At 61.0% G+C, this 43,803-nt stretch carries 22 protein-coding genes (1 of these 22 running past the window's edge); 9 read left to right on the top strand and 13 right to left on the bottom strand.

Translation table 11 applies throughout. From position 1 onward, the window contains the following. The 7 genes from BM317_RS10515 to BM317_RS10485 form a co-directional block, all read left to right on the top strand. The coding region (locus BM317_RS10515; protein WP_139236026.1) for a condensation domain-containing protein at positions 1-3,129 on the top strand (3,129 nt) is incomplete at its 5' end. A 403-nt stretch (positions 3,130-3,532) separates the two neighbouring features. Continuing rightward, a complete protein-coding gene (locus tag BM317_RS10510) occupies positions 3,533-4,798 on the top strand; it encodes a glycosyltransferase (protein ID WP_170866254.1) in 1,266 nt (421 codons plus the stop codon). Positions 4,799-4,905: 107 nt separating this feature from the next. After that, positions 4,906-12,204 (top strand): amino acid adenylation domain-containing protein, encoded by a 7,299-nt coding sequence (locus BM317_RS10505; RefSeq protein ID WP_092474257.1) that lies wholly within the window; start codon positions 4,906-4,908, stop codon positions 12,202-12,204. A gap of 86 nt (positions 12,205-12,290) precedes the next feature. Then, entirely contained in the window at positions 12,291-13,451 is a 1,161-nt protein-coding gene (locus BM317_RS10500) for an FAD-dependent monooxygenase (RefSeq protein ID WP_092474255.1), read from the top strand. 601 nt (positions 13,452-14,052) lie between these two features. Next, positions 14,053-14,877 (top strand): helix-turn-helix transcriptional regulator, encoded by an 825-nt coding sequence (locus BM317_RS10495; protein WP_092165619.1) that lies wholly within the window; start codon positions 14,053-14,055, stop codon positions 14,875-14,877. A gap of 83 nt (positions 14,878-14,960) precedes the next feature. Next, positions 14,961-16,385: an AdeC/AdeK/OprM family multidrug efflux complex outer membrane factor gene (gene adeC, locus BM317_RS10490; protein ID WP_092474253.1), complete on the top strand. Its 1,425-nt coding sequence runs from the start codon at positions 14,961-14,963 to the stop codon at positions 16,383-16,385. 6 nt (positions 16,386-16,391) lie between these two features. After that, positions 16,392-16,598, top strand: coding sequence for a hypothetical protein (locus BM317_RS10485; RefSeq protein WP_092165617.1), 207 nt, complete (start codon positions 16,392-16,394; stop codon positions 16,596-16,598). Positions 16,599-16,763: 165 nt separating this feature from the next. On the opposite strand, the gene hemN is transcribed toward BM317_RS10485, so the two are convergent. The 3 genes from hemN to BM317_RS10470 all read right to left on the bottom strand — a co-directional run bounded on the left by hemN (position 16,764) and on the right by BM317_RS10470 (position 20,061). Beyond that, the gene (hemN, locus tag BM317_RS10480; RefSeq protein ID WP_092474251.1) at positions 16,764-18,152 is read right to left on the bottom strand and encodes an oxygen-independent coproporphyrinogen III oxidase; all 1,389 of its coding nucleotides are present in this window, start codon (positions 18,150-18,152) and stop codon (positions 16,764-16,766) included. Then, positions 18,149-19,522, bottom strand: a complete 1,374-nt coding sequence (locus BM317_RS10475; RefSeq protein ID WP_092474249.1) for an oxygen-independent coproporphyrinogen III oxidase — start codon at positions 19,520-19,522, stop codon at positions 18,149-18,151. The genes hemN and BM317_RS10475 overlap by 4 nt, the downstream gene beginning before the upstream one ends. A gap of 95 nt (positions 19,523-19,617) precedes the next feature. Beyond that, the gene (locus tag BM317_RS10470; protein ID WP_092165611.1) at positions 19,618-20,061 is read right to left on the bottom strand and encodes a CopD family copper resistance protein; all 444 of its coding nucleotides are present in this window, start codon (positions 20,059-20,061) and stop codon (positions 19,618-19,620) included. Positions 20,062-20,467: 406 nt separating this feature from the next. On the opposite strand from BM317_RS10470, the gene BM317_RS10465 reads away from it, so the two are divergent. Next, positions 20,468-26,080 carry a putative Ig domain-containing protein gene (locus tag BM317_RS10465; RefSeq protein WP_092474247.1) on the top strand — a complete coding sequence of 1,871 codons (5,613 nt, stop codon included), beginning with the start codon at positions 20,468-20,470 and terminating at the stop codon, positions 26,078-26,080. Positions 26,081-26,305: 225 nt separating this feature from the next. On the opposite strand, the gene BM317_RS10460 is transcribed toward BM317_RS10465, so the two are convergent. The 8 genes from BM317_RS10460 to gabP form a co-directional block, all read right to left on the bottom strand. Then, entirely contained in the window at positions 26,306-27,655 is a 1,350-nt protein-coding gene (locus BM317_RS10460) for a TolC family outer membrane protein (RefSeq protein ID WP_092474245.1), read from the bottom strand. A 2-nt stretch (positions 27,656-27,657) separates the two neighbouring features. Further along, positions 27,658-29,028, bottom strand: a complete 1,371-nt coding sequence (locus tag BM317_RS10455; protein ID WP_092165605.1) for an HlyD family type I secretion periplasmic adaptor subunit — start codon at positions 29,026-29,028, stop codon at positions 27,658-27,660. Then, positions 29,021-30,742: a type I secretion system permease/ATPase gene (locus BM317_RS10450; RefSeq protein ID WP_092474243.1), complete on the bottom strand. Its 1,722-nt coding sequence runs from the start codon at positions 30,740-30,742 to the stop codon at positions 29,021-29,023. Before BM317_RS10450 ends, BM317_RS10455 begins: the two co-directional genes overlap by 8 nt. 356 nt (positions 30,743-31,098) lie before the next feature. After that, positions 31,099-32,010 carry a DMT family transporter gene (locus tag BM317_RS10445; RefSeq protein ID WP_092165601.1) on the bottom strand — a complete coding sequence of 304 codons (912 nt, stop codon included), beginning with the start codon at positions 32,008-32,010 and terminating at the stop codon, positions 31,099-31,101. Between the two features lie 39 nt (positions 32,011-32,049). Beyond that, entirely contained in the window at positions 32,050-35,565 is a 3,516-nt protein-coding gene (locus tag BM317_RS10440; protein WP_092165600.1) for a non-ribosomal peptide synthetase, read from the bottom strand. A gap of 36 nt (positions 35,566-35,601) precedes the next feature. Further along, on the bottom strand, positions 35,602-36,906 hold the full coding sequence (locus tag BM317_RS10435) for an aminotransferase family protein (RefSeq protein ID WP_092165598.1): 1,305 nt from the start codon (positions 36,904-36,906) through the stop codon (positions 35,602-35,604). 90 nt (positions 36,907-36,996) lie between these two features. Further along, complete coding sequence (locus tag BM317_RS10430; RefSeq protein ID WP_092165596.1) at positions 36,997-38,247, bottom strand: iron-containing redox enzyme family protein; 1,251 nt, start codon at positions 38,245-38,247, stop codon at positions 36,997-36,999. 622 nt (positions 38,248-38,869) lie between these two features. Next, a complete protein-coding gene (gene gabP, locus BM317_RS10425; protein WP_092165594.1) occupies positions 38,870-40,267 on the bottom strand; it encodes a GABA permease in 1,398 nt (465 codons plus the stop codon). 498 nt (positions 40,268-40,765) lie between these two features. On the opposite strand from gabP, the gene BM317_RS10420 reads away from it, so the two are divergent. Beyond that, entirely contained in the window at positions 40,766-41,377 is a 612-nt protein-coding gene (locus BM317_RS10420) for a TetR/AcrR family transcriptional regulator (RefSeq protein WP_072410139.1), read from the top strand. Between the two features lie 51 nt (positions 41,378-41,428). Here BM317_RS10420 and BM317_RS10415 read toward each other — a convergent pair whose 3' ends face one another. Next, on the bottom strand, positions 41,429-42,532 hold the full coding sequence (locus BM317_RS10415; protein ID WP_092165592.1) for a polyamine ABC transporter substrate-binding protein: 1,104 nt from the start codon (positions 42,530-42,532) through the stop codon (positions 41,429-41,431). 38 nt (positions 42,533-42,570) lie between these two features. Further along, positions 42,571-43,803 carry the 3' portion of an alginate export family protein gene (locus tag BM317_RS10410; RefSeq protein ID WP_092474241.1) on the bottom strand. Its footprint extends 105 nt past the window's final position, so 1,233 of the gene's 1,338 nt are visible here — the last part of the coding sequence; the start codon falls outside the window, past its right edge; the stop codon is at positions 42,571-42,573.

The raw sequence follows: 43,803 nt of genomic DNA, 5'->3' as shown, positions 1-43,803 counted from the left end.
GAACCGAACGCACGCCTGTACAAGACCGGCGATCTCGGTCGCTGGCTGGCCGACGGCACGCTGGAATACCTGGGGCGCAATGACTTCCAGGTGAAAATCCGTGGGTTCCGCATCGAGTTGGGCGAGATTGAGAATGCCCTGGTGGCCTATCCAGGTATCCGCGAGGCCGTGGTCATTGCGCGGGAAGACAGCCAGGGCGATTCGGACAGCAAGCGCCTGGTTGCCTATGTCTGCGGCGACCCGGTCCCGGCCGAGCAACTGCGCAGCGCGTTGTTGAGCGGCCTGCCCGAATACATGGTACCCAGCGCCTTCGTGCACCTCGATGCCCTGCCCCTGACCGCCAACGGCAAGCTCGACCGTCGCGCCCTGCCGGCGCCCGGCCAGGAATCCCTGGCGAGCAAAACCTACGAGGCGCCCCAGGGTGACACTGAAATCGCCATCGCCGAGATCTGGAAAGGATTGCTGCACCTGGATCAGGTTGGCCGTCACGACGGCTTCCTCGAGCTGGGCGGCCATTCGCTGCTCGCCGTACAGTTGCTCTCGCGGCTGCGACGCAAGCTGGGTGCACGGGTGACCTTGCGCGAACTGTTCGACGCGCCGACCGTGCGTGGCCTCGCCGCCCTGGTGCATGGGGCGTCGCCCACCGAGGCCGTGTCGATTCCCTTGGCCAATCGCGCGGGACGACTACCATTGTCCTTTTCGCAACAGCGTTTGTGGTTCCTCGATCATCTGGACCACGCGGCCGGTGCGGCCTATCACCTGCCATTGGCCTTGAGCCTGAAAGGGATGTTGGACAAAGCTGCGCTGCAAGCAACCCTCGACCGCCTGGTAGCGCGCCACGAAACCTTGCGCACGCGATTCGAATTGGTGGACGACGAGCCACTGCAAAAAATCGCCCCGGCCGACTACGGTTTCCGCCTGGAGCAGCAGGACCTGCGTGCAATGGCCCCCGCTGAACGCCAGGCCACGCTCGAGCACCTCGGCCAGATCAACGCCACACAGTTGTTCGACTTGCACAGCGGGCCACTGATGCGCGGCCACCTGGTACAAGTGACCGATGACGAACATGTGCTGTTCATCACCTTGCATCACATCGTTTCCGATGGCTGGTCCAACAGCGTGCTGGCTCGCGAGGTCAGCGTGCTCTACAACGCCTTCACTCAAGGCCAGAAAGACCCGTTGCCGCCCCTGGCGCTGCAATACGTGGACTATGCCGCCTGGCAACGACAATCCCTTGAAGGCCCGGCGCTGCAAACCCAGATCGACTTCTGGCGGCAACACCTGGAAGGTGCGCCCGTGCTGCTGAACCTGCCGCTGGATCGTCCGCGCCCGGCGATACAGCGGTATACCGGTGGCATCATCGAGTGCAGCTTTTCGCCCGCCCTCAGCGCCGATCTGCGGGCATTCAGCCAGGCCCGGGGCACCACGTTGTTCATGGTGCTGCTGGCAGGCTGGTCAGTGTTGATGAGCCATCTGAGCGGCCAGGCAGATGTAGTGGTCGGCACGCCGGTGGCCAACCGTCAGCGTCCGGAGCTGGAGGCGTTGATCGGTTTCTTCGCCAACACCCTGGCGTTGAGAGTCTCCACCGAGCGTGATACCCGCATCGACGAGCTGCTGGGGAAAATCAAGGACTTGACCCTGGCCGCCTACAATCACCAGGACCTGCCCTTCGAACAGGTGGTGAGCGCCCTGCAACCGACTCGCAGCATGAGCCACAGCCCCTTGTTCCAGGTGATGTTGAGCCTGGACAACACGCCACCGGCACCGTTGCAGTTGCCCGGGCTCGAGGTGCAAACCCTGGCAAGCCCCCACAACACCACGCAGTTCGACCTGTCGCTGTCGCTGATCGACAATGGCGAACGCATCGCTGGCAGCCTGCAATACGCCAACGACCTGTTCGACCTGCACACCGTGCAGAACATCGCCGGATTGTTTGCCAAGGTCCTGGAAAACCTGGTGACCGACGCACAGCAATCCATCGGCCAGTTGTTGCAGGACACGCCGCCGCTGGAGCGCTCGGCCAATGCCGTCGTCCAGCCCGTCATCGCTGAAGACGGTCCTGTGCCGTTGCCTTATGAAGCGCCTCAAGGGGATACCGAGATCGCCATCGCGGCCCTCTGGCAGGACCTGTTCAAACAGGAACGGATCAGCCGCCACGACGACTTCTTCAGCCTCGGTGGTATTTCGCTGATGGCGGTGCAAATGGCCTCTCGCCTGCGCAAAGTCCTCGGGAAACCGATCGCCGTGCGCGACCTGTTCGTCGAGCCGACCATTGCCGGTTTCGCCAGGACCCTCGATGGCCAGTCCCGGCCCGGTGTCCAGCGCAATCTGGTGCCGATCCGCCGCACCGGCTCCCAGCGACCGCTGTATCTGGTCCATCCCTTGGGCGGTGAAGTGCAATATGCGCGGGACCTGGCGCCAACGCTCGATCCCCAGATACCGGTCTATGGCTTGGCCGCCAGTGGCTTGGTGGCGGGCGAGGCCCCCCTGTCCGATGTGCCGGCCATTGCAATGCGTTACCTGACGGCCATCCGCCAGGTCCAGCCGCAAGGTCCGTACCGGATCGCCGGTTGGTCGGCCGGTGGCCTGATCGCCTATGAAATGGCCCGTCAACTGCAGGCCGGCGGTGAGGCCATAGAGTTCCTCGGCATCATCGATACGTCGACCCGTCCGGACCCGCTGCCCGAGCCATCGATCAGTGAAGCGCAGTTCCTGATGGCCTGGCTACCCGAGGGGATCGACCCTGATCTGCTCCGGCAACTGACGGCGCTGGCGGAAGACTCTGCCATCGAGGCGATGCTGACACTGTGCATGACCCATCGCCTGCTACCGGAGGAGTTGCCCGATGACATCGACGCTGCCCTGCTGCGCACGCACTTGGGCGTTGCCTATGCCACGCGGCTGGCTATCGGCAGCTACGTCAGCCCGCCCAGCCCGCTCACGGTGTCGTTGTTCACTGCAAAAGATCAGCAACGCAGCGACCCGACCCTGGGCTGGCGTGCGTTGCTGCAGGATCAGGTGAACGTGACGGCCCTGCCCGGCACCCACAACACACTGGTCAAGGCGCCCCATGTAGCCCGGCTGGGCGAGGCAATTTCCCAGGCCTTGAAAACCGCCAGGGTGTCATGACAGCCCCGGGCTGTCCCGCGAGCAATTCGCTGGGCAGCCCGAGGTGTGGAGGCTGATCCATCGTCATCGCGAGCAAGCTCGCTCCCACAGGGGATCCGAGGTGTTCATGGAGCTTGCATTCACCACAGGCCGCCTTGTGGGAGCGAGCTTGCTCGCGATGACGGCGGCACAGCCGACATCGGCACACGCTGACCCACCGCTTCGCGAGCAAGCCCCACAGGTTTCATCCCTGATCTGCGAGCCGGAATGTCCCCATTTTCCGCTACAGACGTTTCCTACCTGCAACCGCTTAAATACCCCCTCGAGCTGAATCGTTTTTTGTGGATGGAGTCCACAGGCGATGTCCGGTCGCCCGCCGATCAGGACTGTTACCCACCGCACGATCACTCAAAAAGGGAGCCTTATGCATGTGATCATTACGGCCATCGGCTCAGCCGGTGACGTTCACCCATTTATCGGGATCGGCCGCACCCTCGCCGCACGCGGGCATCGGATAACCTTTTGCGCCAGCGCCGCGTTCGCTCCGGTGATCGAGCGCTGTGGCTTCAAGTTCCTGCCCTTGGGTACCCGCGAGGAATATCAAGCGGTCATGGCTGACCCGGCGTTGTGGCATCCGCGCACGTCACTGCCCACCCTATGGAAAACCGTCGGTGGCACGTTGCGCGAACAGTATCGGCTACTGGAACAAGCGTGTGACGACGACACCGTCCTGCTGGGCTCGTTGTGGGCATTTTCCGCGCGCCTGCTACAGGAAAGACACGGCATCCCACTGGTCACTGGCCAGGTCACACCGTTCGCCATCTGGTCGCCCCTCGCGCGCCCCGTCCATCCGCCTGGAACGAACCTGCCGACCTTCGTTCCGTATCCCTTGCGACGCCTGCTGCTGGGGGTCATCGAGCACACCTTTCTCGATCGGCTCATGAAGCCTGAGCTCAACGGTTTTCGCCGTGAATTGGGCTTGCCTGGGGTCAAACGCATCATCAGTCAGTGGATCTCCTCGCCCGACCGGGTATTGGGGTTGTTTCCGGACTGGTTCGCCCCGATCCAACAGGACTGGCCTGCCCAGACGGTACTGACCGGCTTCCCGTTATTCGATGAATCCGGCTTCGAGGCCCCAGACGCCGAGCTGGAGGACTTTTTGAATGCAGCCCCACCGGTGGTGTTTACCCCGGGTTCGACGACGGTCAATGCCGAACAGTATTTCGCCGCTGCGGCGAAAGCACTGAAGTTGATCGACCGCCGTGGCGTGTTCCTGACCAGCCAGCCGGTCGACCCGTCGTTGTCCAGCGACGGCAGGATTCTGGTCAGGCCTTATGTTCCCATGAGCCGCATCCTGCCCCATACCTCGGCCCTGGTGCATCACGGAGGCGTCGGGACCACGGCCCTGGCAATCGCCGCCGGGGTGCCACAGATCGTCACCCCATTTGCCCACGACCATTTCGACAACGCCGCGCGAATACAACGCCTGGGATGCGGCTTGCAGGTATTCACGCCGGCCTCCGCCGAGTCACTGGCCTCAGCCCTGGACACGGTGCTGAACAGTGCTGACGTGCGCACCCGTTGTGACCGCTACAGCAAGGCGATGGCCAGTGGTGACAGCGCCCGCGAAGCGGCAGCGCTGCAAATCGAGGCAATCGCCCGCAGAGCCGCGACGTATCGCGTTGCGTAATCACGGATTGATTGGCGACTGACACAGCGCTGCCATTGGCCCGGCCAGAAGGCATCACTCTTTTCACTCGTTTCATCGGGCCAGCGGATCGGCCCACGGAGAACACCATGACCCAGACCCTGCCCGCATCGAGCGCAGAGTGCGTGCTTTATCCCCTCACCACCCCGCAACTGGACATCTGGCTGGACCAGGTGCTGCACGCCGACAGTCCGTTGTACAACATCGGCGGCTATGCCCGCATCAACGGCACGGTCGACGCCACGCTGCTGCAGGCGGCCTTCAACCAGATCGTCAACGGCCACGATGCCCTGCGGATCCAGCTGGTGCCCGGCTCCAGCGAGCACCCGCTGCCGCGCCAACGCTTCCTGGGGCCGGTCGACGCCCCGCTGGCGGTGCACGACGTGTCGGGCCATGCCGATCCGGAGGCCAGCGCATTGGCCTTGCTGCAGGCCAAGCTGCAAATCCCGTTTTCCTTTGACGATGGGCTGCTGGTGCGCGCGGACCTGGTCAAGGTCCGGGAAGACCTCCACTACTGCTTCGTCAATTGCCATCACCTGATCATCGATGGCTGGTCCTTCGCCATGATTGGTCGAACACTCAGCCAGGCCTATACCGCCTTGCATGACCAAGCGCAAAACACGGCGACGGCCCCCACCTATCAAGCGTATGTCGAGCAGCAAGTCGCCAGCAAAGACTCGGCTTCGTTCCAGCGCCAACGCCAGTACTGGCTGGAGAAGTACCGCACACTGCCCGAGCCCCTGCTCGCGCCCCGTCACCTGGGTCGACTCGACCAACGCCTGTCGCCCAGCCAGAACCATGCCTGGCGCTTGCCCCGGACGCTTTACAACCGTCTTGGCGAAAACGCGAAGGCCGCGGGCCAGGCGACGGTCTTCCACGTCATGCTCGGGGTGCTGTACAGCTACTTTGCGCGCACCGAACAACGGGATGAAATCGTCATCGGCCTGCCCATCCTCAACCGCGCCAATGCCGCACACAAGGCCACGATGGGCTTGTTCGTCGGCATGAGCCCGGTACGTCTGAGCCTGGGCACCGACCTGAGCTTCAGCGACCTGGTCGGCAAGATCGCCCTGACGCTCAAGCAGGATTATCGCTACCAGCGCTTCCCGCTGAGCGAATTGAACCGCGAACTCGGGTTACAGAACCTGGGGCGTCGGCAGTTGTTCGACGTGGTGGTGTCCTACGAACAGGACCAGGACACCTGGTACGGGCCCGCGCCGGCACAGCCGGTCAAGCTCAGCAATGGCTACGAACAAATGCCACTGGCGATGCACGTTCGTGAGTCCGCGCCGCAAGACGATGTGTGGATGCACTTCATCTACAACGAGGCCTATTTCGACGCGCCGCAGATCGAGGCCCTGCAGCAGCGCTTCATGAACATCCTGGCGTGCGTGGCCGCTGATTTCGACGTGTCGGTCGCGTCCCTCGACCCGTTGGCGCCCTCTGAGCGCCAACTGCTGCGGGACTGGAATCGCACCGACGTCGACTACCCCAGGGATGTGCTGCTCCATCAATTGATCGAGGCCCAGGTCGCCGCTCGCCCCGACGCCATCGCGGTGCGCTTCGCAGACCAGGCGTTGACTTACGACGCGCTGAACCGTCAGGCCAACCGCCTGGCCCATGCCCTGCTGGAAACCGGGCTTGGCCGCGACGATCGCGTTGCCATCTGCCTGGACCGCAGCCTGGAGATGGTGGTCGGCCTGTTGGGCATTCTCAAAGCGGGTGCCGCCTACGTGCCGCTGGACCCGGGTTATCCGGCCGACCGCTTGAGCCATATGCTCAGCGACAGCGCGCCCAGTGCCCTGATCACCACCCAAGGGTTATTGGCGAACCTGCCCGCCGTGACGATGCCCGTGCTGTGCCTGGATGCCGACTCTGAAGCACTGTCCCGACAACCGACGCACAACCCGGACCCCGCCGCGCTCGGGCTGACGCCGCGACACCTGGCCTACGTGATCTACACCTCCGGTTCCACCGGCTTGCCCAAGGGCGTGATGAACCAGCATGACGGGGTCGTCAATCGCTTGCTCTGGGCGCGCGATGCCTATGGGGTCGATGAACACAGCCGGATCCTGCAAAAGACGCCGTTCAGTTTCGATGTGTCGGTCTGGGAATTTTTCCTGCCGTTGCTCAGTGGCGCGCAACTGATCGTCGCCGCCCCCGACGGGCACAAGGACCCGCGCTACCTGATGGACATCATGGCGAGCGCCGGCATTACGCTACTGCATTTCGTCCCATCGATGTTGCAGGTCTTTCTCGACCAGGTAGAGCCACAGCGCCTGCCCGCGCTCCAGCAGGTCTTGTGCAGCGGCGAAGCCTTGCCCCATGCCTTGCAGAAGCGTTTTTTCGAATGTCTGCCGACGGTGCAGTTGCACAACCTCTACGGCCCCACCGAAGCGGCGGTCGACGTGACGGCATGGCATTGCCGGCCTGATGCGCACGACGGCATCGTCCCGATCGGCCGACCGATCGCGAATATCCAAATGCATGTCCTCGACGCGAACCTGCAACTGCTGCCACCGGGGGTGGCCGGTGAGCTGCACATCGGTGGCATCGGGGTCGCGCGGGGTTACCTGAACCGTCCCGAGCTGACGGCCGAACGGTTTATCCACGACCCCTTGGGCACCGAGCCCCAGGCCCGGCTGTACAAGACCGGCGACCTCGGGCGTTGGCTGCCCGATGGCAGCCTCGAATACCTGGGACGCAACGATTTCCAGGTGAAAATCCGCGGCCTGCGCATCGAACTGGGCGAGATCGAAGCCCACCTGCTCGCCTGTGAAGGTGTCAAGGACGTGGTCGTGATCGCCCGCCAGGAAGCCGGTGATGCGTACCTCAACGCCTATTGGGTGAGCGAGCCCGGCTGCTCGCCATCCCCGCAGGCGCTGCAGGAAACCTTGCGCCAGCAGGTGCCTGACTACATGGTGCCCAGGCACCTGGTCGAACTCGATCAGTTCCCGTTGAATGTCAACGGCAAGCTGGATCGCAAGGCCCTGCCCGAGCCGACAGCCAACCTGGATAGCGATACAACAGCCCCACGCACGACGCTGGAACAGGCCCTCGCCGAGCTGTGGCGGGACAACCTCAAGCGCTCGACGCTGGGCATCCATGACAACTACTTCATGCTCGGTGGCGACTCCCTGAAGGTCATCCACTTGCAGATCCATGCCCGTGAACAGGGGATTGCGTTGACCCTGGCGCAGGTCTACCAGTACCCCACCATTGCCCAGTTGGCCGAGGCCCTGGAATCCGGGCAACCCCCGGCCACCGAGTTTGAACCCTTGGCCCACGTGGCGCCTTTCGCCCAGGTTCCGGCGGCGATCCGCCTGGCCAGCGAAGGTGTGTTCGATGACGTGTTTGCCGCTTCGCAACTGCAAGTCGGGATGATCTATCACTCGATGATGCACCCGGACTCGGCGATCTATCACGACATCTTCCGCTACCGCTTGCGCCTGCAGTGGGATGCGCCGGCATGGGAGCGGGCCTGTGCCGCATTGATCCGGCGTCATCCGGCCTTGCGCATGTCGTTCGATATCGGTCACGCCGAGGTGCCCATGGCCCGGGTTCACTCGAGCGTCGAGCCCCCGGTGCAAATCATCGATGTCTGCTCAATGAGCCCCGACGCCCGGGCCCAGGCCATTGCCGCCTACGTGGAGGAACGCAAGCGTTACCGCGAAGACTGGCATCGGGCGCCGCTGTATCAGTTCTGCGTGTTCGTCGCGGAGACTGAAATCGACCTGGTCTTCAGCTTCCACCATGCGATCCTCGACGGCTGGAGCGTCGCCACCTTGATGCGCGACCTGATCACGCTCTACACCTCGGCACCTGGCACCGACGCCCTGCCGGCCCTGACCACCACGCCAGCCGACTTCGTGGCCCTGGAGCAACAAGCCATCGCTAGGCAGACCCACCGCCGGTTCTGGCGCGAATACCTGCACGAGGCGCCCGCCGCGGCCATGACCAGCTGGATCCATGGGGTGGCACCGGACCCGACACCGCACCGCTCGGCCTACCGGGAACTGCCCGCCGCGGACCTGGCCCGGCTCGAAGCCTTCTGCCAGGCCCATGACCTGCCCCTGCGCGCGGTCCTGCTGACGGCCCACGGTTTCGCCCAGGCGATCATGTCCAATCAAAAGGACGTGCTGTGCGGCGTGATCAGTCATGGTCGGCCGGCGTTCGAAGATGCCGCCTCGGTCCTGGGTCTGTTCCTCAATACCCTGCCGGTACGCTTCAGCAGCCAGGGCCAGAGCTGGCTGGAGCTGATCCGGGCAACGATTGCCCAGGAACAACAGGTATTCGCCCATCGGCGCTATCCGTTCGCGTTGATTCATCGCGAGACCGATATCGCCTTGAACGTGGTGTTCAATTACGTCGATTTCTACGTGCTCAAGGACCTGCTGGCCCAAGGCGAAGAGATCCTCACCGACTGGGAAACCACGGAAGCGAGCAACTACGACTTGCTGACCACCCTCGGCCGCCACCCCGCCAACGGTTCGCTGATGTTGAAGATGGACTACCGCACCGCGCGTGTCGCCACGAGCCAGGCCGAAGCCTATGCCGAGTACCTGCTGCGTACGCTGGAACTAATGATCGCCGCGCCTGAGGCCAAGCCGGCCATTCCGGCCTGGCTGCCGCCCGTCGACCGAACTACGCCGCAAGCCACTACGGCTTTACCCCACGACAACCTGTCGAGCGTGTTACTGGACAGTTTCGCCCGCCATGGCGAGCAGACCGCCGTGAGCTTTGGCCAGGCCCGTCTTTCCTACCGCCAACTGCACGATACTTGCGCCCAACTGGTGAGCTGGCTGCACCGGCACGGTATCGGCCAAGGGGATCGGGTCGCAATCATGATGCCCCGCTCGCCCGACCTGATCGTCGCCTTGCTCGGTGTCGTTCAGGCCGGCGCCGCCTACGTTCCGATCGACCTGAGCTATCCGCAGGAGCGTATCCAGCTGATTCTCGAAGACTCGCAGCCACGCCTGGTGCTGTTCGCCGATGCCTCTGCGAACCTGGCGATGGCCCTGGCAGGCCAGGCCGATACGCGCCACTGGGACAGCGTGGTCGCCGGCTTCGACGACGATCTGGCCGGCAGTCACCAACGGGGGGCCGCCATTGCCGCTGGCATCATGGCTGAAGACAACGCCTACTTGCTCTACACCTCGGGCTCGACCGGCCGCCCCAAGGGCGTGGCCATGCCGCACCTGGCCTTGACCAATATGATCCTCTGGCAGAACCGCCAGCAGGCGCAGGACGTCCACTGGACACAAGCGCTGAAGACGCTGCAATACGCACCCATTTCGTTCGACGTTTCGTTCCAGGAAATTTTCTCGACCCTGTCCAGCGGTCATGAACTGGTGATGATTGACGAAGGATTGCGCTATGACTTCATCCGCTTGCTGAAGTTTATTGGCACGCAAGCGGTGAATCGCCTGTTCCTGCCCTACGTCGCCTTCCAGGGCTTGGCCGAAGTCGCCACGCAACTGGGTATTTACCCCACCTCGCTGCGCCAGATCAACGTCGCTGGCGAGCAGTTGAAAATCACTGCCGAAATCCGAGACCTGATCGATCACCTCGGCGACTGCCGGGTCGAGAACCACTATGGCCCGACCGAGGCCCATGTGGTCACGAGCCTGCGACTTGAAGGCGCGACGGCGACCTGGCCGAGCATGCCGCCCATCGGCACACCCATCGACGGGGTACGCCTGCATGTCCTGGACGCGGCCGGCAACCCCTGCCCGGTCGGCGTGACGGGCGACCTGTTCATCGAAGGGGCCTGCCTCGCCAATGGCTACTGGAATCGCCCCGACCTGACCGACGAGCGCTTCATTTATCGCCAGCTCGAGGGGCAGACCCGACGCTTGTATGAAACCGGCGACATTGGCTTCTACTTGCCTGGCGGCGATCTCGTGTACCAGGGCCGCAGCGACGCTCAAGTCAAGATTCGCGGTTACCGCGTCGAGCTCGGCGAGATCGAAGTGGCCATGCTCGGCTCCGCCCGGTTCAGGGCCGACATCGAGCAGGTGGCGGTCATCGACAAGACGGCAACCGACGGCAGCCGTTATCTGGTGGGGTTCGTCCAGGCCCTGCCGGACTGCGAGCCGGACCTGGACCAGTTTAAGGCGGAAATGCGCCTGGCGCTGCCCGACTACATGGTGCCGAACACGCTGGTCAGGATCGCGAAGCTACCGCTCGGGCCCACGGGCAAGATCGACCGGCAGCGCTTGCAAAAGATAGAAGTCCAGACCACCTTGCAACGGTCCTTCATCGGACCGCGCAATGCCATGGAGGATCTGCTGCAAGCCTACTGGCAGGAAACGTTGGACCTGGACAACATCAGCATCCACGACAACTTCTTCGAGCTGGGGGGCAATTCGCTCAAGGCGGTGCGACTGGTGGCCATGCTCGCCAGACATCAAGGCCTGGAACCTTCGCTGTCCGATTTTATCCAGGCACCGACCATCGCCGAATTCGCCCAGGTGTTGCAACAGACCGAAACCGGACACCCCGGCGCCGGCGCGCTGGTGGACTTCAAGAATGCCACGCGCAAGCCGACGTTGTTCCTGGTCCACCCCATCGGCGGACACGTGCTGTGCTATGCGGCACTGGCGCGGGTGCTCAAGGACCAGGTCCACCTGTATGCCCTGCAAGCGCCAGGCACATGGGATGGCCGTGAACCGCTGCAATCGGTGCAGGCCCAGGCGGTGTACTACGCGGACGCCATCGAGCGGGTCGCTCCTGAAGGCCCCCTGAACATAGGCGGCTGGTCCTATGGCGGCGTCGTGGCGTATGAACTGGCCAGCGAGTTGCAGCGGCGCGGACGGCGCCTGCATAACGTGTTCCTGCTGGACACCATCGTGCGCGTCAGGCAGGGCGAGGTGCAGATAGAACGCAGCGAGTTCATGAACTGGTTCATGTGGGAACTGCTCAGCGGCGACGGCCAGAAGGAATACGCCTATCAGGCCCTGGACTTTTCCTCCCTGGACGACCCGCAGGCCTTCGCGGCGATCCGGCAGCACGGCATCGACCAAGGCATTTTCGACGAGACCATCACCCTGGCGACACTCGATCAGCTGTTCCGGGTGTTCCATGCCAATTGGCAAGGACTGCTGGACTATCGCTTCCCGCCACTGGACCTGCCCATCACGCTGTTCGCAGCGGACGTCGAGCTGCCCGATGTACTGCAAGCCCCCCATGAACTGGTGGGTACCGCCTTCCGCGACCCGTACCGCGGCTGGCGCTCGATTGCACCCCAAGTGCAGCGAGTCGCCGTGGAGGGTGACCATCTGACCATGATGCGCGAGCCGCACATCGAGCGAGTGGGCCAATGCATCCGATCACGGATGGACCTGGCCCGGGCCAGGAACGCCGAATCCATGAATGCACTGGCTTGACCAAGACCGCCGATCACGGGGCCGGATTGACGGCCCCGCTTGACTCCATCGCCCGGTCGTTCCGGGCCCGATACAGGTGAAACAGCATGACAGCATCCAAAAAAGCCATTGTCGCCGGCGCCGGGATCGGCGGGCTGACCGCCGCCATCGCGCTGCAGCGCGCGGGCTGGCAGGTCAAGGTCTTCGAAGCGGCCCAGACACTGCGCACCGGTGGCACCGGCTTGTCCGTCATGGCCAATGCCATGGCGGCGTTGCACTCGATTGACGCCCATGTTCCGGTGGAACAGGCCGGCCAGGTGATCCGCGACTTCTTCTTCAAGAAGCACCAGGGCGATGCCATCACCCGCATGCCGATCCACGAGATCGGCGAACAGTTGGGTCATCCCAGTGTGAATATCCAGCGCCCGCTATTGCTACGCGCATTGGCGCAGCAACTCGCACCCGACACCTTGAGGACCGGGTTGCGCTGCACGGGGTATGACCCTCGCCCCGATGGTGTGGTGGTGCGATTCGAGGACGGCAGCCTTCAGGAAGCCGATCTGTTGATTGGCGCCGATGGCCTGAACTCGGTGATTCGCCAACAGATGCTCGGCGAAACCCCAACCCGCCCATCGGGTTATGTCGCCTGGCTGGCGGTGGCGCCCTTCAGCCATCCGGTCATGACCGAAGGCTACGTGGCGCATTACTGGGGACGTGGCAAGCGCTTCGGACTCTGCGATGTCGGGGACGGCCAGGCGTATTGGTGGGGCACCTGCAATCACGACAATGCGGCGGATGCCGCCTTGAACATCAGCAAGCAGGAAGTGCTCGCGGCCTACGCCGGCTGGGCGCCGGAAGTCGTGGCTGCCATCGAGGCCACCCCTGAGAGCGCCATACTCAAAATGCATGCCCGGGACCGCCATCCCGTCGAGCAATTCTGCGATGGACACGTGGTGCTCTTGGGCGATGCGGCTCATCCCATGCTGCCCAGCCTGGGCCAAGGTGCCGCACAAGCGATCGAGGATGCCGTGGTACTGGCCGATCGACTGACGCAAACGCCAGACCTGCGCACCGCGCTGCTGCACTACCAGGCCCATCGTCACCCGCGGGCCAACGGGATCGTCAATGCCGCGCGCTTCATGAGCGGTATCGAGCAAACCGAGTCGAGCCTCGCCTGCTGGCTTCGAGAATGGTATATGCGCCTGGCGCCACAGAGCAGCTTGCGGAAAAAGAACATCGACCTCCTCTCGTTCAAGCCCTGCGCATGACCTGGCGAAACGGTCACTGAGCGAACTGGGCGGGACGGCGTGAAACCCGACCGATTACCGATGACACTAAAGCGTCAATGACAAAAAGCGACTCCCATATAGACAAAAAACGACATGCACCGGGAGGAAAATCGATAAACGAGAATTCTTCACCATACTGGGATTCCGGAATTGGGACACTACTGCAAGACAATTCCCACGTTGACAATCATGAAAAAAGCAACCTCTCGAGAATCGAACCTAGAATACAACCACTTGATTTAGCTGAATATTTTCATTAACTCGCGCTGAAAGCCGTCCCCTGCGGCGATCATCGTAAAGGAAAAAACCTGTGACCCAACGTGTTTTTTGCCCGGAGGTATCCAAGAACCCACACCCCACTGACTGACCCGGAATGTCCCTGTTTTCCCTTACAGACTTTTCCCACATGGAAACGCCTAATAGCCCTACCGGCTAAACCGTTTAAGTCAATAGGTTCACAAGACGATATTGGCTCCAAGTATCAACTCCAGAAGAGGCTCAAGCATTTTGGAAGCGGTCGGATTTTCTTCCGTCGACATCACGGATGCGGAGTTTTTTCGAGTAAGCAGGAATAAGGACTATGAATCGACATGCGTGTATTGAGGGTGCAGAAAAATCGCACCTCTACGTAGAGCTAGGAAAGCTGATTTCAAGTGTCGGACACGAGAGTTTCTTGACCAACGTGCACCAGATGATCGAAACAACGGTGCCTGTCAGTCGACTCGAATTGAGTGAATGGACAGCCGACGACACCCAGTCGAACGTCATCGATGTACAGCTGTTGGGGTATGCGGGTGCGGAAAAAAACGTGCACATGCAATCCCCCTGTCCCACCACGGCGATACAGCGCAACGATCACCCTTTGGTGAAAAGAGTGCTGGAGGTCGATGACGCCCTGCTGATCCACCTGAACGCACGAATGAAAGATGAAAGAGGCAATGACTGCCTCGGCACTTCCCACCAGTGCATTCTGATTTCACGCAAGGCCAACCGCCGCTGTGTGATCTCATTGCAACGCCCTCAGGTACAGCGCGACTTTTCCCTTCAGGAACTGTCCTTTCTGAAATACCTTTCCGAAACACTGCTGCCCCTGGCCGAGCGTCATGCGCACCTCAATCGCCAATCTTTCAAAGCCTCTGGCAGCGCTACGGGCCATCCACTCGATGCCGCCGAACAGACCCAGTTGCAACGGGATTTCAATGATCGATTGAGCCCCTGCGACGTCACCCTTTCCGTGCGGGAAAAAGAAGTCTGCCTGGGCCTGCTGGCCGGGGGCACCGTGCCGGAGATTGCGGAAAAGCTGCAGGTCAAGAACAGCTCCATCGAAACCTACCTCAAGCGTGCCGCCGCCAAGCTGGGCGTGAGTGGGCGGCATGGGCTGGCGAAGTGGATGATCGGATCATGACGGCTCGCCGCGCACGGCCCGCCAGAACCCGCCTGCCTGGGCCTGCGGGGTCTGGGCAGGCACCACAATGAGATAACAGGTCGATGCATAAACTCTTGAGCCCCTTGGCGGCCGCGGCATTCATGCTGGGCGGTTGTTCGCTGATCCCGGACTACCAACGGCCCGACGCACCGGTCGCCGGGCAGTATCCGCAAACCTCGGCCTATGCCCCGGCCTTGTCGGGGCCCCTGGCGGCCGAACAGGGTTGGCGTGACCTGTTCCAGGATCCGGTGCTGGCGCAACTGATCGAAAGCGCCCTGGCCAACAACCGCGACTTGCGGGTAGCGGCGCTGAACGTCGAGGCTTACCAGGCGCAGTATCGGATCCAGCGGGCGGACCTCTTCCCGGCGATCAGCGCCAACGGCACCGGTTCGCGCCAGCGCCTGCCGGCCAGCCTCACCGGAACCGGTAACGCCGCCATCAGCAGTTCGTATTCGGCAACCCTGGGGATCAGCGCTTATGAACTGGACCTGTTCGGGCGCATACGCAGCCTCAGCGACCAGGCGTCGCTGATCTATCTGTCCAGCGAAGAGGCCCGCCGCAGCAGCCAATTGAGCCTGGTGGCCAGCGTGGCCAGTGCCTACCTGACCTGGCGTGCCGACCAGGAACTGCTGGCGCTGACCCAGGACACGCTCCAGTCCTATGAGCAAAGCCTGCGCCTGACCGAACGCAGTAACCAGGTCGGCACCGCCTCGGCCTTGAACCTGAGCCAATCGCGAACCTCGGTGGAAAGCGCCAGGGCCAGCCTGGCGAAGTTCCAGCGCCAGGTCGCCCAGGACCTCAACAACCTCACGTTGCTGGTGGGCACGTCGGTCGCCGACGACCTGCCCGGCCGTCCATTGGCATCGGACCTGCTCAGAGAAGTACCGGCGGGACTGCCCTCGGACTTGCTGCAACGCCGCCCGGACATCCTGGAGGCCGAGTACCTGCTGCAATCGGCCAACGCCAACATCGGCGCGGCCCGTGCCGCCTTTTTCCCCAGCATCAGCCTGACCGCCAACGCGGGCAGTTCCAGTACGGAACTGTCCGGGCTGTTCAAGGGCGGATCGGGCAGTTGGACGTTTCAACCGCAGATCAACCTGCCGATTTTCAATGCTGGCAGCCTTCGGGCGAGCCTGAACTACTCGAAAATCCAGAAAGACATCCGCGTGTCGCAATATGAGAAAGCCATCCAGACCGCCTTCCAGGAAGTGTCCGATGGCCTGGCGGCACGCAAGACCTATAAAGACCAGTTACTCGCCCAGCGCGATCTGGTGCAAGCCAACCAGGATTACTACCGCCTGGCGGAGCGGCGTTATCGCATCGGCGTGGATAGCAGCCTGACGTTCCTCGATGCCCAACGCTCGTTGTTCAACGCCCAGCAAACCCTGATCGTCGACCGGCTGTCGCAACTGCTCGCCGAAGTCAATCTGTACAAGGCACTGGGTGGGGGTTGGGTAGAACGCACAAGCAACGTGACTGTGAGGTGACTGCAAATGGGCACATTCGAACCCGGGGCACTGGTGCGCTTACGCTCGGGAGGCAAGACGATGGTGGTCAAACATGCCTCTTCCATCTCCCAGATGCCGGATACCTTGCTACTCCTGTGTGAGTACCGGGCCAAGAATCGCCTGGTGCAAGGCTTCTATGCGATCCGCGACCTGATTCCGGCCTCCGGAAACCCGGGCCCTGAAAGATCATAGCAACGCCAATCAGCCGGCCCTTGTGGCGAGGGGATTTATCCCGTTGGGCTGCGCAGCAGCCCTGAGATCTGCCGCTGAGGTGCGTCAGCTTGATTGCATTCAGCTTTTTTGGGCTGCTGCGCAGCCCAGCGGGGATAAATCCCCTCGCCACAAGACGGGCCGTCATCAGACCGTACGCGAATACTGGACTGTCTGGCCTGCCTCCAGGTATGCGTCGAACGCCATGGCCACGTTGCGCATCATCAATTGGCCCTGGGGCAACAGCACCAGCTCATCGTCGCGAATGTCCAGCAACCCGTCGCGCACCAGCTCCCGGAGTCGTTCCAGGGCATCGGCGAAGTATTCACCAAATCGAATGCCGTGGGCGTTGTCTATCCGGTCGAAGTCGATGCGCCCATGGCACATCAGTTCGCTGATGACCTCACGCCGCAGGCGGTCATCGTCGCTTAGCCGATAACCGCGCTGCACCGGAAGCAGGCCTTGATCCAGCCGGGCGTAATACTGGGAAAGCTCCTTGACGTTCTGGTTGTAGCTGTCACCCACCTTGCCGATCGACGACACCCCCAGGCCAATCAGGTCGCAATCGGCGTGGGTGGAATAGCCTTGGAAATTGCGCTGCAAGGTGCCCAGGGCGCGGGCGCGCACCAGTTCGTCATCTGGCAAAGCGAAATGGTCCATGCCGATGTAGACGTAGCCGGCTTCGGTCAGGCGATTGATGGTCAGTTCCAGCAATTGCAGCTTGCGCTCGGGCGGCGGCATGTCTTCGGGGCGAATCATCCGTTGCGCCCGAACCCGTTGCGGCAGGTGCGCGTAGCTGTAGGCCGCGATCCGGTCTGGCCGCAGGGCGATGATCTTGCTCAAGGTGATATCGAAACTGGCGATGGTCTGCAACGGCAGGCCATAGATCAGGTCGACGCTGACGGATTTGAAGCGCGCCCGGCGCGCGGCCTCCACCAGCTCGACGACCTGGGCCTCGCTTTGCACCCGGTTGACGGCAATCTGCACCTGGGCATCGAAGTCCTGGACGCCAAAGCTCAGGCGATTGAATCCCAGTTGGCGCAGGCCTTGGATCTGTTGCGCATCGATGGTCCGCGGATCGACCTCGATGGAAAACTCATGGGCGTCGCTGTCATCCATGTCGAACGACTGGTGCAGGCAGTCCATCAGGTCGGCCAATTGTCCATGGGTCAGGTAAGTCGGCGTGCCCCCGCCCAAATGCAACTGGGTCAGTTTGCGCGAGCGGTCGAACAAGGCCGCTTGCAGGGCTATTTCGCGCTTGAGGTAGGTCAGGTATTCGGCGGCGCGATGGGTCTTGCGGGTGATGATCTTGTGGCACGCGCAGTAATAGCAAAGGCTCTGGCAGAACGGGATATGGATGTACACCGACAACGACTTGGGCTGCGCAGCCGCGTGACTGCGCTGGGCCGCCTGGCGGTATTCGTCCATGGCAAAGGCCTGGTGGAACTGCGGGGCCGTCGGATAGGAGGTGTAGCGCGGGCCCGGGCGGTCGTATTTCTCCACCAAGGCACGATTGAAACCGGAGGCAATCTTCATGAGGGGTTCAACTTTTCAAAAGCGTGTGGGCTTGTCTCATCCGGTGCCGGGTCGAACAGGTTGCAGATCGCATCCACGTTCAAGCGCCCGGCGGGCAAGATGCCAATAAACCGGCTCGTCAGTTCGATCAATCCCTGGTCATGCAACGCTTCCAGCAACGGCCAGGCGGACGCGAAGTGCTCGCGAAACACCAGGCCGAAACGCGCTTCGATAGCCGGTATGTCCAGCTCCAGGTCACAGGAAAGCTGCTCGGTCACGCTCGCGCTGACCTGGTCCTGCGCTTCACAACGCCAGCCACGACACACCGGCAATTGCCCGGCATCCAGTTGCTGGCAATAGCGAAGCAGGTCATCGGTGTTCTGTACGTACAGGTGCTCGATCTGAGTAATGGCCGACAAACCGAAGCCCACGTGGTCACAGTAAGCGTGACGGGTAAAACCCTGGCAATTGCGATGCAGGCGTCCGTGCTCCTGGGCTACCGCCAGGTCATCGTCGGCCCTGACGAACTGGCCCAGGCCGATATAGTGATAACCGGCACCGATCAACTGTTCGCAACAGATGCTCCGCATGGCGTCCTTGTCGGCCGTGCTGCAAACGGCGCCAACCACCCCGGCGTTCTTCGAGCGATAACGATAAGGCGCGCGGGCATAGTCGAAAACGTGCAGCCGGTCCGGTTCCAGTTCGATCAGCGTCGCCAGTTTCAGGGCGAAACTGTTGGGCGTCTGCCAGGCCTGGCCGTAGCCCAAGTCAATGTTGATGGAGCGAAAACCAAACGTGCGCGCCGCATCGATCAGCGAATGGATCGACGCCGGGTTCTGGTAGCAATCGACCGGCAGCTCGCTGTCGACGCCAATGTCGGGCACGCCGATGCTGACATGGGTGAAACCCTGGTCACGGATCAGGCCCATGGTCGACCAGTCGGTGTGATGCAGGTCCACTTCGATGCTGTGATCGGCACCGTCGTACTCGCTGAAGTCAAAGCGCTTGCGCAGATCGTTCATCAGCTTCTGCAAATGAGCGATCACCGGTGTGCCACCGGTCAGGCAAAACTGCTCGACGCGCCGCCCTGCCCCCAGGTGGCAACCGACCAAACCCATTTCATACAAAAGGCGCTGCAGATAGCCCTCGATCTCGCCGCATCGGCAGTCGCTGGCAAGGGGCGAACACGACGCCAGCCGCAAACGCGACGGCAAGTGCACCGCCAGGGATAGGGGCCGTCGTTTCTGGCGGCTGGTGCGCAACCCTCGAAGCAGGTCGAGGGACCCGATGCCGGTATGGAATCTACGCGTACCGACCGGGCAATCGAAATCAGCCACCCCCGAGGCACGTCCCGAGGGTCGCTCGCCAAGAGTATGGAACGGGTCGAACATGACAATCTCCGAGTGGCTGTGCCAGGGCAGTTTGCGCGCTAACCCGCCGGGCCACCTTGACCTGTATCAAGCGCCTTGCGCCCCGCCGCCAGCGCTTACCAGGTGATGTAGAACATGCCCTTGGCCAGCAGCACGATCGCCACCATGTGCAGGAACACGCTGACATGGATGATGTGCACGTAGCGGGCGTTCATGCGTGCGCGCTTGAACAGCCACATGGCCCAGAGGAAATGCCCCAGCACGCTGCCCGCCAACAGGATCTTCAGCCCCAGCAGCACGCCGAAGGACGACTGCAACGGCGAGGACAATGCCGGCCAATAGCGCAGCCAGACCATGCCGCCGCCCGCGCCGAAGAGCACCAGCAGTACCCAAGGCATCAACTGCCGGGCGCGCCGGCTGATGCCCTGCTCCAGCAACACCATGACCTTGGCGGGCAGTTGCTTGCGGATGCTCTCCAGGAACAGGACCTCGAAGAACACCGTGCCGATGAACACCAGCGCGGCAAACAGGTGCAAGGTCAGGAACAGCGGATAACTCATGGGGGCCTCGGTCACCCCTTTCAGCAGGGCGCTGGTTTATTCGAGGTTATCCCGTGGGACTGGAAGTGGGGTTGATGCCAATCAAGGAAAACCCTATCAGTCGCCATGGAACCTGTGGGAGCGGGCTTGCTCGCGAAATCGGAGTGTCAGTCATCGCAGTAGCGGCTGATTCGCCGCCTTCGCGAGCAAGCCCGCTCCCACAAGGAGACATCGTTCGGCCTTGAAAGCGTCAACAGAACGTTGCTCTTGCGCACATCCCACACAACCGCTGATCAGTTAGTCCGGCTTTTTGACACTTTCCCCGATATGCGGTCACAACTTTTGCGCTCCGTTGGGTCATAACACGAAGGTCGTCGATGGAATGTTGACGTCTACCTAGGTTTAAGCCTGATACGGAGATAAGCTCATGATTTTCAACGTACAAAATTTTGGCGCCAAAGGAGATGGCATCACAGACGACACAGCAGCCATCCAGAGTGCGATCGATGCGGCGGCCGCGGCCGGCGGTGGGCAGGTGTACATGCCCACTGGCACCTACATCGTTTCGGGGGGTGAGGAACCTTCCGACGGCTGCCTGATGCTCAAGAGCAACGTCTACCTGTACGGCGACGGCATGGGCGACACCACGGTCAAGCTGGCCGATGGTTCCGACACCAAGATCACCGGCATCATTCGCTCGGCCTATGGCGAGGAAACCCACGATTTCGGCGTGAGCAACCTCACCATCGACGGCAACCGCGACAGCACCACCGGCAAGGTCGACGGCTGGTTCAACGGCTACATTCCCGGCGAAGAAGGCTACGACTCCAACGTCACCCTCGACAGCGTCGAGATCAAGGATTGCTCCGGGTACGGCTTCGACCCCCACGAGCAAACCGTCAACATGGTCATCAAGAACAGCGTGTCCCACGGCAACGGCCTGGACGGTTTCGTCGCCGACTTCCTCAGCGACAGCACCTTCGAAAACAACATCGCCTACAACAACGACCGCCACGGCTTCAACGTCGTCACCAGCACCCACGATTTCACCCTGACCAATAACGTCGCCTACGACAACGGCGGCAATGGCATCGTGGTGCAGCGCGGCAGCGAGGACATTCCCTCGCCCAGCAACATCACCATCACCGGCGGCGAGGTGTATGGCAACGGTGCCGAGGGGGTGCTGGTCAAGCTCTCCAGCGAAGTGACCGTCACGGGCGTCGACATCCATGACAACACCAGTGCCGGGATCCGCATCTACGGCAGCAACCACGTCGACGTCATCGATAACACCCTCAACAACAACTCCCTGGGCAGTGCCGTACCGGAAATCATCATCCAGTCCTACGACGACACCCTGGGCGTGTCCGGCAAGTACTTCAACGGCAGCGATAACCTCATCCAGGGCAACATCATCAGCGGCAGCGACCTGTCGACCTACGGTGTTGCAGAGCGCAATGAAGACGGCACCGACCGCAACGCCATCATTGCCAACACCATCAGCCACACCAGCAAGGGCGCCACGCTGGTCTATGGCGACGGCAGCTACGTCAGCGCCACGGTACCGATGACCACCGTACAAGGCACTGCGGGCAACGACACCCTGCTCGGCAGTGCCGCGAGCGAGATTTTCTATGGCGGCGCGGGCAACGACACCATCAATGGCGCGGCCGGCGGCGACATCCTCGTCGGTGGCGCAGGCGTCGACAAACTCACCGGCGGCACTGGCGCCGATACGTTCCGGTTCGTCGCTCAGTCGGACAGTTACCGCAACGCGACCACCAGCTTCGATGACACCATCACCGACTTCGACGTCACCCAGGACAAGATCGACCTCGCCGGCCTCGGTTTCACCGGCCTGGGCAACGGCCGTGGCGGCACCTTGCAAGTCAGCTACAACGCCAGCAGCGACCGCACCTACATCAAGGACTTCGACGCCGATGCCAGCGGCAATCGTTTCGAGCTGATCCTCTCGGGCAACCTGGCCAGTACCCTGACCGCCAGCAACTTCATCTTCAACCGGGTGATCACCGGCACCAGCGGCAGCGACTCGCTGTTGGGCAGCGATGCGGCCGACACCTTGCTCGGCCTGGCGGGCAATGACAGCCTCAGTGGCGGCGCTGGCGACGACAAGCTCGACGGCGGTGCCGGCATGGACACCCTCACCGGTGGCGCAGGGGCGGATACCTTTGTGTTCGCCAATCGCCTGGACAGCTACCGCAACTACAACACCGGCGGCGCCAACCTGGGCGACCTGATCACCGACTTCAACGTCAGCGCCGACAAGATCGACCTCTCGGCCATGGGGTTCACCGGCCTGGGGGATGGCAAGAACAACACCGTGTACCTGGTGCTCAACAGCGCCGGCACCAAGACCTACATCAAATCCCTGGAAGCCGACGCCAATGGCAACCGCTTCGAAGTGGCACTGGACGGTAATTACCTCAATACCCTGACCAGCGCCAACTTCGTCTTCGCCACCACGTCGCCGACCAACCAGGCGCCCGTGCTGGCTACGCCGCTGGTGGATCAGAACGCCACCGAAAACACCCCGTTCAGCTACGTGGTGCCGGCCACCAGCTTCACCGATCCGGATAACGACAGCCTGAGCTACACCGCCAAGCTCGCCAACGGCGACCCCCTGCCCAGTTGGCTGACCTTCGATGCCGCCACTCGCACCTTCAACGGCACGCCTCCCGACACCGCGTCGGGCACCTACTCGATCCAGGTCACGGCCACCGATGGCAGCAACGCCACCGTCAGTGACAGTTTTACCCTCGCCGTGCAGGACGTCCCTACAGCCATTGTGATCAATGGCACGCCGAACAACGACACCCTGACCGGCACCGCGGCCAATGAGCAACTGTTCGGTGGCGCGGGCAACGACACCCTCAATGGCGGCGCCGGCAACGACATCCTGGTCGGTGGCACCGGGGTCGACAAACTCACCGGTGGCACTGGCGCCGATGTGTTCCGCTACACCTCGAAACTCGATAGCTACCGCACCAGTTCCACCAGCGCCAGTGACCAGATCCTCGACTTCGATGTGGCCGCCGACAAGATCGACGTGTCGGCCCTCGGCTATACCGGCCTGGGCAACGGGCTCAACGGCACTCTGCAGGTCACTTACAGTTCGTCGACCAACCGCACCTACCTCAAGGACCTCACGGTCGACGCCAATGGCAACCGGTTCGAGGTCTCGATGGCGGGCAACTTCGTCAGCAGCCTGACGGCCAGTCACTTCGTCTTCGCCGACCAGACCAACCCCACCAACGTGGCCCCGGTCGTGGCCACCCCACTCCTGGACCAGAACGCCAGTGAAACCACGCCATTCAAATACACCGTGGCGAGCAACAGCTTCACCGACGCCAACCAGGATGTGCTGACCTATACCGCGACCCTCGCCAACGGCACCGCCCTGCCCACCTGGCTGAGTTTCAATGCCACCAGCCTGACCTTCAGCGGCACGCCAACCAGCACCGCCGCGGGCAACTACGACATACTGGTCAAGGCCACCGATCCCTCGGGTGCCTCGGTCAGCGACAACTTCAGCCTCGTGGTGGCCGATGCGCCCGCCAACACCATTACCGGCACCAACAATGGCGAAACCCTCAACGGCACGACAGGCGCGGACCTGATCCTCGGCCTCGGCGGCAACGATACGATCAAGGCCGGCACCGGCGCGGACATCGTCGACGGCGGTGCCGGACGGGACTCGTTGTACGGTGGCGATGGCGCCGACACGTTTCGCTACAGCAACCTGTCCGACAGCTACCGCGACTACGACACCGGTGGTGTCACGGCCACCGACACGATTTATGACTTCACCGTTGGCGTCGACAAAATCGACGTTTCGGGGCTGGGCTTTCTCGGCCTCGGCGATGGCAGCAACGGCACGTTGTACATGACCCTGAACGCGGCCGGCGACAAGACCTACGTCAAGTCCGCCGAAGCTGACGCCGATGGCAATCGCTTCGAGATCGCCCTCAACGGCAACTACCTCAATACCCTCACCGCCAACGACTTCGTCTTCGGCGAGCGTGCCCAGCAGGACATTCTCTACCTGCCCACCCTCGGCCAATCCAATGCGCGCCTGCTGCGCATGACCGAGGACGACGACCAATCCGGCACTTCGATGCTGGTCAATGACCTGAACCGCTACACCACCTACGACGTGCGCAGCCAGTTCACCGATGCCGATGGCAACGGTATCGACATCGCGGTCGGCGGCAGCACGGTCAACGGCCTGTCCACTCTCAGCCCCGAGGAACTCCAGTTGTGCTGGTGGCTGACAGACACCAACCAACCCGGGCCGGCACTGTTGCGGGCAGTGACGCTGCTGCGTGACCAGCGCACCGAGCTGCAGTCGATCGACAACGTCACCATGGGCATCATCTGGGGCCAGGGCGAGGAAGCCGCCCAGGAAATCGCCCGCGCCACGGACAAGGCCGCGGCGGCAGCGGCGTACAAAGCCGCGACCCTGAAAGTCTTCGATTACCTGCACGCCCAGTTTGGCAATTTCAGTGTGTACCTGATGGAGACCGGTCACTACGAGCAGGATGCGGCCCGAGCCCGGGGTTACTCGGAAGAGAAGATTGCCTCCATCGTCGAAGGCGTCGGTTATGTCCGCGCCGCCCAGGAGGCCATGGCCGCCGAACGTGCCGACGTCAAGCTGGCGGTGGACTACACCGACCTGCCCTTGCGCTATGAAGTCGATCCGCTGGTATACCCCGATGACGTCTGGCACCTGCACGAAGAATCGGCGGAGATCGTCGGCCAGCGCCTGGCGGATTACATCGCCGATGACCTGGGCTTCCAGGGCAACCCCAACGACAACAACAGCGTGCAGGACATTTTCGACAATGCCCAGAACCAGGGCGGGATGATCTCCGGCACCGACCAGGATGACACCCTGGTGGGCAGCTCGGGCAACGACACGATCGATGGCGACCTGGGCGCCGACACCATGACCGGCGGCGATGGTAACGACATCTACGTGGTCGACAACGCGTTCGACAGTGTGGTGGAAACCAACACCTCGGCCTCGCAGATCGACACCGTGCAGGCTTCGGTCAGTTGGACCCTGGGCGCCAACCTCGAAAACCTGGTACTCACCGGCATATCGGAGATCGACGGCACCGGTAACGAGCGGCGTAACTTCATCACCGGCAACGCCGCCCATAACGTGCTCGATGGCGCCGCCGGGGCCGACAGCATGAGCGGTGGCGACGGCAACGACAGTTACTTTGTCGACAATGCCGACGACAGCGTGATCGAGACCAACGGCAATGCGATGACGGGCGGGATCGACAGCGTGCACAGCAGTCTGGCGGCCTATACCTTGGGCAACAATGTCGAAAACCTGTACATCGACAGCACTGGCGCCGCCAACGGCACGGGCAACGCGCTGGACAACACGCTGTTCGCCGGCGCCGGCAACAACATCCTGGACGGGCGCGATGGCAACGATACGGTATCGTTCGAACGAGCCCTGTCCGGTGTTACGGTGAACCTCTCGACGTCTGCGCAACAAAACACGGTGGGTTCCGGGCTCGATACCTTGAAATTCATCGAGAACCTGACGGGAAGCGCCTATGCCGACACCCTGTCGGGAAACAGTGCAGGGAACGTCCTCGACGGAGGAGCCGGCAACGATACGCTGGTGGGCGGTTCGGGCGATGACCGGTTGATCGGCGGCGCGGGCACCGACAACCTCACCGGTGGCACGGGCGCGGACACCTACGCGTTTGGCGCGCTGTCGGACATGGGCGTCGGGGCTTTGCGCGATGTGATCAGCGGCTTCAAGAGCGCGGAGTTCGACAAGTTGGACCTCACCGGCCTGGACGCCAACCCGCTGACCGCCACGGTTGATGCCTTCACGTTCATCGGCAGCAATGCCTTCGACGCCACCAACGCCACCGGCCAGTTGCGCTTCGTCGATGGCATCCTCTCCGGCAGTACCAACGCCGACGCCACCCCCGAGTTCGAATTCGAACTGGTGGGCGTCAAGGAGCTGCACGCCAGCGACTTCACCGCCTGAAGCAAGCACCCACAAGGGGGATTGGCCCCCAGATTAGACTGTGGGAGATCAAACTGTGGGAGCGAGCTTGCTCGCGATGACGGCAGCACATCCAGCATGGATGCTGACTGACCCACCGCTATCGCGAGCAAGCTCGGGTCCCACAGGGGTCGTGCTGTGCCTGAAAGATTGAAGGCAAGCACAGCGCCTGGACAGTTTTTGTGGCGAACTTGAACCCTGGATTGTCTAGAACAGGCTTTGCACCTGCTCCAGCACCGCGCGGTTCATCTGGCCGGTGTGGGTGTGCAGGCTCACATAGCTTTGCAGCATGTCGAGCTTGGTATTGAGCAGGTCCCGGCGGGCCTGGAACAGCCGCTGTTGCGCATCAAGAATATCCACCGTGGAACGCACGCCACCCTGGAAGCCTTTTTCCGTCGAAGCCAGTGCTCGCTGGTTGGACTCTACCGCCCGCTGCATCGCCTTGCTCTTGGTGAACCCGGCGACGACGCCCAGGTAATCCGCCTCGATGTCTTCAGCCAGTTGTTGGCGCTGTACGTCGTAATCGGACTGGGCCCCGGCCAGTTGTGCTTCGGCCTTGGCCACCGAGGCCCGTACCGCCCCGCCGCGATACAGCGGAATGTCCAGTTGCACGCCCACGTAATAGGTGTCCTGGCGCGGGTCGAGTTCCTGGTATTGACGGGTTTCCCGGCGGGTCAATTGAGTGGTCAACGACAGGGTCGGATAATGCCCGGCGCGCTGACTGTCGGCCTGGGCTTCGGCGACTTTCACTGCCGCCAGCCGGGCGGCCAGCTCGGGACTGGCCTGGCGGGCAATCGCCGTCCAGTACGGCAAGTCCTGCTCCGGCGGGATCGGGCTACCGGCGGCCAGTTCTTCGCGCATCGGCAGGATGTCATCGATGGGCACGCTGGCCCGCCCGGACAAAGCCCGCAAGGCGGCCACGCGGCGCGCCTGGGCTTCAGCCTCCTGGGCTTGCACCAGGTCGAGCCGCGCCTGAGCCTCATCGATATCGGTGATCGCGCCCTGGCCGCCCTCGTACAGTTTTTTGCTCTGGATGACCAAGCCTTGGATGGCCGCCTTTTGCTGCTGGATCAGCTTGATCTCGTTCTCGGCCCGGGCGACGTCGAAATACCCCTTTGCCACCCGGTCATACAAGGTCTGACCGGCCACGTCGAACACCTGGGTACCCAGTTGCCCTCGTGCCTTGCCTTCCTGGTACGCCGCCCAGCGGGCCTTGTCGTAGAGCGGCTGCTGCGCCGCCAGGGTGACGTTGTTCGCCTGGTAATCGTTGCTGTTGACGTAAGTGCTGTCGTCACCGCCGTCGGTACGTCCGCCGTAGCCGTAGCGCGAGGTCAGCGACACTTGCGGGTAGAGGCCACCACGACCGATGTCCTCTTCATGCCGCGAAGCTTCAAAAGCGTGAGCCGCCGATTGCACGGTCGGATCGTTGAGGCGCGAAGCGTCGTAGGCGGCGGTGAGGCTCAGGCCACCCTCGGCGGCCCACAGTGGATTGATCACCGCCCAACCGGTATACAGGCCCAGCAACACACGGCAACGGTAGCGGCAACGGTCGACCATGCTCATTCCTCCTTGAAGGCTGCCAGCAAGCGTTCGCGCAAAGGCTTCATCAGGTAATTCATCAAGGTGCGTTCGCCCGTCACCACCGTGACATCGGCGAGCATGCCGGGGCGCACCAGCAGGCCGGCGCTCTGCAACGCGATCACAGTGTCGGCGGGAATCTCGACCTTGGCGGAGAAGTACGGTTGGTGCGTCTGCTCATTGATCAACTGATCCGCCGACACCGTCGTCACCGTGCCGGTCACCGTGGGTGTATCGACCCGTTGCAGCGCGGTGAAATGCACATGCACCGGCAGGCCCGGGCGCAGTTTGTTGGCCATCAGCGGCTCGAAGCGGGCGGTGATCGCCATCGGCGCATCCAGCGGCACCACCTGCATCAGGGTCTGGCCGGCCTGCGCAACGCCGCCGACCGTATGAATGCTCACGTCCATGACCTGCCCGGCCACTGGCGCGCGGATCGCACCGTTGTCGACTTCAAACTGCAAGGCCCGGATCTGATCGGCATAACCGGCCGCCTCGGCCGAGACTTCGCTGAGTTGGGTTTCGGCATCGCGGCGGAACTCCTGCTGCGCCTGCAAGGCCTTGAGCCGGCTTTCGTTGATCGCCTGCCGAGTCCTGCCGACATCGCCCACCCCAGAAGCAATCTGCCCCGCCAACTGGGCCGCGTTGCGCTCGGCCTCGAACAGCTTGTTGCGTGGAACGTAGCCTTCCCGGGCCAGGTCACGCAGGCCTTCAAGCTCTTGCTGCTGGAAGCGCATCTGCGCGTCGTAGTTGCGCTTGACGCCTTCGTAGCCAAGCAGTTGTTGCTGCAGTGCCGCGGCTTCGTGCTCGATGATCTGCAAGCGGCTACCCAGCTCCGCACGGCGGGTGATGAACAACTGGCTCTGCAACGCCATGGCCGCCTTGACCCGCGGCTCGTCGGCGTGGGCCAGCAGTTCCGCGGGCCATTGGATCTCGGCGCTGCCCAGGCGCTCGGCAATCAAGCGCGCCTCAATGCTGCGATCATTGAGCAGCTTGCCCAGGGTCACGTCCAGTTGCGACTGCGCCTGCACCGTGTTGAGTTGCACGAGCAATTGCCCCTGGGTGACGCGGTCGCCATCGCTGACCAGCAGCTTTTCCACCACCCCGCCGACCAGCGACTGCACCGCCTTGCGCTCCCCCGCCACCACCACGGTGCCGCTGCCCACCACGCCCTGGTCGAGTGGCGCCAGGCAAGCCCAGAGCAGGAAACCACCCAGCGTCAGGACGAGGAACCCCACGCCATAACGCGCTGCACGCCCGGCATCGGTCCTGGCGCTGGGCAGCGCCAGGGTGTTGCGCACGCTCAGCCCCTGCTCGCTGTAAGCGTGTGCCTCTGGGATCAGATCACGCATCTTTGCCAGCCTCCTTGACCGTGGCCGGTCGCGGCCCCGGCATCAATGCCTTGAGCACCCGGTCCCGAGGGCCGAACGCCTGTTGAGTACCGTCCTTGAGCACCAGGATGTGATCGACCACCGCCAGCACACTGGGCCGGTGAGTGATCAACACCACGGTGCTGCCGGCCTCCTTGAGCGCACTGATCGCCTGGACCAGCGCCAGTTCGCCGGCGTCATCGAGATTGGAGTTGGGCTCATCGAGCACGATCAGCGACGGCCGCCCGTAGAGTGCGCGAGCCAGGCCCAGGCGTTGTTTTTGCCCACCGGACAAGCCAAGTCCGCCGGGGCCCAGCGGCGTGTCGTAGCCCTTGGGAAACCTCAGGATCATTTCGTGGATGCCGGCATGCCGTCCGGCGGCGATGATTTTGTCGGCGTCCTGCTCACCGAAACGAGCGATGTTGTCGGCGACCGTGCCGTCGAACAACTCGATGTCCTGGGGCAGGTATCCAAGGTGCGGCCCCAGGGCGTCATGGGACCACTGGCTGATCTCGGCATCGTCCAGGCGCACCGACCCGCCCATGGCCGCCCAGACCCCGACCAGGGCCCGGGCCAGCGTCGATTTTCCGCTGGCGCTGGGCCCGACCACGGCCAACACGTCGCCCTTGGCGAGGCTGAAATTGATCCCGCGCAGGATCGGCTGCGAAGCACCCGGCGGGCCGACATACAACTGTTCCAGGCGCACCGCACCGGTGGGCGGTGGCAACGGCATGCGCAAGCGCTCACGCGGGTGCTGGGCCAGCAATTGGCTCAGGCGCTGATAGCTCTGGCGCCCGGCGTTGAATTGCTTCCACGAGCCGATGGCGATTTCCACGGGCGCCAGGGCTCGCCCCAGCAACAGCGACATCGCAATCATCATGCCCGCCGACAGTTGCCCTTCGAGCACCAGCAAGGCCCCCAGCCCCAAGGCCAGGGACTGCCCGGAGATCCGCACGAAACGCGTCGCCGAAGTGATGCGCGCGCCGCGGTCGCTGGCATGGGCCTGGGCGGCAATGATGCGTTGCTGCAACAGGCTCCAGCGCTGGCGCAACGGCCCGAGCATGCCCAGGGCCTGGATGACTTCAGCGTTGTGCAGCGTGCTGTTGACATAGATCGACGACTGCACCCCCAAGCGATTGGCTTCGCCCAGACGCGTGCGCGTGGCCAGTTCACCCCACAGCGCCAAGCCGATCAGCACCAGGGCGAGCACCAGCGTCAGCACGCCGAACCAGGGATGAAAGATGAACGCCACCAGCAGGAAGATCGGCAGCCAGGGGGCGTCGAGCAACGCGATCAAACCTTGCCCGGTGATCAACTGACGCAACGTCGCCAGGTCACTGAGCACCTGTGCCGGGTTGGCGTTGTGTTCGCGCAGGCTGCGGGCAAAAGCCGCGTCGAAGACCCGCTCGCCCAAGGCATCGTCCAGACCCGCGCTCATGCGGATCATCACCTCGCCGCGCACCCACTCGATCAAGGCACTGAACATGAACAGTCCCAGGGCCATCAAGGTGAGCATGAACAAGGTGGTTTCGTTGCGGCTGGTCAGGACCCGGTCGTAGACCTGCATCATGTACAGCGACGGTACCAGTACCAGCAGATTGATCACGCCACTGAACAACGCCAGGGCCCAGAACACCCGGCGGTAGCTCAATAAGGCAGCATCGATGTCATGACGCGGATCGAGTAGAAAACGCATAGAAGGTCAACCCGCAATAGGAATAGTCGGTCCTGGCGCAATCCATCGCGAGTTACTTGCCCGAAGGCGTCAAAAAAAAGTGCGTCATGTTGCTGACGTGCAGCTATCGGAGCCGATCGTCGCCGCCACGGACGCCAACTACTGACAACGCATCCACCGGTTAGTGCCGGTTCGACACGCTGGTCCTTGAGGTGGGTGACAGACGGAAATACCACGCGTCAAAACTGAAGTTTTTCAATCTTGGACAGGCACTCGGAATGGACATTTCGGCTTATGGAAGCCAATACGCCCCCGACAGGACCTGCCGGGGGCGTACGTCTGATTTCGGGGTCTGAACGACCCGATGCAATCTTTCCTCAGGCCGCCTTGCTCAGCGGCGCCTCGCGAGCCTGGCTTCTATCTCCAACCAGGCACAGCAACAGCGACAAGACGATCGCCCCGATGCTGACATTCATCCACGGCGTAATTTCTTCATCGAGCAGTAACGCCGACCATGCGATGCCTGCTACCAGCGCTGCGAAACTGGCGAATGACACATAAATCCCACCGGCCCGGCGTACCAGTTCGAAAAAGGACCAGACCTCCACCGCCGTGACCAGAACCAGCAGCGTCACCTCCGGCCCGTGCTGGACCAACCCTTGATAGCCCACCTTCGATGTCGACGTCATGAACAACGGCAATGCCAACAACGCCGCAATCACCGACTCATAGGCCGCCATGGTGAACACGCCTAACCCCTTGGGCCAGGCTGCGGCGACGTACAGGTTGTACAGCGCGTAGCTCACCGGAACGCCGATGGCCGCGGCCAGCCAAAGCCTCGACGAGCCCTCGGGAAGCGCCGCGCTGGGCAGCAGTAACATCATCGCAGCGCTGATCCCCAAGGCAGCGCATGACAAATGCCAGACAGTGACCGTTGCCAAGCGCAGGATAAACCCCAGCAAGATGCAAAAAACCGGCGTACTGGTGACGATCAGCGTGAGCAGCGTCGAATCGATGTACGGTGCCACGATCAGCTCAAGCCATATTGGAAAGGCATAACCCAACACGCTGCAAATGATGAGGAACACCCACCAGGACGCATTGATGCGCCACGAACTGCGACTGACCGCCATGAGCGCCATGAATGCAATCGCGACGCCGAACAGCGTCGGAAACAGAATGAGATCGGCTTGAACCCCTGTGCTGGTAATTTTCTTTACCAACACGAAATGCAGCCCCCAGGTACTTCCCATCAGCGCGAGTAAAAGAAAGTTGATGTAACGGGTCATGCGTTAACTCCTTGTCTAGACGCTTCCAGCTCTACGGTATCAGTGCGCGACAGCTTGAGCATGGGAGGATACCCGGGCAGATCCGGCCAACACGGCCTCGATCATTTGCTCAGGGGTAAGGCCGAAAGGTTGACCATGCTCCCAGCATTCACGTGAAGCGATCGCCTCGGTGATTGCCAGGTCATCGATGCACGCGGACAACGATAACGATTTCACTACCGCGAATATCCTCAAGGCTTCAGCATCCTCCGGCGCCCTGACAATGCGAGCATTCAATGCAGCAAGCCACGTCGAGGAATTAACCAGCGAGAGATCTTTGAACTGGTGACGCATGGCAGCGTAGATTTCTTCCATCGTGTAGCTTTTGTTGGAACACAAGTGATGAATCCTTGCACCCGATACGGATTGGCGTAACGCGCTCACGACAGACGAAGCGATTTGCTCAGCGATACGGTCCACCGGACAAATTTCCAACTGCATCGGCATGATCGGGAACTGGCCTATCCGCTGGCAAACGCTCAGGAACTGGTAGACATAGTCGTGACGAGCTTCTTCAAGGTTCATGCTGCTTCCCCAAAGTCGCCCACATCGATAGATCGTCGTCCTCAGTCCGGAGGCGGCGCAGTGCTCCAATAACATTTCAGTCATCCACTTACTTTGCAGATAGCCGGAAGCCACGTTATCGACTTCCATGATTTTGGTTTCCGGCGTAGCCAGGAGAGATGGTTTTGTATCGAACAAGGCCAGTGAAGAAATGAAATGAAAGCTGGCGTTACTCTCAAGCGCCAGATTTATGAGATTCAGGCTCCCTTGGACATTGGTCGTCACCAACTTCGAATAGGGCGACAACATGTTGGTATCGGCGGCACAATGGACAATATCGCTGACGCTGCGTTGCAAGGCATATAAACCTTTCTCGTCGAGGCCGACGTCATCGTGATCCAGATCGCCAACGACAATGTGCAGTCTCTGCAGCGCTTCATTTCTCACGTTAAGCAATTGCGTGAGCTTTTTATGCGGGGACTCGGTGCTGCCCATGGGAGAGCGCACCAGGCAATAAATGGGGCGCTGTGTGCTCTTGAGCAATGCGCGGACCACATGGCGCCCAAGCAGTCCCGTAGCCCCCGTTACCAATATACCGTCCTTGGGGAGACTGACTCGTGGCGCACTGCGGCGAATCAAGCCCTTGAGTCGTTCAAACTCAGCGTAGCGCCAGTCCTTGAAATCTCGTGGGCGTTTTTTTGCGATTCCAGGGCCGCCAACATTGTTCAAAATGGCTCCCAGGCTGGGGTATTCATAGAGCGTGGAAAGCGGCCACTCGTGCCCGCTGTGTTTCTGTAACAGCATGGCCAGGCGTACGATTTCCAACGAGTCCGCCCCATTTTCGACAAGACTGGCATCCCAATTCAGTTCCCGACCGCCCAACGTCGACTGTATTTCCCGGGCAATTTCGCTTCCCGCAAAAGGGCTCGACAGGTCTTTGCTCGTTGCGTCTACAACCGCCATTGCGAGCCTTCTTACTGTGTTGTAATCGATCTTTCCAGCCAGGTTACGCGGTATTTCGTCGAGCAGAATGAAGCTGTTCGGCACCATGTAGGATGGCAGGTCCAACATCAATTGTTGACGTAACGCCAGTTGCGACACCTTCATGCCGGGCATCAGTTGAACGACACACAGAAGCTTGCTGTCACTGCCGGCGTCCGTCATGAAAACGCAGCAGTCAGACACTTCCGGCAATGTTCGTACAATGGACTCGATTTCACCCAGGCTGATCCTGAAGCCTTGCCGCTTCACCACGTTATCCATGCGTCCGTGATATTCCAGCGCTCCATCGCGGCCAATGCGTCCCAGGTCTCCGCTTTTGTAGTAGCGGCGCAGGCTCCGATCGGTTTCCACCCGCACGAAGAATTTTTCCGCCGTCATGTCCGGATTGTGCAAATACCCCTCGGCCACGCCTGGGCTGGATATGCATATCTGCCCCATTGCGCCGAGGGGTGCAGGTTTATCGAAACGGTCCAGCAAGACAATTCGGCTACCGGCAATGGGCCGACCAATAGAGATGTCGTTCCTTGAATCGTCATCCGTGTCAGGACGTCGTACTCGCTGGAGAGCGGTAACGACGGTCGTCTCGGTTGGGCCATAGGAATTGATCAACGTCGGGCGCGGCGCGGGGAGACGGTACCAGTTGTGTATGTCTGATTTGTAAAGGGCTTCTCCGCCAATCACCACCAGATTGACACAAGAAGGAAAATGCAGCTGTTGGGAAGTACAAGCCAGGCTGAGTTCTCGCCAGTACCCGGTCGGCAAGTCAAGAAAAGTAATCTGCTGCTCGTCGAGGAACTGCAGAAAGCTGGCAGGCTGCAAATCGACGGATGAATCACGGATGACCAATGTTCCGCCGGCCATCAGGCAGCAATAGATTTCCTCGACAGAGGCGTCGAACGAGACAGTCGCAAACTGCAGGACCTTGTCCTGGCTCGTAAGGCCGAACGAGTGCTTGGCCACGCTGGCGTAATACGAGAGCGATGCGCGAGAGATCAAGACACCCTTTGGCCGCCCCGTGGTCCCGGAGGTAAACAGTACATATCCGCACCGTGGCTCATTGTCGGGTTGAGCTGCACTCAGGGAGAGTCCCACCGCGACGACAGCATCGCCCTCTACAACCCAGCCTACCCGTGCATCTTCAAGCATCAGCTTGCTTCGCTCGGGAGGAAGCTGCGGGTCTATCGGAATGTAGATAGCGTCCAGCGAGAGAACCGCCAAGGCTGCAACGACGAAGTCGCTGGATCGGGACATTCGCAACGCGACTCGACTGCCGGGCTTCACGCCTTGGCCTGCCAGTTGGGCGACCAGCTTGCGAATGTCAGCCGACAACTGCCCATAACTGATCACCCGGCCTGCGTCGCGAATCGCCACTTTGTCCGGGTCGCGGCAGACGTGCTCCTCGAAAGCCTCCAGTACATCCTGCTCCTCGACTCCATGCAATTTTCCCAGCAGCTCGGAATTCGAATGTTCTGGGCGGGCACGTTCCACGAGGTCCGGTACAACGAAATTATTTTCGTGCTGCAATGCGCAAGCGATGCCATGCAATGTGTCGAAAATCTCATGGGCCAGGCTTCGCTCGAGAAGCTGTCCATCAAAGACCAATTCGACGTTGGTTGCGCTGACGCACATCTGCAGCCGAGCGGCGCCAAATACGCCTGGGCACTGTTCAGTGTCGGACCAGGCGCAGACCTGCCATGAAGTATTCTGCGCGCCAGAGATAGCCCCCAGCGCAGCCTTGCAGAAATCGAGAAGTTTGCGAGCCGGCGCCTGAAAATCGATGTTCGGGCAGTCAACCTGCCCTCGGCGCGATACGACAGTGCAGTTCAAGTTTTCGACCCAATTGGCGTACCAGCTAGCCGTTATGAGCCAGGCCGCAAGTAGCCGGACCTCCAGATCAGAGTCCGGAGTAGCCCGTTCAAGCTTGATCGCCGCCTCGGTCACGCCGTATTCCCCGGCATGGGTTTGTGGACTCCGCGCCGGACCTGTGTGTTCGATTTCATCGAAGGTCATCTCTAATAATCCTTTATAAGTGAGTCGCGACGACAATCAGCCTAATGCGGCGACGATCACTCGGCAGAGATGGTCGATCTGCTCTCGATTGATACAGAGCGGCGGGGCAATTTCGATGGTGGGATCGTTTCGGGTGTAATACAAAGAAGTGATGATCCCGCTGTTCAACAATCGCTCTCGAATCACTTTCACTTCCTCGGCCGTGGCAGGCGCCGAAGAGTCGCTTGAACGCAAGTGGATCGCCTGGAGCAAGCCAGTACCGGTGAGCCCGGAGACTTTCGGGTGGTTACCAAACAAGTCTTGAAGCACACCTTTCAAGTAAATGCCCATGGACGAGGCGTTTTCAAGCAACCGCTCGCGTTCGAGAATCCCGATATTCTCAAGGGCGGCGGCCGCGGCAGCCGGACGACCGCCAAACGTAGCGCCGTGGGCGAACATGCTGTCTTCGCCCTGGGCAAAGACCGCCGCGACCCGCTCGCTGACAATCGTCGCGCCGAGCGAGTCGTATCCGCTTGTAAGCCCTTTCGCGCAAATAACGATATCGGCCTCAAGTCCATACTGCTCGGCGCTGAACCAACTGCCCAGGCGTCCGAACCCGGTGATGACTTCATCGACGATCAACAACGCGCCGGTTTCCTCGCGCAAGCGCTTCAAGCCATCAAGATACTCAGCAGTGGGGGTTACCATGCCATTGCTGGTTTCAACCGTTTCAATCAACACGCCAGCAACATCCTTACCCAGGCCCGGCGTTGCATGGAGCACGTCGCTGAGAGGGTCTGTACTGTCCCGCATCGAAGCGATGGTGGCGGTCATGGGCAAGAGCGGACCAAACTCTTCCTTTAGCGCCGCGAATCCACACACAGACAGCGCGCCCAGCGTGACACCGTGGTAAGCATGATCGCGAGACACCAGCCATTTACGCTGGGGTTCGCCATTCCTGACCGCGAATGCCCGAGCGATTTTCAATGCAGTCTCTACCGCCTCCGAACCGCTATTGGTAAAGAACACCCGGGCATTGGCGCCGACAACAGGTGATGCCAGGCCGGCGAGCGTCTGGGCCAACCGGGAAGAATAAGGGTTTGAAAAACTGAACGGAGAGCAGAATGCCAACTTTCTGGCCGCTTCACTGGCCGCATCAATAATCGAATCACGACCATAACCCACGTTCACGCAGTACGCGCCGCTGATGGCGTCCATGTACCGACGGCCTTCCGAGTCTGTTACATAGATCCCCTGCGCCTCGATTATGGATGAAGGGAACGCATCGGTTTTACCAATCTGGTCGGAGGGAAAAAAATGAAGCCAAGTATTATTATCGGATGACACTTTTTCTTTAAACATGCAAGGTCCTTACGCTTCAGAAACTAAGCGCTCTAATCATCTGGCATCGGCGAGTAAGCGACTGATCTGCGACCAGTCGCATTATTGATATTAGTTATAACGCGCGCCGTCGCTCCCGGCTTTTAAATGGGCAGCGGTAAACGGTGGAAGACGGATGAGCCCGGACTCGGCTGAAGGGCTCGCAGCCAGAGGATCGGTGAGAAAAATCTTGCTGTCACCTTGAAGGTCGACAATGATTTCCCGGGCCGAAAAAAGATGCTCCGTCGCGCCAGGAGCCACTCGATTGGAAAGGGACAGGCTTGAATTCGCCGCGGCGGCAGGCTCCGCAACGGTACCATTAAGTATTTGATGATCAAGTTCAAGGCCGAAGATATCTTGATAGATCATCAATTCCACAAAACCGCGCAAAATATGAGGCGCGGCGTCATCACCGAAACGATCCAGCGCATGGCCAATCAGATTATCAAGCACCCAGCGACCATGGGCTTGGTCGACCGAGGTATGAACATCGAAATAATGACAATCCACCTTCCCTCGGTATATCTCGCGAACCGATTCCCCCAACTGTTTTTGCCACACGATAAAACAGGCTTCATTACGGAAAAAAGCGCCGAGGTAACGCAAGAACTTACTCTTGTCGTGACAGATTTGGTACGTGTAGGCCGAAACCAACATGTTGCTGGTGAGGAAATGATCCTGATACGCATCCGGCGTATCGCTCAGCCCCAGATCAAGCATGGTTTTTTCGTACAAGTGGCTGTGCTTGTCTTCCGGCACACCATTTCCCATTTCATCTTGATACACCCGCAGCAGATGTGACTGCAGGGTGCCGAACGCGCCAGTTGCGTACAGGCCCATCGGAGCCCCTTCAATAAGAAACTCAATTGAGAACTGTGTCAGCAAGCTCCTCATCAGTCCCTGGGCATTAGGGTTGTTGAGAATATAGGAGAGCGTCGGATCGAAGTCGCCATTCTTCAGGCGAGCAAACTCTTCATCCAAGTGAATGCCAAAAAAAGTCCTCAACTGTTCGGCCGAGACGGAGAAATCAACTTTATCCAACTGTGCACTGACCGGGGCAAACACAACAGCCTCAAGGGTTCGCAACTCATCCAGCGCTTTCTTACTCTTGTCCCGACCGTATCGCTCATCAAGATGCTGCTGAATATCCCCATCAATTTCTTTATTCAGAAAGAGCATGTCTTGCTCATAACAACCGATCAGACGCTTCACATTTTTATTCATGCGAACACCCAGCAACTCCTCCGTGGCCAGGTCAAGTTTGACCGACTGCCCATTGGGAAGCTGGTAATCTAGGTAAATGGAGCCATCCAAATATTTCATAGAATCCCTTTCTCTCAGGTGTTATTGCCCCTGCACCAAGAGACTGGCACAAAGGTTTATTGAGTCGATTGTTTTATTTCATTTAGGTGAAATACTTTTATCGGGTCAGGAACCAAGCCTCGATAAAAATGAGGGCGTGAAACAGCAAGAGCCTGCTGCCTGACGAGGAAACAAGGTACGGGAGTACAAAGTCGGAAGCGGCAGGAAGCCGCGCAGATAGTTAAGAACAACAGGAAAGATCGAGGCGTGCGGAGAGGAACAGAAGTGCATTTAATTCATTCCTTGAATAACTTTTCCTGGATCCAATCTTATAGTTGTAAAAATGTCGCTGTCAACGTGAAAAAACACAAACAGATGTTCAATATTATTCTCACAGCTTTTAAGTCCCTACAAAACCGAGGGCATGACTTTTTAAAAAAAACCAGCACTTTCAAGGCTTAGTAAAAAGGGGCTGATGCCAAGCACAGTAAAAAATAATTTACACCCGATAAGGCCAAAGCTTTTTTGTACACGCCGGTCGGATTCAGGCTTGTTCAATCTTGAGTAGACAATTAAGACCGGCCCTCTCAGCGCAACCAGAATTGCATGCCTACAGGGCCAAAGGAGACGGAGGCAGGCTGGGTCACCCCAGGGAAGCAACCTGCTCAGGGCGCGGCTGCCGTGACGTCGCCAGGCCGATAAAGGAAATGCCCAGCGCCAGGCCCAGGGTGGTACTGACCTCGCTGCGGTGCTCGGGGGTGATCATCATGACCGCCAGCGCCGCCGAGATGAACACGATGACCAACCAGGTCAGCCAAGGGAACAGCCACATGCGAAAAGGCAGCTCGATGTTCTGCCGTTGCATCATCCGGCGCATGCGCAGCTGCGAGATGGCGATCACCAGGTACACCAGCAAGGCGATGGCGCCGGAGCTGGCGAGCAGGAACTGGAACAGGCCGGCGGGCATGAAGTAGCTGAACAAAGTGACACCCGCGCCCAACACGGTACTGGCAATCACCGCGGACCGTGGCACACCGGCCGAGGAAGTGGCCTTAAAGGCCTTTGGCGCATCGCCACGGCGCCCCAGGGAATACAACATCCGCGAGGCGATGTAGATCGAAGAATTCATGCAACTGGCCACGGCGATCAGCACCACCACATCCACCAGGAATTTGGCGTGGGGAATGTTCATCAGTTCCAGGGCTCGCTGGTAGGAACCGACTGAAGCCAGGAGCGGATCGTTCCAGGGCACCACGGAAATGACCACGAAGATCGACAGCAGGTAGAACACACCGATACGCCAGATCACCGAACGAGTGGCCTTGGCGATGTTCTGCGCAGGATTATCGGATTCGGCGGCGGCGATCGTCACCGCCTCCGTACCGATGAAGCTGAACATGATGGTGATGAACGCGCCCACCACCGCCGACAGGCCGTTGGGGGCGAACCCGCCATGCTCCTCCATCAAGCGGCTCAGGCCACTGGCTTCACGCTCGGGAATCCAGCCCATCAACACCGCGAAACCCAGGGAGATGAAGCCGATGATCGCCACGACCTTGGCCATGGCGAACCAGAACTCGAACTCACCGTATTTCGACACGCTGAACAGATTCGTCACGGCCAGCAGAACGATCGACACCGAGGCGAACAGCCAGGCATCGACGGCGGGAAACCATTGGTTGAGTACATGACCGGCGGCCAACGCTTCGATGGGAATCACCAGCACCCAGAACCACCAGTAGAGCCAACCGATGGTGAAACCTGCCCAGCGCCCGATGGCCTGATCGGCATAGGTGGAGAAGGAGCCGGTGTCCGGGTTGGCGACGGCCATCTCGCCCAGCATGCGCATGACCAGGACCACCAACAGCCCGGAAAACAGATAGGCCAGCATGACGGCCGGGCCGGCGGCGGCAATGGCATGGCCCGATCCCACGAACAGACCCGCACCGATGATTCCGGCAATGGACAGCATGGTGACGTGACGAGGCTTGAAGCCCTGTGCCAGATGGCCGTTCGAGTCCTTGAAGCTGGGGCTGGTCATTTTCTTATTCTCTTGTGATCGAACATTGAGACGCGCGCAGGGACAGTCGGTATTGCTGGTTTGCCCGCCCCTCCTGGAAGCGGCACCGTTTGGTTGTGTTGATCCACCCTGGGCGAACGTGCGCACTTGCGGTGAAAAGTCGCGCCACGTTACCTGCCTTCCCTCTCGAGTCAGTTACCTGAACGCGCCATCTCTGTGCCTGATTTCGCCACGTGAGGAATGGCGTTTTGCCTCTTGCCAGGCGTCTGGACCGCGGTATTCAGCTACGTCGTCGAGGGGCAGCAACGAAATAAACCCTTTAAAAACTTTACTGGGTTAAGTATTTTGCATGCCTATGCCCGGCCTGTTGCTAACCGCAAGCCCTGTGGGAGCGAGCCTGCTCGCGATGGCGGTGTTTCAGTCGACTTGAATGCAGCTGATCCACCGCCATCGCGAGCAAGCTCGCTCCCACATTGGTGTGCCATGGCCTTTACCTCTTCTTTACGACAAGGACCTCCCGTGAGCGGACTGCGTGAACGTCAAAAAGCCGAACGCCGGCAAGCCATCAGCAAGGCGGCGGTCGAACTGTTCGAGCGCCAGGGTTTCCAGAACACCACCATCGAACAGATCGCCAGCCAGGCCGGCGTATCGGCTCCCACGGTGTTCAAGTACTTCGGCAACAAGCAGGAGATCATCCTGGAAATCCTGCACGACGCCGACCAGCGCGCGCTCACGGACACCCGCAGCCGGATGCCTGAAATCGAGGACCCGGTCCAAGCGCTGTGTTATCTGGAGCGGCTGTTGACCGGTTACGCACTGGAGGTCATGCACCCAAGCCTGTGGCGCGAGTTGCTGCCGCTGATCCTGTTTGGTGGCGATAACGGGCTGCCCGAGGGGTATCGCGCCATGAACGATGCGCTCAGGGCCGAAATCAGTGGGCTGATCAGGGAATTGCAACAGGCCGGCAAATTACGCGCCGATCTGGACGTCGACCTCGCCGCGTTCCTGTTGAACGACTATTCGCACTTGCAGCTGTTCAGGCTGGTCAACCAGGAACAACCGGATATCGAGGCACACTCCACACAGGTCCGGCGGATCACCGAATTGCTCTTCCTGGGCATGCGCGCCTGAGGGAGGCCCCCACTGATACGAACCCGGCGCCGCAGCGCCGGGTCACGCTGATCAGTGATGGGTCTTGATGCCGATCCAGGTGCGGGTGCGGATCCGCTCCACGGCGGCCGGCACCGGCTCCAGGGCGAACAGGGTCTTGCGCGCCTCGTCCGGCACATACATGGCGGGGTTGTTGCGAATGTCGGCATTGACCAACGCAGTGGCGTCCTTGTTCGGGTTGGGGTAACCGATCTTGTTGCTGATCCGCGCGATGACATCCGGACGCAAGATGTAATTGATGAATGCGTAGGCTTCCTTGGCATGAGGAGCGTTGGCGGGGACCATCATCACATCCGACCACATCGGCGCACCTTCCTTGGGCAGCACCATTTCCACCTTGACCCCCTTCCCTGCGTCTTCGGCCAGTCGCTTGGCCAGGGCCACCCCACCGGACCAACCCACCCCTACGCAGATCTCACCGTTGGCCAGGTCCATGCCATAGCGTGACGAATTGAAGTAGGTGATGTAAGGCCGGACCTTGAGCATGGCCGCCTGCGCCTTTGCGTAGTCCTCACGTTTCTGGCTGTTGGGGTCCAGCCCTTCGTAATGCAAGGCAATGGGCACGATCTCGTTGGCGGCGTCCAGCAGACCGACGCCACAACTGGCCAGCTTGGCCATGTTCTCTTCCTTGAAAAGGATATCCCAGGTGTTCATCTGCACATCGGCCCCCAATACCTGGCGCACCTTGTCGACGTTGTAGCCGATCAGGGTCGTGCCCCACAGGTACGGTGCGGCATAGCGGTTGCCCGGATCGCCCACCGCCTCCAGCGTCTTCATGAACTCAGGGTCCAGATGCTGCCAGTTCGGCAACTGGCTGCGGTCCAGAGGCTCGACGGCGCCCGCGGCGATCAGGTGACTGACGTTGGAGCTGCTCGGGTAGACCACGTCATACCCGGAGTTGCCGGTCAGGAGCTTGGATTCCAATGTTTCGACACTGTCGAAGACGTCATAGATGGGACGAATGCCGGTTTCCTCTTCGAAACTCTTGAGGATTTCAGGCGGCAGGTACTCGATCCAGTTGTAGATCCGCACCGTCCGTTCCTCGGCCAGGCTCGCGCCGCTGACCAGCATCGAAACGACAGCGCCCAGCAAGGTGTTGCGCAAAAACAGGTTCATGATCAAACACTCCAGCGCGGCCGCGAAGGCTCGCGGCACTAATAGCGGTAGGTGAAGTAGAGTTCCAGCGCGCTGAATTTCCGGTCGTCGCCGAAGACCTGTTTGGCCGCCGCCATGGGTTTGACCCAGTTGTACGACAGCGAGGTGGACAACGACTTCGACGGCGCCCAATCCAGGAAGACTACACTCTCGTCGGCAAAACGCCGGTCGCTGACGGCGGTGCCCATGTAGTTTTTTTCGTCGAGCCAGAACTGGTAGTGGATCGCACCGAGGGTGAGGGTTTCGTTGAGGTGGGTCTTGAGTGAGAACTGCTGGACGTTTTCGTTGCTGTTGAACATCAGGTAGTTGCCGACGACATCGCCGATCAGCCAGGTGCTCCAGTCGACGAAGCCCTTGCTCAACGGGTCCCAGGCTTTCTGCTGGTTGTCGGTGAGGTTGTCGTCGCCGGAAAAGCTCGCGTAGCGGTAGCCGATCACCGGGGTCAACGGCAGCGTGCTGAAGGTGTAATCCGCCTGGCCGTACCAGGCCTTGGCATCGTAATCCACGCCTTCGCCGCTCCCCCGTTCCAAGGCATATTCGGCATTCAGGCTCAGGTCGGCGATGCCCGGGAGCTTGGCGTTCAACGCCCTGACGTTATACACCAGCATGCCATCGCGGCGACGCGGCAAGGTACTGCCCTTGGGCCCCATGGCCTTGACCTTCAACGCGGTGGCGCCCAGCGTCACCTGGTCGTCGAGGTTGTAGTCCAGGTTCACGCCGCTCATGCGAAAGTCACCCAGGTCGCTGTCGGTCCCCAGGCTGAAGCCCTGGACCTTCAACGCGCCATGGTCCCAGGCGACCACTGCAGAATCCTTGAAGGCGGTGCGTGGGGCGAGCCAATAGGCACCGTCGTTCAACTGGTCGAGGTTGCCATCCATCACGATGAAACCGTTGCCGATCATGTAATTCTGGCGACCGCCCGTAACCGTCCACTCCCCGGCGCGGAAACCGCCATAGAACTCTTCGGTCGACACCTTGCCGTCGGAACTGCGGGTGAAGCCACCGGCATCGCCATCCCCGAAGGTGGTCGCCCCCACCAGGGAGCCGCCGGCCAGCAGGCTGAAATCCGGCTGCACGGCATACTCCAACTTGACGCCCGGCTTGACGTAGAACTCCTGCCAGTCGATTTTCGTGCCGCCATTCTTGCCGCTGCGCATGTCCACCACGCCGCCGCCAAAGTTGACGTTGCGGGTGGACAGGACCGCGCCACCGGCCGTTAAGTTGACCTCGCC

It is taken from the genome of Pseudomonas sp. NFACC24-1 (assembly GCF_900115235.1).
GTDB classification, from domain to species: Bacteria; Pseudomonadota; Gammaproteobacteria; order Pseudomonadales; family Pseudomonadaceae; genus Aquipseudomonas; species Aquipseudomonas fluorescens_AA.
The sequence above is the reverse complement of the archived record's forward strand: the minus strand, read 5'-3'. Positions and strand labels throughout refer to the sequence as shown.

What these genes read in the sequence shown, in the direction of transcription:
- BM317_RS10430 (WP_092165596.1), bottom strand. Translation starts at nt 38,247, where the DNA reads ATGAAATATTTGGATGGCTCCATTTACCTAGATTACCAGCTTCCCAAT.
- BM317_RS10445 (WP_092165601.1), bottom strand. Translation starts at nt 32,010, where the DNA reads ATGACCCGTTACATCAACTTTCTTTTACTCGCGCTGATGGGAAGTACC.
- BM317_RS10510 (WP_170866254.1), top strand. Translation starts at nt 3,533, where the DNA reads ATGCATGTGATCATTACGGCCATCGGCTCAGCCGGTGACGTTCACCCA.
- BM317_RS10415 (WP_092165592.1), bottom strand. Translation starts at nt 42,532, where the DNA reads ATGAACCTGTTTTTGCGCAACACCTTGCTGGGCGCTGTCGTTTCGATG.
- BM317_RS10485 (WP_092165617.1), top strand. Translation starts at nt 16,392, where the DNA reads ATGGGCACATTCGAACCCGGGGCACTGGTGCGCTTACGCTCGGGAGGC.
- BM317_RS10500 (WP_092474255.1), top strand. Translation starts at nt 12,291, where the DNA reads ATGACAGCATCCAAAAAAGCCATTGTCGCCGGCGCCGGGATCGGCGGG.
- BM317_RS10455 (WP_092165605.1), bottom strand. Translation starts at nt 29,028, where the DNA reads ATGCGTGATCTGATCCCAGAGGCACACGCTTACAGCGAGCAGGGGCTG.
- BM317_RS10450 (WP_092474243.1), bottom strand. Translation starts at nt 30,742, where the DNA reads ATGCGTTTTCTACTCGATCCGCGTCATGACATCGATGCTGCCTTATTG.
- BM317_RS10440 (WP_092165600.1), bottom strand. Translation starts at nt 35,565, where the DNA reads ATGACCTTCGATGAAATCGAACACACAGGTCCGGCGCGGAGTCCACAA.
- BM317_RS10495 (WP_092165619.1), top strand. Translation starts at nt 14,053, where the DNA reads ATGAATCGACATGCGTGTATTGAGGGTGCAGAAAAATCGCACCTCTAC.
- hemN (WP_092474251.1), bottom strand. Translation starts at nt 18,152, where the DNA reads ATGAAGATTGCCTCCGGTTTCAATCGTGCCTTGGTGGAGAAATACGAC.
- BM317_RS10505 (WP_092474257.1), top strand. Translation starts at nt 4,906, where the DNA reads ATGACCCAGACCCTGCCCGCATCGAGCGCAGAGTGCGTGCTTTATCCC.
- gabP (WP_092165594.1), bottom strand. Translation starts at nt 40,267, where the DNA reads ATGACCAGCCCCAGCTTCAAGGACTCGAACGGCCATCTGGCACAGGGC.
- adeC (WP_092474253.1), top strand. Translation starts at nt 14,961, where the DNA reads ATGCATAAACTCTTGAGCCCCTTGGCGGCCGCGGCATTCATGCTGGGC.
- BM317_RS10470 (WP_092165611.1), bottom strand. Translation starts at nt 20,061, where the DNA reads ATGAGTTATCCGCTGTTCCTGACCTTGCACCTGTTTGCCGCGCTGGTG.
- BM317_RS10465 (WP_092474247.1), top strand. Translation starts at nt 20,468, where the DNA reads ATGATTTTCAACGTACAAAATTTTGGCGCCAAAGGAGATGGCATCACA.
- BM317_RS10460 (WP_092474245.1), bottom strand. Translation starts at nt 27,655, where the DNA reads ATGGTCGACCGTTGCCGCTACCGTTGCCGTGTGTTGCTGGGCCTGTAT.
- BM317_RS10435 (WP_092165598.1), bottom strand. Translation starts at nt 36,906, where the DNA reads ATGTTTAAAGAAAAAGTGTCATCCGATAATAATACTTGGCTTCATTTT.
- BM317_RS10475 (WP_092474249.1), bottom strand. Translation starts at nt 19,522, where the DNA reads ATGTTCGACCCGTTCCATACTCTTGGCGAGCGACCCTCGGGACGTGCC.